The 57,671-nt window shown below is 39.4% G+C and carries 48 protein-coding genes and 1 tRNA gene; 19 read left to right on the top strand and 30 right to left on the bottom strand.

What is annotated here, in order from left to right:
• Window positions 1-35: 35 nt before the first annotated feature.
• Window positions 36-455: a DUF3110 domain-containing protein gene (locus NCWK1_RS22420; RefSeq protein WP_096576573.1), complete on the bottom strand. Its 420-nt coding sequence runs from the start codon at window positions 453-455 to the stop codon at window positions 36-38.
• A gap of 171 nt (window positions 456-626) precedes the next feature.
• On the opposite strand from NCWK1_RS22420, the gene NCWK1_RS22415 reads away from it, so the two are divergent.
• Window positions 627-3,290: a CHAT domain-containing protein gene (locus NCWK1_RS22415; RefSeq protein WP_103126235.1), complete on the top strand. Its 2,664-nt coding sequence runs from the start codon at window positions 627-629 to the stop codon at window positions 3,288-3,290.
• Window positions 3,291-3,403: 113 nt separating this feature from the next.
• Here NCWK1_RS22415 and NCWK1_RS22410 read toward each other — a convergent pair whose 3' ends face one another.
• The 4 genes from NCWK1_RS22410 to NCWK1_RS22395 form a co-directional block, all read right to left on the bottom strand.
• Window positions 3,404-3,610 (bottom strand): phycobilisome linker polypeptide, encoded by a 207-nt coding sequence (locus tag NCWK1_RS22410; RefSeq protein ID WP_015114200.1) that lies wholly within the window; start codon window positions 3,608-3,610, stop codon window positions 3,404-3,406.
• Between the two features lie 240 nt (window positions 3,611-3,850).
• On the bottom strand, window positions 3,851-4,339 hold the full coding sequence (gene apcB / locus NCWK1_RS22405; RefSeq protein ID WP_096576575.1) for an allophycocyanin subunit beta: 489 nt from the start codon (window positions 4,337-4,339) through the stop codon (window positions 3,851-3,853).
• Between the two features lie 64 nt (window positions 4,340-4,403).
• Complete coding sequence (gene apcA / locus NCWK1_RS22400) at window positions 4,404-4,889, bottom strand: allophycocyanin subunit alpha (protein WP_103126234.1); 486 nt, start codon at window positions 4,887-4,889, stop codon at window positions 4,404-4,406.
• A 384-nt stretch (window positions 4,890-5,273) separates the two neighbouring features.
• Window positions 5,274-8,681 (bottom strand): phycobilisome rod-core linker polypeptide, encoded by a 3,408-nt coding sequence (locus NCWK1_RS22395; RefSeq protein WP_103126233.1) that lies wholly within the window; start codon window positions 8,679-8,681, stop codon window positions 5,274-5,276.
• A 541-nt stretch (window positions 8,682-9,222) separates the two neighbouring features.
• Here NCWK1_RS22395 and NCWK1_RS22390 point away from each other — a divergent pair.
• A complete protein-coding gene (locus NCWK1_RS22390; RefSeq protein WP_103126232.1) occupies window positions 9,223-9,753 on the top strand; it encodes a hypothetical protein in 531 nt (176 codons plus the stop codon).
• 602 nt (window positions 9,754-10,355) lie between these two features.
• On the opposite strand, the gene NCWK1_RS22385 is transcribed toward NCWK1_RS22390, so the two are convergent.
• The gene (locus NCWK1_RS22385; RefSeq protein WP_103126231.1) at window positions 10,356-12,074 is read right to left on the bottom strand and encodes an ankyrin repeat domain-containing protein; all 1,719 of its coding nucleotides are present in this window, start codon (window positions 12,072-12,074) and stop codon (window positions 10,356-10,358) included.
• A 173-nt stretch (window positions 12,075-12,247) separates the two neighbouring features.
• Between NCWK1_RS22385 and NCWK1_RS22380 the strand changes: the two genes are divergently transcribed.
• Together NCWK1_RS22380 and NCWK1_RS22375 are read left to right on the top strand one after the other, a co-directional pair.
• Window positions 12,248-12,586, top strand: coding sequence for a hypothetical protein (locus NCWK1_RS22380; protein ID WP_096576585.1), 339 nt, complete (start codon window positions 12,248-12,250; stop codon window positions 12,584-12,586).
• Between the two features lie 253 nt (window positions 12,587-12,839).
• Window positions 12,840-14,018: an AbrB family transcriptional regulator gene (locus tag NCWK1_RS22375; protein ID WP_103126230.1), complete on the top strand. Its 1,179-nt coding sequence runs from the start codon at window positions 12,840-12,842 to the stop codon at window positions 14,016-14,018.
• 405 nt (window positions 14,019-14,423) lie between these two features.
• Here the strand turns inward: NCWK1_RS22375 and NCWK1_RS22370 are convergent, their stop codons facing one another.
• Window positions 14,424-16,073 carry an alpha/beta hydrolase gene (locus NCWK1_RS22370; RefSeq protein WP_103126229.1) on the bottom strand — a complete coding sequence of 550 codons (1,650 nt, stop codon included), beginning with the start codon at window positions 16,071-16,073 and terminating at the stop codon, window positions 14,424-14,426.
• A 314-nt stretch (window positions 16,074-16,387) separates the two neighbouring features.
• On the opposite strand from NCWK1_RS22370, the gene NCWK1_RS22365 reads away from it, so the two are divergent.
• Window positions 16,388-16,870 carry a hypothetical protein gene (locus NCWK1_RS22365; protein WP_103126228.1) on the top strand — a complete coding sequence of 161 codons (483 nt, stop codon included), beginning with the start codon at window positions 16,388-16,390 and terminating at the stop codon, window positions 16,868-16,870.
• A 73-nt stretch (window positions 16,871-16,943) separates the two neighbouring features.
• On the top strand, window positions 16,944-18,605 hold the full coding sequence (locus tag NCWK1_RS22360) for a sensor histidine kinase (protein WP_103126227.1): 1,662 nt from the start codon (window positions 16,944-16,946) through the stop codon (window positions 18,603-18,605).
• 19 nt (window positions 18,606-18,624) lie between these two features.
• On the opposite strand, the gene NCWK1_RS22355 is transcribed toward NCWK1_RS22360, so the two are convergent.
• A complete protein-coding gene (locus tag NCWK1_RS22355) occupies window positions 18,625-19,653 on the bottom strand; it encodes a M20/M25/M40 family metallo-hydrolase (protein WP_103126226.1) in 1,029 nt (342 codons plus the stop codon).
• 196 nt (window positions 19,654-19,849) lie between these two features.
• On the opposite strand from NCWK1_RS22355, the gene NCWK1_RS22350 reads away from it, so the two are divergent.
• Window positions 19,850-21,091: an urease accessory protein UreH domain-containing protein gene (locus NCWK1_RS22350; RefSeq protein ID WP_103126225.1), complete on the top strand. Its 1,242-nt coding sequence runs from the start codon at window positions 19,850-19,852 to the stop codon at window positions 21,089-21,091.
• Window positions 21,088-21,687: a hypothetical protein gene (locus NCWK1_RS22345; RefSeq protein WP_187308216.1), complete on the top strand. Its 600-nt coding sequence runs from the start codon at window positions 21,088-21,090 to the stop codon at window positions 21,685-21,687. Before NCWK1_RS22350 ends, NCWK1_RS22345 begins: the two co-directional genes overlap by 4 nt.
• An 85-nt stretch (window positions 21,688-21,772) precedes the next feature.
• Here NCWK1_RS22345 and galE read toward each other — a convergent pair whose 3' ends face one another.
• Complete coding sequence (gene galE / locus NCWK1_RS22340) at window positions 21,773-22,771, bottom strand: UDP-glucose 4-epimerase GalE (RefSeq protein ID WP_096576597.1); 999 nt, start codon at window positions 22,769-22,771, stop codon at window positions 21,773-21,775.
• Window positions 22,772-23,142: 371 nt separating this feature from the next.
• Here galE and fraI point away from each other — a divergent pair, with 371 nt between their 5' ends.
• Both fraI and NCWK1_RS22330 read left to right on the top strand, forming a co-directional pair.
• Window positions 23,143-23,835 carry a septal nanopore formation protein FraI gene (fraI, locus tag NCWK1_RS22335; RefSeq protein ID WP_096576599.1) on the top strand — a complete coding sequence of 231 codons (693 nt, stop codon included), beginning with the start codon at window positions 23,143-23,145 and terminating at the stop codon, window positions 23,833-23,835.
• Window positions 23,836-24,035: 200 nt separating this feature from the next.
• Window positions 24,036-25,787, top strand: coding sequence for an ABC transporter ATP-binding protein (locus NCWK1_RS22330; protein ID WP_103126224.1), 1,752 nt, complete (start codon window positions 24,036-24,038; stop codon window positions 25,785-25,787).
• Between the two features lie 45 nt (window positions 25,788-25,832).
• Here NCWK1_RS22330 and NCWK1_RS22325 read toward each other — a convergent pair whose 3' ends face one another.
• The 6 genes from NCWK1_RS22325 to NCWK1_RS22305 all read right to left on the bottom strand — a co-directional run bounded on the left by NCWK1_RS22325 (window position 25,833) and on the right by NCWK1_RS22305 (window position 32,816).
• Window positions 25,833-26,165 (bottom strand): type II toxin-antitoxin system RelE/ParE family toxin, encoded by a 333-nt coding sequence (locus tag NCWK1_RS22325; RefSeq protein WP_096576603.1) that lies wholly within the window; start codon window positions 26,163-26,165, stop codon window positions 25,833-25,835.
• Complete coding sequence (locus NCWK1_RS22320; protein WP_103126223.1) at window positions 26,162-26,422, bottom strand: ribbon-helix-helix domain-containing protein; 261 nt, start codon at window positions 26,420-26,422, stop codon at window positions 26,162-26,164. The genes NCWK1_RS22325 and NCWK1_RS22320 overlap by 4 nt, the downstream gene beginning before the upstream one ends.
• A 93-nt stretch (window positions 26,423-26,515) precedes the next feature.
• The gene (locus NCWK1_RS22315) at window positions 26,516-30,196 is read right to left on the bottom strand and encodes a caspase family protein (protein WP_103126222.1); all 3,681 of its coding nucleotides are present in this window, start codon (window positions 30,194-30,196) and stop codon (window positions 26,516-26,518) included.
• A gap of 102 nt (window positions 30,197-30,298) precedes the next feature.
• On the bottom strand, window positions 30,299-31,471 hold the full coding sequence (locus tag NCWK1_RS22310; RefSeq protein WP_103126221.1) for a DUF1822 family protein: 1,173 nt from the start codon (window positions 31,469-31,471) through the stop codon (window positions 30,299-30,301).
• Between the two features lie 3 nt (window positions 31,472-31,474).
• Window positions 31,475-31,639, bottom strand: coding sequence for a hypothetical protein (locus NCWK1_RS29945; protein WP_222838805.1), 165 nt, complete (start codon window positions 31,637-31,639; stop codon window positions 31,475-31,477).
• A gap of 91 nt (window positions 31,640-31,730) precedes the next feature.
• Window positions 31,731-32,816 carry a sigma-70 family RNA polymerase sigma factor gene (locus NCWK1_RS22305; protein ID WP_187308215.1) on the bottom strand — a complete coding sequence of 362 codons (1,086 nt, stop codon included), beginning with the start codon at window positions 32,814-32,816 and terminating at the stop codon, window positions 31,731-31,733.
• 240 nt (window positions 32,817-33,056) lie between these two features.
• Between NCWK1_RS22305 and NCWK1_RS22300 the strand changes: the two genes are divergently transcribed.
• The gene (locus NCWK1_RS22300; protein ID WP_146034021.1) at window positions 33,057-34,445 is read left to right on the top strand and encodes a hypothetical protein; all 1,389 of its coding nucleotides are present in this window, start codon (window positions 33,057-33,059) and stop codon (window positions 34,443-34,445) included.
• A gap of 63 nt (window positions 34,446-34,508) precedes the next feature.
• On the opposite strand, the gene NCWK1_RS22295 is transcribed toward NCWK1_RS22300, so the two are convergent.
• A complete protein-coding gene (locus NCWK1_RS22295) occupies window positions 34,509-36,455 on the bottom strand; it encodes a M48 family metalloprotease (protein ID WP_103126219.1) in 1,947 nt (648 codons plus the stop codon).
• A 335-nt stretch (window positions 36,456-36,790) separates the two neighbouring features.
• Here NCWK1_RS22295 and NCWK1_RS22290 point away from each other — a divergent pair, with 335 nt between their 5' ends.
• Both NCWK1_RS22290 and NCWK1_RS22285 read left to right on the top strand, forming a co-directional pair.
• Window positions 36,791-37,942: a Card1-like endonuclease domain-containing protein gene (locus tag NCWK1_RS22290; RefSeq protein ID WP_103126218.1), complete on the top strand. Its 1,152-nt coding sequence runs from the start codon at window positions 36,791-36,793 to the stop codon at window positions 37,940-37,942.
• A gap of 172 nt (window positions 37,943-38,114) precedes the next feature.
• Window positions 38,115-38,747, top strand: a complete 633-nt coding sequence (locus NCWK1_RS22285) for a HupE/UreJ family protein (RefSeq protein ID WP_103126217.1) — start codon at window positions 38,115-38,117, stop codon at window positions 38,745-38,747.
• 5 nt (window positions 38,748-38,752) lie between these two features.
• On the opposite strand, the gene NCWK1_RS22280 is transcribed toward NCWK1_RS22285, so the two are convergent.
• Window positions 38,753-39,427 (bottom strand): sugar transferase, encoded by a 675-nt coding sequence (locus NCWK1_RS22280; RefSeq protein WP_096576623.1) that lies wholly within the window; start codon window positions 39,425-39,427, stop codon window positions 38,753-38,755.
• A gap of 455 nt (window positions 39,428-39,882) precedes the next feature.
• Here NCWK1_RS22280 and NCWK1_RS22275 point away from each other — a divergent pair, with 455 nt between their 5' ends.
• Window positions 39,883-40,200, top strand: coding sequence for a hypothetical protein (locus tag NCWK1_RS22275; RefSeq protein ID WP_096576625.1), 318 nt, complete (start codon window positions 39,883-39,885; stop codon window positions 40,198-40,200).
• An 80-nt stretch (window positions 40,201-40,280) separates the two neighbouring features.
• Here NCWK1_RS22275 and surE read toward each other — a convergent pair whose 3' ends face one another.
• From surE to NCWK1_RS22255, 4 genes are all read right to left on the bottom strand, one after another.
• Window positions 40,281-40,961, bottom strand: a complete 681-nt coding sequence (gene surE, locus NCWK1_RS22270) for a 5'/3'-nucleotidase SurE (RefSeq protein WP_096576627.1) — start codon at window positions 40,959-40,961, stop codon at window positions 40,281-40,283.
• A gap of 8 nt (window positions 40,962-40,969) precedes the next feature.
• Window positions 40,970-42,268, bottom strand: a complete 1,299-nt coding sequence (locus tag NCWK1_RS22265) for a hybrid sensor histidine kinase/response regulator (protein WP_103126216.1) — start codon at window positions 42,266-42,268, stop codon at window positions 40,970-40,972.
• Between the two features lie 390 nt (window positions 42,269-42,658).
• Window positions 42,659-43,876: a hybrid sensor histidine kinase/response regulator gene (locus NCWK1_RS22260; protein ID WP_187308214.1), complete on the bottom strand. Its 1,218-nt coding sequence runs from the start codon at window positions 43,874-43,876 to the stop codon at window positions 42,659-42,661.
• A gap of 33 nt (window positions 43,877-43,909) precedes the next feature.
• Window positions 43,910-46,666 carry an ATP-binding protein gene (locus NCWK1_RS22255; protein ID WP_103126214.1) on the bottom strand — a complete coding sequence of 919 codons (2,757 nt, stop codon included), beginning with the start codon at window positions 46,664-46,666 and terminating at the stop codon, window positions 43,910-43,912.
• Window positions 46,667-47,309: 643 nt separating this feature from the next.
• On the opposite strand from NCWK1_RS22255, the gene NCWK1_RS22250 reads away from it, so the two are divergent.
• Entirely contained in the window at window positions 47,310-48,038 is a 729-nt protein-coding gene (locus tag NCWK1_RS22250) for a hypothetical protein (RefSeq protein WP_103126213.1), read from the top strand.
• Window positions 48,039-48,155: 117 nt separating this feature from the next.
• Here the strand turns inward: NCWK1_RS22250 and NCWK1_RS22245 are convergent, their stop codons facing one another.
• The 9 genes from NCWK1_RS22245 to NCWK1_RS22200 form a co-directional block, all read right to left on the bottom strand.
• Window positions 48,156-49,619 (bottom strand): YcjF family protein, encoded by a 1,464-nt coding sequence (locus tag NCWK1_RS22245; protein WP_103126212.1) that lies wholly within the window; start codon window positions 49,617-49,619, stop codon window positions 48,156-48,158.
• Between the two features lie 183 nt (window positions 49,620-49,802).
• Window positions 49,803-49,895, bottom strand: coding sequence for a hypothetical protein (locus NCWK1_RS30620; RefSeq protein WP_103126210.1), 93 nt, complete (start codon window positions 49,893-49,895; stop codon window positions 49,803-49,805).
• Window positions 49,896-50,293: 398 nt separating this feature from the next.
• Window positions 50,294-50,370: transfer RNA gene (locus NCWK1_RS22230), tRNA-Met, on the bottom strand.
• Window positions 50,371-50,416: 46 nt separating this feature from the next.
• Entirely contained in the window at window positions 50,417-51,370 is a 954-nt protein-coding gene (locus NCWK1_RS22225; protein ID WP_096576640.1) for an asparaginase, read from the bottom strand.
• An 84-nt stretch (window positions 51,371-51,454) separates the two neighbouring features.
• Complete coding sequence (locus tag NCWK1_RS22220; protein ID WP_096576642.1) at window positions 51,455-51,955, bottom strand: CGLD27 family protein; 501 nt, start codon at window positions 51,953-51,955, stop codon at window positions 51,455-51,457.
• Window positions 51,952-52,413, bottom strand: a complete 462-nt coding sequence (gene rsfS / locus NCWK1_RS22215) for a ribosome silencing factor (protein ID WP_096576644.1) — start codon at window positions 52,411-52,413, stop codon at window positions 51,952-51,954. Before rsfS ends, NCWK1_RS22220 begins: the two co-directional genes overlap by 4 nt.
• A gap of 479 nt (window positions 52,414-52,892) precedes the next feature.
• On the bottom strand, window positions 52,893-54,164 hold the full coding sequence (locus tag NCWK1_RS22210; RefSeq protein ID WP_096576646.1) for a glycosyltransferase family 4 protein: 1,272 nt from the start codon (window positions 54,162-54,164) through the stop codon (window positions 52,893-52,895).
• Between the two features lie 347 nt (window positions 54,165-54,511).
• Window positions 54,512-54,709, bottom strand: coding sequence for a hypothetical protein (locus tag NCWK1_RS22205; RefSeq protein ID WP_103126209.1), 198 nt, complete (start codon window positions 54,707-54,709; stop codon window positions 54,512-54,514).
• 61 nt (window positions 54,710-54,770) lie between these two features.
• Window positions 54,771-55,559, bottom strand: coding sequence for a carbonic anhydrase (locus NCWK1_RS22200; protein WP_103126208.1), 789 nt, complete (start codon window positions 55,557-55,559; stop codon window positions 54,771-54,773).
• Window positions 55,560-56,019: 460 nt separating this feature from the next.
• Here NCWK1_RS22200 and NCWK1_RS22195 point away from each other — a divergent pair, with 460 nt between their 5' ends.
• The 4 genes from NCWK1_RS22195 to NCWK1_RS22180 form a co-directional block, all read left to right on the top strand.
• The gene (locus NCWK1_RS22195) at window positions 56,020-56,247 is read left to right on the top strand and encodes a DNA-binding protein (protein WP_096576650.1); all 228 of its coding nucleotides are present in this window, start codon (window positions 56,020-56,022) and stop codon (window positions 56,245-56,247) included.
• A 4-nt stretch (window positions 56,248-56,251) separates the two neighbouring features.
• The gene (locus NCWK1_RS22190) at window positions 56,252-56,503 is read left to right on the top strand and encodes a hypothetical protein (protein WP_103126207.1); all 252 of its coding nucleotides are present in this window, start codon (window positions 56,252-56,254) and stop codon (window positions 56,501-56,503) included.
• Between the two features lie 181 nt (window positions 56,504-56,684).
• Window positions 56,685-57,005, top strand: coding sequence for a quaternary ammonium compound efflux SMR transporter SugE (sugE, locus tag NCWK1_RS22185; RefSeq protein ID WP_103126206.1), 321 nt, complete (start codon window positions 56,685-56,687; stop codon window positions 57,003-57,005).
• A 191-nt stretch (window positions 57,006-57,196) separates the two neighbouring features.
• Window positions 57,197-57,671: hypothetical protein (locus NCWK1_RS22180; protein WP_222838804.1), on the top strand; the 475-nt coding region annotated here is incomplete at its 3' end.

Genomic DNA, 57,671 nt, shown 5'->3' with positions numbered 1-57,671 from the left:
TTACCAATGACTAATGACTAATGACCAATGACTCATTACAACAATCCTTCTAGTTTGCGGCGAATATTTTCGAGTTCAGAGTCAGAAAATTCTGTTTCTGCTGCTGGTGGGACTTCTTCAGTGTCGAAGGAAGTGTCATCGTTTTCGGCATCTATTTGCCAGTCAGTTTCTTCTACGTTCAGTTCTGGAGGAAGAACTAAATCACTATTTTCCGGCACAATTTCCCAATCGTAACCAGCACTGTCGCAAAATTCCTTAATTTCTTCCGCATCGATCGCTTCGACTGTAGGTGTAGGGAAATCCTGGGCTTCTAACAACAGGGCAAAGCGGAGAGCATCATCCTCTGACTCAAACATGAGAATTTTATTGCGATCGCCAACTCGAACTGTGTGAATGCCTTCGTTTTCTGTGTGAGCATTAAAAATTAAAACAAATATACGCATCGGTGTAATCATCTATCCTTTTACTTAAATTTCTTTTTCTAACTGCTTCTAGGGTCTAGTTTATGCAACAAACAATATAAAATTGTCGAAGCACAGGGCATGGATTGTCGATGCTCTTGGTGAAATTATCTAATTTTTTTACAGCCAATTATCTACTTTCTCTATTGTCATCTATCTATTGCCATGCCCATCAAAACCAAAACTAGGGATTTTTGGCCACATTCTCGCAAAATCAGCCGATTTTTAAGTTTATTGTTGTATTTTGTGGTCAGTCTGCTATGTGTGCTGGGTTTGCCTGTGTTGCCTGTTTTACCTCATAATCTCTCCTCTACATCTTTATTGACGAATGCAACCATTACTAATTCACCTTTAAAACAAGGCAAAATTCTCTATGATGCTGGGCGTTTTACTGAAGCAGTGCAAGTATTACAACAAGCAGCACAAGCATATAAACAGACAGGAGATAAAGTTAAACTAGCTATTACCCTCAGCAATTTATCTTTGGCTTACCAACAACTAAGTGAATTCACAGAGGCACAACAAGCAATTAGTGAAAGCTTGAAGTTGCTAGAAGGCCGCCAAAATTCGCAAATATTTGCCCAATCTCTAGAAATTCAAGGCCGTCTGCAACTTTTGATGGGAAAGCCAGAAGCAGCTTTAGTTAGTTGGCAGCAAACTGAGAAAATTTATCAGCAAACCCATAATGATAGTGGTTTGGTGCGATCGCAAATCAATCAAGCACAAGCTTGGCGGACTCAAGGCTTTTACCGCCGTGCCATCCAAATGCTAGAGGTAGTCAATCAACAATTGCAATCACAACCAGATTCTCTCGAAAAAGCTGTGGGGTTGCGATCGCTGGGGAATGCGTTGTTAATATCAGGAAGTTTACCAAAATCTCAAGAAGCTCTAAAACAAAGTTTAGCGATCGCCCAAAGTTTAGAATCGCATCATGATATGGCAGCTAGTTTGTTTAGTTTGGGCAATCATGCACGCAAACAACAGCAAACACCAGCAGCGCTCACATATTATCAACAAGCTATCAAACTATCTCCTTCACCTTTAACCAAAATCTCAGCACAACTTAATTACCTGAGTCTGTTAATTGAAAGTCAACAATTAACCGAGGCCGAGTCTCTATTACCGACTATTCAATCTCAACTTAACCAACTTTCCCCTAGTCGCACTGCTATTTACTCCCAGATTAATTACGCCCAAAGCTTGATCAAACTGGAAATGGCGAATCGACAAAAAAACTCTACTCCTGACTCGCAATTGCCCAATTTGCCAAAAATTGCCCAACTTTTGGCAAATACGGTGAAAGAAGCTCACAGTTTAGGCGATCGCCGTGCCGAAGCCAATGCACTTTTGAGTTTGGGCAATTTGTACGAACAAACTAAACAGTGGTCAGAGGCTACAAATCTGACGCAGCAGGGGTTAATCTTAGCACAGGCTACTATTACACCAGATATCGCCTATCGCTTGCAGTGGCAGTTAGGCAGATTACTTTGGCAACAAAAAGAGTTTCCCGGCGCGATCGCGGCTTATGATGCCGCAGTAGACACTATCAAATCTCTACGTAGTGATTTAGCAACAATTAATCAAGATATACAATTTAATTTTCGAGATAGCGTTGAACCACTGTATCGCCAATCAGTAGAGTTACTCTTGCAATCTCAAGCAGGGCAACCAAATGCGAAAATTTTAGACCAGGCACGTAAGCGAATCGAAGCTTTGCAATTGGCAGAAATAGATAACTTTTTCCAGGAAGCCTGTTTAGAAGGTAAAAATGTCATCCTGGATCAAGTTGCGGATCAGGAAAATCCCAAGACTGCTATTTTTTCTACTGCTGCTATTTTTTATCCGATCATTCTTCCTAAACAACTTCAGGTAATTGTCAAACTACCTAACCAACCTCTACAACTTTACAGCACAAATATTACCCAAGAAGAAGTAGAAAAAGCTGTTAGCAAACTCAGAAAAGTCTTGGTGAATCCGACTGCTACCAACGCCGTCAAAATGCAATCACAAACTGTTTACAACTGGCTGCTTAAACCCATTGAATCGAAGTTATCAGCCAAAAAAGTCGATACTCTTGTATTTGTACTAGATGGTGTATTGCGTAACATCCCAATGGCATCTCTCTACGATGGTCAAAAATTCTTAATTGAGAAATATGCGATCGCCTTGAGTGTTAGTTTACAACTGCAAAATCCTCATCCTTTAGTCAAACAGCCACTAAAAGCCTTGATTGCTGGGTTAAGTCAGCCTCCAGCAGACTTTCCTAACTTTGCACCATTACCTGCAATTAAGTCAGAAGTTAAGTCTATTTCCAACGCTGGAGTTGCGACAACCAATCTGTTAGATCAGCAATTCACCAGCAAAGCCCTAGAAAAAGAAGTTAATTCATTTCCTTTTAATGTGGTACATTTAGCCACTCACGGCCAGTTTAGTTCCCGTGCTGAGGAAACGTTTATTTTAGCAGCCGATGGGCCTATTAATGTCAAGCAATTTGACAGCTTACTCCGCAGTCGAGATGAAACTCAAGCACAAGCAGTAGAACTTTTAGTCTTGAGTGCTTGTCAAACGGCCGCCGGAGATAAACGAGCCGCTTTAGGACTTGCAGGGACAGCCATCAGAGCAGGTGCGCGTAGTACGTTGGCTTCTCTGTGGCAAATTGATGATGAATCTACAGCTTTATTTGTTGGTGACTTCTATCAACAACTGAAAAAAGGTAACATCAGCAAAGCTCAAGCCCTCCGTCATGCTCAACTAAAAATCTTGCAACACCCCAATTACAGAGCGCCTAGTTTTTGGTCTGCTTATGTATTAATTGGTAATTGGTTGTAGTCTAGGGGTCAGTTAATGACAAATAAATGATAACTATTGACCATTAACAAAAAAGAGGTCTCTTTTGACCTCTTGGGAACTCCCTACAATAAAGTTCTCTTTGTATAGATGAATTAGGACAGGCCAGCGTTGGTACCTTGCTTGCCAGTTGCCAGTTCCACTTTAACGATTTTGCCACCCATTTTTTGAATCCGTTGCTGTTCGCGGAACCAATTTTCGTAGGGAACCAATTTGGTGAAATAGGTATTTTGTAGTTCGCGTTGAGTACGAATACGGGTTTGGCTTGGAACGCAAGCAGTAATTTTAAACAACCGCGCCATGTGATGAATCTCCTGTGGTGAGTGTGAAAACTTTTTTTATCTCAAAATAAAGCGGGAGTATATTTTTTAGACAAATCTTTAATTAATCTCTCCAAGGCTGGAAATCAAACATCAATACTAGACCACTAACACTCACCATGATTGATGCAATTAAGATAAGCGACAAGACGCTCTAGCACTCACAGTTGATTTCCAGACCTTAATAAAGCTGCACCTAATTGCTTAGATGCCAACTAGCTCTTAGCTCAAGCCAGAGGAGATGTAGTCTAAGTAAACGCCCATTTCTTTACCAGCGTCGGGGCCGACTAAGCTGGCGGTTACTTCTTTGATTGCTTGGATAGCTTGTACGGTAGCGCCTACGGGTACACCCAAGGAGTTGTAGGTTTCTTTCAAGCCGTTCAATACACGCTCATCTAGGATGGAAGGATCGCCAGCCAGCATAGCGTAGGTAGCATAGCGGAGGTAGTAATCCAAGTCACGGATACAAGCAGCGTAACGACGGGTGGTGTACATGTTACCACCGGGACGGGTGATATCAGAGTACAACAAAGACTTAGCAACAGCTTCTTTAACGATCGCAGCTGCGTTAGCGCTGATAGTGGTAGCTGCACGAACGCGCAGTTCACCAGTTCCGAAGTAAGCTTTGAGTTTTTCTAAAGCAGCTGTGTCGAGGTATTTACCTTGAACGTCTGCGGAGTTAATGACAGCGGTAATTGCGTCTTGAGCCATTTTGTTAATTCCTTATTTTCAACCGTATTGCAACAGTTTGTGTCAGCAGGGAAAAAGCTTTACCCTACGCCAATGAACCTACTACGTAGTCAAAGTAAGCGCCAGCTTCAGCAGCATCTTCAGCGGACAAAAGGGTGGAAGCAGCATTTTTCAGTGCAGCAACGCCGGAGGAAACAGCATCAATAGGAGTGCCTAAAGATTTGTACATTTCACGCACACCGATGATACCGATTTCTTCGATGGGTGTAACGTCACCAGCAACGATTCCGTAGGTGATCAAACGGAGGTAGTAGTCTAGGTCACGCAAGCAGGTAGCTGTCAATTCTTGACCGTAAGCGTTGCCACCGGGGGATACAACGTCAGGGCGTTTTTGGAACAATTGGTCGCCAGCTTGCTTAACTAGACGCTCACGGTTGTCGGTTAAAACTTGAGCGATGCGGAGGCGTTGTGCGCCACCAGAAACAAAGCTCTTGATCCGATCTAGTTCGCCAGGGCTGAGGTAGCGAGCTTCTGCATCAGCATTCACGATGGACTTCGTGACGATACTCATTAATGGATTCCTCCAGTACTAATGAAACCAGGATATGAAACTGGTGCGGTTTTAATTTCGGTCGAATGTAGCTACGTTCTCTCGTTGTTTTTTAGATACAACAGTTGAGTAGCTGCTGTAGCTAATACTTTACGAGTTTGCTGGTGTCAATTTCAACTACACCAACGTAAAAACTCAGCTACCTTCCGCAAAATATTCTCCGGCATTCTGTTGAGCATTTATGACTGCTCTTAATACTTTGTAATATTCCTTTTCAGATTTACACGTAAATCAGCAATCTGAGAAGAATGTTACGAAAGGTAAAATGTCAAGAGTCAATAGTCATGAGTCAATGGTCAAGAAGTTAACACTCTTGACTATTGACCTGGGACTATTGACTAAGGATTAGCGATCGCTAGGACGACCGGTTAACACAGCAGGAGACAGACTTGACCAAGATTGTTTCACTAGGTCAGCAGCAGCCTGGACACTACCGAGGTAGTTACCTGCGGGTAGAGATGGGAAGCGTGGGTAAGGAACCACATCTTCACCAAAGTAGCGGGCGTATTCTGGGCTATCAACAATTGCCTCTACAGCGGCTCTGAGACCACTATCAGCCAGCAACTTGTTATACTGCCTAATTTCGCCTTGAGTAGCTGGTGCGCGACCCAACAGGTGACGGAATAGATACTCAATTACCTTGGTGTTGGGATAAGGCGTATAGAACCGTTTGCGATAGATTTCTGAGCTTGCTAGTTCGCGCACAAACTCGCGGACTGAGATTTCGCCATTCCGCAGTTTGCTGTCGAGTGCGCTACGACGGTAATACTCAGGAACCTGACCGCTAAATATATCCAATACCTGACAGTAAGCAGCATTAATTATCTGCTGTCTTTCTGCTTGGCTAGTACCATCTGTTAAGCGGTAAATCCGCGCCGGTTTACGACGGCTAGTACCAACACCAACTTCTACCGATTGGCCGCGACCATCGTTAAAGGAACGACCTAATTCGATAAATAGCGGCTGGCTCTTATCCATTTGCCGAGATTGGTAAGCCAAATCTGCGATCGCTTTTGCCAAAATTGGGGTATTGGCAGAATCCATCCGTGCTTTGACTGGCTTAAAGCTGGGTACAACTACATCATCATTTTGTTTGGTGAGTTGATTGTAAAGCTTCTCGGTATTGGGGAAGTTAGCCGCAGGTAAAGTTGGGAAGCGACGGTAAGGAACTGTATCTTCACCAAATACTTGGCGATACTCAGCACTGTTCAATAAAGCAGCAATAAACGCCTTCAGACCTTGGGTAGCCAAAATCTGGTTATACTTGCGGATTTCTGCTTGATCAACAGGTGCGCGTCCTAAGAAGTGCTTGGTTCCCAACTCAATTACTTTGGTATTGGGATAAGGTGTATAGAATTCCTTCAGGTACAGGTTTGAATAACCCAAACCTTCAATAAATTCTTTGACAGAAATTTCCCCGTTACCCAGCTTGCTTTCTAGGACTGTAAATTCATTTTTGGCGATGTATGGTGCAATATCGCGTTCAAAAATCTGGCGGTAAGCAGCACTAATCAAAGTTTGGACGGCAACTTTGTCAGCGGTATTAGCTACCAGTTTGAAGACTTTAGTTTGTTCGCGTTGCTTAGTTACACCTTGATTCACGCGGAACTGAATATCGGGTTCTGTGCGATTTTGGCTAACTGCACCCAGTTCCACAAAGCGTGGTGTTTCTTGCTTCTCAACTTTCGTTGCGACAACATCTTCGCGGATGCTACCTACACGTAGTTGTCGCTGCGCCACACCACCAGGAGTCAGATAGCGTTCGTAAGGAACTGTATCTTCACCAAATGCTTCGCTGTACTCTACGCTGTCTAGGATGGCATCAACTACCGCGTAAAAGCCTTTTTTCGAGGCAATATCGAAGTACTTGTTATTTTCTTGACGACCGTAAGTAGGACGACCTAACAAGCGACGGTGAATGTATTCAATCGCTTTACAAACATACAACGGTGTCCAGTACAAACTGCGGAATAAATCAGACTTAGCCAAAGCCCGCACAAATTCCCGTACAGAAATTTCGCCGTTTTCTAGCTTAATTTCTTGGACTTTTAAACGTTGACCTTCGTAAACATCACGACCAACAACTTGCAGGTAAATTGCTCTAATTACTGCCTGTGTGGAGCTTTCAGAGAACTTAACGCTTGCACCCTTGGCTGCTTTTTTGCCAATAGTGCCAGGTAGTTGATCTAGTTTGAATACTTTTGGACCCAGAGTACCAGGCGCTACGCCCCGTGCTTTAGGATTGCTCAGTTGGTTATTAATCCCAGGCCCTTGGTGAATCAAGATCCGTCTTGTATCCTTACCAAAAGGAGCCGGACGGCTGCTGGGGTTGCGAGTTTCTTTCGGGAAAATCGCCCCAAACTGAATTTCTAATGGGTCGTTACCAGAACCGTAAGGATGTTGATCTGGTAATGGCTGTTCGTAAGCCGCAAATGTAGTAATAAACTGAGGTACTTTGCGGAAAGGCGCACTGTAGTTAAACAGGTCTTGTTGCGGCCCCCAGTTACGACATTCTTGGGCTTCTTGACCTAGACCGCGAATGTAAGGTACTGTCTCTTCACCAAAGTAATCGGAGTATTCGTCCGAATCTACCAGAGCATCAACTAACTTAGGTAGACCGCCGTTGGAAATGATTGAGAAGTATTTTTGTACTTCTTCACGGCTACTTGGCCCCCGTCCTAAAATGTGACGGAAAGCTAGTTCAATGACGCGGCTGTTAATAAAAGGCTGATAAAACTGTTTTTGGTAAAGAGGAGATTTTGCCAAACGGCGGACAAACTCTTTCATGGAGATGTCGCCATTTTTCACCTTGGATTCCAAATCAGAAATCGACAAGCTGTAAGCACGGGTAATATCGCGCTCAAATATTTGCCGATATGCTGCTTTTACTACCTCATTTTTTTCGCCGGCTGACAACCCAGGCTTCATCACAAATTTGGGACGACGTTCTGCGGCATTAAAATAAATCTGCGGCAGTTGTAAACCTTGTTGGTCGCTAGAAGGACGTTGACGTAGTTTGGTCGAAGGTGTGGGTGCTTTGAATTCTGTCAGCAACACATCCATGTACTGCGCCACAATATTTGTCGCTTCAGCATCTTGGCGGAAGTAAGACAGAGATGCTGCCTTGATTTCCTGCAAAGCCACGATGGTTGCTTCACCAGAACACGCATTTTCAATAATTTCGCGCAGACCCCTTGTGTTCACAGCAATGATGTTGGGGTCGCCAGCTACGATCGCATAAGTAGCATAGCGCAAGAACCAGGACAAGTCCCGCAAGCTCTTGGCCATGTTGCTTGGGCCGTAACGAGAAACGTTAATTGGTCTGAAACCTGGAGGTGTTGGGCCACTAGGTGAGGTATTGAAGATAGAACGCAAGTTTTCTAAGAATCCACCCCGACTTTCAACGTAGGTGACAGTTCCTAGTCTCATGCTTTCTGTAACATCTCTACCAGTGCCTACAGCAGCAGCCAACGCCAATTCTTGTTCTTGTGGCTTTTCTAAAAAAGCCATTGGGGAACCACCAACAAAGATCCGGTTAGCAGCACGAGATACGATAATCTCGGAATTTTCGGTGAGAACCTGGGCAATTTCTAACCGTTTTGCACCAGATGCAAAATAGCTTGCCAGTTCATTTAATTCCCCACTTCCCAAAAAGCGGTCTTGCTGTTCCGCTTGGGAAATGGTTGCTACAGCTAGGGTTTGATATAGTTGCGGACGCGCAACTGAGCTTCCACCACTCGCCTTAACACTCATCGGATTTGTAAAACTCCCATCATAATCGTTTATGTGTTAAGTCTGGGTCGCTTTGAGGCTTGACACATTGATGTGTTTATGCCTTCAGAGTACCGCCTTCAAAACTGCCAGTAAAATTAACCCAGTCAGCTTTTAGATTAGAACGTTTTGCGTTTTTCCTGGTAATTTATTAAGAAGTGTGTAGATTCTGTAGCCTTGTTGTCGCAAGTCTAGGAATAAATACTTCTATGGACATTAGACAAAATCTAAGTTTTGTATCTGAAAGTTAAAAACTTTACAAAAATATTTTACTGGAGTCGTAACTAGGATTTTCTTTAGTTACGACAAAAATATACAAATATTTGCTTTTCGGATATCAGGACAGACTCTGAGTAATAACGGATGTGTCTTGTGAGGGGAGCGATCGCTTTTTTTCATTTGTGTAAAGAAAAATTAATCATTTCTCAGTTTTTCTAGCCTAAACCAAACAATTGCCGTAACGCGACTCTGGAATAATCATGGGCTATGCTGTAGTGACCAGCATTATTACACAGGAAATACTATGAAAAATAGTAATAAATTTAACTTAATTGCTTTGGCTGCTTTGTCCTCATTAGCGGTTACTTTCGTTGTTACACCTGCTAATGCACTGCCTGGACAAAATATTAATACGGTGATTAAGTGGGCAAAAACTAAAACCAAGCTTCCCAGGCTGACATATAGTAGCGAAGCACATGGTTATTCTGGTAATAAAGGTAATTTATATTTCTATGTTGATGTTCCTTCAGAGAATGGCATAGTCACCAAAGAAGGAATCACAATCAGCGGAGACTCCAGTATTAAATTCACCAGCAAAAACGCCAAGGCTGTGAAATTAATTCAAAGTATTTATAACGCTAATATTGCTAATGACTTTAGCCAGTCTCGCCGTGTTACTAAAGTTGGTCGAGACCATTATTATAGAGGTCAAAAATATGCTTATATTTTAGCTGAAGTGCAAGGTGGTTCAGCTTTTCAAATCGTTAAATTACATGAATTACAAGGAGAAATTGATGGTGCAAAATATTGCCAAACTCATCAATGTGACTTGTAGTTAATTGTTTTATCAAATTATTCAGCATTTCAGATAACCGACTTCTCAAAGAAGTCGGTTATCTTGTTCTTAAGAATTTATTAAACAACTATAACTCCTGCTCTTCTTCATAAAACCAAATTTCGGCTAACAAAGAAAAGCCCATCAGCCAAATGAAGCAGACAACGAAGAACCACATAGCTCCCATCATAGTGACTACCTCCACAAAGCTTGTTGATTTAAGACTGTGTTTTTAGGTAAGTATTTTGCTCTTGTCAAACCTGAGTAAATTATTACTGGAAATTTATATCTTGAGTTGGGTTATTTATAAAACTAAATTTTATTAACTAAATTATTACAACAGCAAACTCTAAGTAGGGTGGGTGATGGCTTCAGCCTAACGCACCATCATTTGGCTGTGCGTTAGGCGCTCGTATATAGTTTTTGTGATTAGTTAGCTTGCAATATATATCTACCTAACACACCCTACGAGAATTTTTATTTTTACTTTAGAAATAACTTCGTACTGTCTGACTGAATCTTTAGAACTAACCTAAAGTTATTTCGTTAACTCTTCACTTCAGCACATTAAACCTATAGTGGATACTATTATAAATTTATACTTAAACAGTTGCGCGGCTCCAAGTTAAGTCAATTAAATCTAATACGTAATCAACTGAGTTATCTATATAATCTTCTATTTTTTCATTATTAATCACACATAATTTACCGCCAGTAATATGTATTTTATCTGGTTCTTGGTAGTAAGCTTTGTGTTTACTGATCCATCCTGGTTTATCCCCAGTTGTTTCTACTTTTTCTATAACAAATGTGTGGATATGTAATCTATAAACTGGAGTTTCATGATAAATTCTTGTACCGAAATATCCTAAATTGCCAATGATATATATGTATTCTCCAACTAATGTGGCAGAATGAAAATCAGTTGGTGGAAATACATCTTGAGGATAACCAAAAATCTGAAAATTACCATCACCTTGATAAACTACAACATCGTTATATATACAAAAATCAGGGTCATAGTAGTCTTCATGTTCACCAGCAATTTCGACAATTCTGCCATCTGGTAATTGCGTAATGGTTCTGCCAAATCGGTCATAGCACCATGCTTTATCTTGCCAATTTTCTGTATCATCAAAAAAATTTTTAGCTGCATAAGCAGAACAACCATGACAAATCATGGCCTGCCAAAAAGGTATTTCCATCAATTCTGGATTAGTTTTGCCAAAGCGCGGATGTTTGCCAGCAAAATATTGCTCTGGAGTTACTTGTGATAATGAAAATTTGTTGTTGTCAATTCCGGTGAGCGATCGCCGCATATCATTGTTAATATCGCTCACATCTTCACCAGCTGCAATTAACATTCTGACAATTTCCGTCTTTGTCGCTATCTTAATAGCTTTGTCATGGCAATGATTTATTCTGCTGGGGTTTGCACCAGCTTCTAGTAAAATTCTGACGCAATCAGTAGCACCATGCTCTGCTGCCATAATTAATGCAGTGTTACTAAAGTCATCGGTGGCTTCAATATCAAATCCCTCGGCAATTAGCCACTCTAAGACTTCTAGCCTATTGTTTTCTATTGCATACATTAACGGCGTTTTTCCGCAGTTTCCTACATCGTTGTGATTTGCTCCCGCAGATAGGAGTAACTTGGCTTTAGGTACTTCACCCACTTGAATACTCAATAACCAAGGGGTTCTATGCCAACAATCACGTACATTTTGATCTGCTTTTTGCTCTAGCAAGAACTTTACTTGCTCTAGGCTGCCAAAAACTATAGCGTGCATTAATTCTGTCCATCCCAGTTGCTCTGGGTTAGCACCTGCGTTCAATAATAATTTGACAGCATCAAATCTCCCAATATGAGCCGCTACTTTAATTGCAGATTCACCGTAGCTACTCATACCATTAACAGCAGCGCCTCTAGAGATGAGTAAATTCAAAGTTGATATTAAGTTTTCATCTCGCAAAATATCTCGACCATACATAGCATGAATTAAGACATCATATCCATCGGGACTTTGATAGTTAATATCGGCTCCAGCATCGAGAATCAATTGGATTTTATCGAGATTTCCTGACTGCACAGCCAACCCAAGTACGGTATTTTGAGATTCTGGTTTAACAGCATTGACATTCGCGCCATGTTCTAAGAGGAAGCGAATCATATCAACGCCTGCATTGGGACTACTAACTGCACACATTAATGGTGTTTGTTGGGAATACTCGTCTAGACATTCAATATCAACACCATTGGCTATTTTATCTGCGACTCCTGCAATATTGCCCTGCTGTACATCAATATGAATTTTTTCCATACATTTTTTGAGTTAACTTCTGATATAAATTACTACAAGCAGAAGCGATCGCATTTCCCATCTTATCCTCATAGATATCGTAAATTTGCTGTAAGCGTTAAACTAGAACTATGGGAATAAAAATCTCTGGCAGTAAGTTCTATCTATAGTCAATTTTGATCACTCCAGAGAAAATGTCTCAAGAGCATGACGAGTTATTGCAAATTCAGCAGATATCTAACCTTAAACCACGACATTTTGCTGATTTAATTAGGGCTGCACAGTTAATTTTTGATCCGACTGCGGGAATTCCCGGAAGTTATGTAGTAGTTGACTGGCAAGAATTTGGTATTCCTGATGAAGTTGAGTTAAATCTCAAACTCCTTGGTCAGAAATATCAATATGCGTGTCCGAATATTCCAGATGCTATTATTTGGAGCCAATTAACTCCAGCTACACGTAATTGGTTTCTCGAAAATAAAGATGAACTGTGGAAATTTGAGGAAGCTTTTCCACCGTTGGATGAAGACTAATGCTGATCTGCTGTCACTAAAATCCAAAATTACTCAAAAAGACAGTAAGTGTTAGAAAACATTTGTTTTCTAACACTTACTGTCCTAAATACCAAATATTCATCTGGTAATTAGGATGAAAGCTATGTTTAAATTTTATTAAGATTGTTGTTATATCGTTGCCATTGTACATAGAACTTAAAAGCTGTCATTCATTGGCGATCGCATTAATTTCAAAACTTAGTCAAATTTAATTTTAAGAAACCCCATATCAATGAATCAAAGCCTTAGTGTCGCTCCCACTCAGGAGGAACTTTTTCATCAAAATATTTCTGATGCTAAACCACAGCTAATTGTGCGTCAATTAATGGTTCTGTCTTTAGAAATGCTACTAGCGTTACCACTGGGTTTAGGCTTAGTAAAATTTCATATTGGCGGTATTGCTTGGATATTTGGTGGTATCGCCGCAGGTACAATCATCCTTCAAGGATGCCGAATTTTTTATCAATACATTCCCCAACCTAACCGAACTGTAAGAAAAGTCGGGATGGGACTTGTAGGATTGACTGTTGGTTTATCTAATAGCAATAGTAACTTGATAAATTTAGCTTCGGGGATTCCTATATTTATTGTTCTCACATTTTTTCTATTATTATGTGGTAGCTGTATTGGCTATATTTATTCCCGATTAAGTAAAACCAACTTATTAACAGCAATGCTGGCGACAGTTCCTGGTGGCGTGGGCGTAATGTCATCAATTGCTGCTGATTATAATAAAAATGTTACCTTGGTGGCTCTAGTTCAGGCGATTCGCGTCACTTGTGTAGTATTGGTAATTCCTTTTATTGCGAGAACAACTGTTGGTAATTATTGGAATTCATCAACACTTCCCGTTAAACATACTTTACTTAATCTGGAACCATCACAACTCGGACTATTATTTGTAGCATTGCTGATTACTGCATTGATAGTCTACCTAGCTATTACCTTCAAAATTCCCGCTGGTGATTTTTTTGGAGCGTTATTACTGGGAATATTTTTTAATTCTTGCCTAAATTTGCTCCCTTTTGTCAGTGAGGCTGATTTGAGTCCACAACCATTGATTAATATAGTCGGTCAAATGCTGTTGGGAATTACCATCGGTGAGTATTGGGGAGAAAAACCCGCCTTTGGGAAACGAACTGTCGGTTGCGCTTTGATTTCTGTCGCCTTGACTCTTGTTGCAGGTGCGATCGCTGCTATGCTGGCAATGCAATTAACTTCTTGGGATTGGTTGACTTGTCTATTAGTCACAGCACCAGGTGGTTCCGCAGAAATGATTTTGGTTTCTTTAGCATTAGATCATAATGTGGAAATTGTCACCACAGGACATTTAGTCCGACTCATCGCTATTAACAGTTCCTTACCACTGTGGTTATTTTTATTTCGCCGTCTAGATAAGTGTGAAGTTTGAAAGTTAATGAATATTGGCCTCTGAAAAGAAAAAACCTCGGCGTTGTTTAAACCGAGGTGATTAGGAGAAGTCCAAATGTCGATGGGAGATACCGATACTGAAGTCCGTTGCATCGCTAAGGGCAAAAGATATCAAATTCTCACAATATCTTTATTTGTTAGCGGGTTTGGTTGTAGTTTATTTCTCATTTATAAACTTATGTTAACAAGTGTAACTAAGTTGTTACGACAAGTCAACAGAAATTGACACAAAAAGCCAAATATCAGTAATAAGAAAAATTTATATAGTCAATAAAAAGGTAGCGATCGCTAATTTTCTGGATAAATCAAGCCAGAGGATGATCTCTGGCTCGGAGATAAAATAACTATTCTTTGCTTTTACCTTTTACCTTTTACCTTTTCACTTTTACCTTTCTACAAATTCCTCCACCACTTTGAGCGCATCAGGAGGAATTTCTGTCACAATGCGGAAGGGAAATGCTGGTGTAGAAGCAGAAAAAGCATAATCAGGTGTTAAAAACACACTATATTGTTTAGCTTCTGGGGTGAGTTGTGCAGCCATAGCCAAAACTATCACCTTGACAAATTTGCGAACATCTGATGCTTGTTCCCCCACAACTTCGCCACCACTAAAAGGTGTATTGGCTTGTCCTGCTTGATCTAAAGTAGTGCTGGGGTCTTTGACGCTGAGATGAGTACCCCCAAGGATACCAACCAGCCATTTAGGCGCAGGAATTTTGTGAAATCCGACAACTTGTTCAGTTAAAGCCGGAGTTGTTTTATCGGCGGAACTGGCTAATATCAGCGTTGGGACTTGCACCTTAGTTAAACCAGAGTCGCCAAACATCAAAGAACTGGTAGGATTAAGAGCGATCGCTTGCTTAATGCGATTATCCCGCATTTGATAAGTGTTGTTTGGTAGTTCTTGAGCAACACACTGTGCAGTTTCGCCTAAACTTAACACCGCCAAATTTTGTTTACAGCGTTGTTTGAGCTTATCAAGTTGTAGTTCACCACCAGCCAACGCCAAAGCTGTACCGCCACCAAAAGAATAACCAATCACCATCACATTATCAGTTGCCAGTTTTCCCGCTAAAGGGTCGTTAGTATTTTGGTTAATTTTGGCGAGTTCATCTAAGACAAAACTAATATCTTTAGGGCGGTCTAAAAATTCTTGTGGTTTGAGAAGTTTACCTTTACCTTGTAAACCAGCATCAACATTTGTCTGGTTACTACCAGGATGTTCCACAGCAACAAATATATAACCGTGAGATGCTAAATGTTCCGCGAGATAGCGTAAATCAGTCCGCACAGAACCTAAACCGTGAGAATAGATAATTAGTGGTTTATTTGCAGTTGCAGCATTTGACCAATATATATCAACCGGAATATTGCGGTTACGCTGGGGGTCATTCCAATTTAATTTCAGCACTTGGACTTGCGCCGTACCGGGTTGACTGGGGTCAAAAGGTAAAGAAACTTGTAGCGATTGGTGGTTAAGTTGGGGTGCGATCGCTAACATAAATTGTTGAGTCCGCCAAAATGCCGTATTAAAATTCCCTGCAATTTTGAAAATTTGTGGTAAATTAATTTCCAGATTTTGACTAGGATAAGCTGCAATAAAGCTTAGTAGCGAAAGACCTTGAGGTGCAGTCGAACCAATAACTAATCCGGCTCTGAGGGCTTGTACACCAGCTTTATCCTTACGCACAACAGCTGTGGAAAAATCATCGAGAATCGTTGTCCCAATCTGAGTATTGAGTAACCTATTAACAGTCACAACATTTAACTGTAGTGGCATTTTTAGAGTTTCTAACAGAAAGCGCCGCTGTTGTGAGGATAATTTGCGGCCATAAAGCTCAAAACCATTAGGAAAATCCCCAACCTCTGCTGCTTTTTGTAACTCCGCCAAAGAAACCGACTCCGCCAACAAACCATAACGTAACACAACTGTATCAGCAGCTTTTGCCGCAGTATTTATACTTAAAAAATTTGTGACTGTGACAGCACAAAAGCAACCTAGCAATAAATTTAGAGCTTTTCTACTTATTCTCATAAAAATTTTTGTCAATGAATTCTGACGGGAATATAACTAATATTTTGCTGTTTGACGAATTTAGGACTTAGATAGGTGTCAATGGTCAATTGTCAAAGCTGCAAAACTTGCTGTGGTCACGACAAGGTTTGCTGTGGTCACGACAAGGTTGCTGTGATCACGACAAGGTTTGCTGTGGTCACGACAAGGTTTGCTGTGGTCACGACAAGGTTTGCTGTGGTCACGACAAGGTTTGCTGTGGTCACGACAAGGTTGCTGTGGTCACGACAAGGTTTTGCTTAACATACAGACTACAAACTTCATCTTGGTTAAGTATGCGTCGCAAAGTTATCTATGTTTTTATTCTGCTGTTTTCAATATTGATTGTGATACTGTGGTGGCCTGTACATGACACTCAATGCAACTCAGAAGCTTTTTTGAAATCAAACAGACAAAAACTGCAAATACCCGCCTCTCAAGTTGTCGTGGAACCGTGGCTAGGCGAACATCATGTATACGGCATTTTTATGGTTCCCGATGAATATAAGGAAGCGCCATTTTTTGTGTTAACAGTTATGGGTGGTAGTAGTTACTGTTCTAAACCCTTTGGTTACAGCCAAAACTATGATGATGTCTTTGCCGAGCCAGAAACTCATTTAATTAGGTATTATCTGAGAACTCGCCTCGCTTTGCGGCTAATTTTCCAAGGTTCTTATTTCCAACTCAATAACAAACAGAACTGGACACTCACTTATAAACAATTAACACCTAATGAAGATACAAAGTTGGGCAAAAACCACCCTGACGGGAAAATATGATGATATTTGGATTTTTTGCAAGGAGATGGGAAAAATAATTTTATGTTGATGTGGTTATGACTGACTTATCGCCATGAAAATTTCTCATAAGCTTGTTGGAAGTTTCATTGGTTTTTCCTTATTAACAAGTGTTGTTGGTGCAGTTGCGATCGCCCAAAACCAAAAAATTGCTGAAAATTTGGCGATCGCCGAAGCTGAACATACTGCAAACTTGATTGCTATCTTGATTGCTCAAGATATTAATGATGACGGAGGATCTATTTCTCTGGAAAATTCAGACAGAATTCAAGCACACGTTATATTGCTGCATAACCAGAAAAAGCGAGATATTGAGATCATCAATCGGCAAAAAGTGATCGTAGCGGACGTTGTTGCTGAAGATATTGGCAGCATTCTTGATCATGACCCGAATAACGAAACTCAGCAGACAATGCAAGATGGTAAAAACAGAACCTATCTCGAAAAGAGTGAGGACTATCCGCAGGGAGTCAAACTAATTGTTGCGCCGTTAGTGCTGAAAGGGCAGATAGAAGGTGCAGTCATTTTAGAGTGGTCATCGTTATATGACGAAGCGATCGCCCAAGCTAAACCCACGATAATTGTGATTGGGATCACAAGTTTAGGTTGTGTGATTTTGGCATTGCTTCTGGGGTGGCAAATTTCCAGCAGCATTGCTAAACCACTGCAATTAGTCACAGAAGTGGCGCAGCAAGTTACTCAAGGGTCTAACTTTGACTTGCAAGCCCCTGTGATCACCAAGGATGAAACAGGTGTCCTCGCGATTGCATTTAATAATCTGATTGAACGTGTGAAAACACTGCTGACTGAAAAAGAACAGCATTCCACAGAACTTCAGCAAGCTTTAACTCAGCTGCACAATACTCAACTACAACTGGTGCAAACCGAAAAGATGTCGAGTCTGGGGCAATTAGTCGCTGGAGTAGCCCACGAAATTAACAATCCCGTAAATTTTATTTATGGCAACATTGCCCATATTGATAGTTACACTCAAGACCTACTAAAATTGGTTTACGCCTACCAAGACCACTACCCTAACCCGCCTCAAACACTCCAAGCAACTTTGGATGATGTAGACTTTGACTTTGTTGATGAAGACCTCACCAAGGTACTGCAATCCATAAAAATTGGTACAGAAAGGATTCGGGAAATTGTTTTATCTCTTCGTAACTTTTCCCGTTTGGATGAATCTGAATTCAAAGCTGTTGACATTCACGAAGGCATTGATAACACACTGCTAATTTTGCAACATCGCCTCAAAGCAAAACCAGAATTTCCAGCGATTGAAGTGATCAAAAACTATAGTCAATTGCCGTTGGTTGAATGCTATCCTGGACAACTCAATCAGGTATTTATGAACTTACTAACGAACGCGATTGATGTGCTGGAGGAATCTGCTCGACAACAGATAAAAGTTAATCAACAAACACAGCCTGGGAAAATTTGGATTTCAACTCAAGTGAAGGCTGGTAATTGGGTGCAGATTGCGATCGCTGATAATGGTTTGGGTATGCCTGAAAAAGTGCGATCGCGCATTTTTGATCACTTCTTTACCACCAAACCAATTGGTAAAGGTACGGGCTTAGGTCTATCCATTAGCTACCAAATTATCACAGAAAAACATCATGGCAAAATATGGTGTGATTCCATGCTAGGAGAAGGTACTAAATTTTTGATTGAAATCCCAGTTCATCAACCTAAAGCAGTACTAATTTAAGTAAGAATTGGTATTAGTATCAAACAGATGGTTGAGTTGCCAAGCTATCACTTTTTTGTAATAAAGCAGTGGTAGTATTAACCACAATCTGCGCTGCACCTGCAAAAAACGATCGCTCAATTGTACTCGGCTGATCACTAGATTGATGATAATGGGGAGTCCGGAGATTAGCTGTATCCGTCACTAAAACAGCACCGACTCCTTGATACCAAAACGGTGCATGATCACTACGCAGGGTATCAGGTGTGAGTAAGCCTTTTAAGGGAATAGGAACTGTGAGAACTGCTGGTAAATTATCTGGCTGTGATTTCTGAAAAGCACTCAGCAATGGTAAATGTTCTATATCACCCACCACTGCTAAAAAGTCACCTTTATCGCTGGGTGGTGACACAGGTAAACCCGGTGGATATTGTTGACAGCCAGGAGTGTAACAAGCATAACCAACCATATCCATCACAATTACACCGCTTAAATTCTCCAAGCGTTGAGCTTTAGCGGCGAAAGCCTTACTACCTAAAAGTCCTGCTTCTTCTTTGTCAAAAAAAGCTAACTGCAAAGTCCGTGGTGTGGATTGTGAACCAAGTAATCTAGCAACTTCTAGCACCACCGCCACCCCAGTACCGTTATCATCAGCCCCAGGAGAGGAAGCGACAGTATCGTAATGTGCGCCGACAAGAATTGTACCTGCTGTTTTGTCAGTCCCTAAACGTTCAGCAAAGATATTCACACCCTCAGCAAATTTTTCTAGCTGTGGTTTCCAGCCAAATTTTTTTAATTGGGTTGTGATATATGTACGAGTACGCGATCGCTCTGCTGTTGTGTAACGTTGAAAATTTAACTGCTGAATGTGGTTAAGCAAATTCTCAGCAGAAACCTGCGGCGTAATTTCCAGTGCTGGGGGCTGTGGTTGAGCTTGTTTTGCTGGTATTTTCTCAACAATCTCTGATGCAGGACGTGGTAGAAAAAAACTATTAAACGCAATACTTCTACTTCCAACTATGACCACTACCACCAGCGCCAACAGCATCAGCCAAATCCGTTTTTGCATACACTGAACCTTGCCTTCCAGACCTAGAGTAGCGCAAACCCAAAGTTTGACGAGTTGTCTTTTGACAGAGGCACAAATTTAACTTATTGTTCCATACAGGGAAAGTTCTGTGTCATTCATTATATTTGTGACTATCGTTGACTTTCTTGTTTTCCCTGCTGTTTATGCGTAATCCTGCCTTGTGCTTCCTAGGAATATGGTAGATTTGTTGCTGATAGCAATCCTAGGGTTTCTAGGCAGTTTTGGGCATTGCTTTGGGATGTGTGGCCCTTTGACAGTAGCGTTTTCGTTGTCTCATAAGCAAAATGGACAAAAATCTGTCTCAGAAAATTCATCTACTTGGCAACAGCAATTAAAATTTCACTTTTTGCTGAATCTCGGCAGAATGTTAAGCTATGCTCTGGTTGGCGCTGGCATTGGGGCTTTAGGTTCAGTATTGTTTGAAGGTGGGCAACTAGCAGGTATTGGCAGCGAATTTCGTCGCTTGATGGCGATGATTACCGGGATAATGCTGATTTGGTTTGGCTTAGGACAAATTAAACCAAATTGGTTGCCCCATATTCCTGTATTACACCCTTTATTAAAAAGTAATTTACACGATCGCCTGAGTACAGGCATGATTAAACTTTCCTACCAAACCAAATGGTGGACACCGATATTTTTAGGGATGACTTGGGGTTTAATGCCTTGTGGTTTCTTGTATGCTGCTCAAATTAAAGCCGCAGAAACTAGTAACCTCTGGATGGGTGCAGCCACCATGTTAGCTTTTGGTTCAGGAACTTTACCCACCATGCTGGGGGTTGGTGTTTCGACTTCGTTAATTAGTAAAGATAGACGCAGTCAATTATTTCGTTTAGGCGGTTGGGTGACACTAGTCATTGGCGCAATTACTTTATTGCGGACTGGTGACACAACGGTAGATTACACCGGACACGCTGCCCTATTTTGTCTCATGTTAGCGCTGATTGCTCGCCCAATTAGTAACCTGTGGGCTGCACCGATGCGTTACCGTCGGGCTTTAGGCGTGGGTGCTTTTGTGTTATCTGTCGTTCACACCACCCACATGATTGAACATTCTCTGCAATGGAATTTTGCCGCTTTTTGGTTTTTTCCCGCAGAATTTCGCTGGGGGATGGCTGCGGGTGCTATAGCATTGATATTAATGACCCCTGCTGCTTTAACTAGTTGGGAATCATTGCAAAAATCTTGGGGTAAGCGGTGGCGACAGATTCATCTTTTAAGTGTGCCGGCTTTACTCTTAAGTACCTTTCATGCAGTGTTGATTGGTTCCCATTACCTGGGTTCCCTAGAATCAACTTGGGCGAATAAATTAGCAACATTGCTGTTAGGAATTGCCACTCTTGGTGTGTTGCTGTTGCGTTGGCTCAAAGCAGGTGGGCAAAGGGAGCAGGAGAGCAGAGGAACAGGGGGAGAATGAATTATTATCCAATCAAGAAAAAGTTAAATGTATTATTGCTGTTTTGTTTAGCGATCGCAATTACTACTATTTATCCTGTCTTAGCCCATAAAGTGCAAGTAGCCGCAGATGTCGGCGCAACTCTCCATCTCGAACCTAATGATAATCCTCGTGCTGGTGAACCGACACAAGCTTGGTTTGCTCTTACCCGTAAAGGTGGACAAACTATTCCTCTCGCCCAATGTAATTGCCGATTAGCAGTTTACGCCGAACCCCACACCCCCAGTGAGCCAGCCCTACTCGAACCATCCTTACAACCCGTAGCCGCTGAACGCTTTCAAGGTATTCCCGGAGCCGCAATTACTTTCCCAAAACCCGGCATTTATCAATTACAGCTAAATGGTAAACCCGCAAAAGGCACAAGTTTCAAGCCTTTTAATCTCAAGTTTGAAGTCACCGTCGCGGCTGGTACTGCTAATACCCAATCAGTACAGAATGTCAACAGTAATGTAGCTCAAGAAACCACTAGCACTTTACCAGTTTGGGCGATCGCAATTCCCGGTTTGGCACTTATTGGTATTTTCTTTGTTGTCCTACAAAAGATAAGAAGAAGTTAGTTATTGAGGAAAGCAGGGGGTAGAAGGAAAAATTAAGAGAGGATTAAAACTCTTCCTGCCTCCTGCCCTCTGCCTCCTGCCTTCTTCAACTGTGTCGCTTTTGATGCCACTGCCAGGCATGAGTCACAATATCTTGGATAGAGGGATATTGCGATCGCCAGCCGAGGATATTTCTCGCTTTTTCACTACTACCAATTAAAACAGGTGGATCACCAGGACGGCGATCGCATTCTTGAATGGGAATAGCTAACCCCGTCACCGACTCAGCCGCCGCAATCACTTCTCGCACAGAGAAGCCACTCCCATTACCTAAATTGAATACTTCGCTATCGCCACCCTTTAATAAATATTCCAGTCCCAAAACATGGGCATCGGCTAAATCATTAACATGAATATAATCACGAATACAAGTACCATCAGGTGTGGGGTAATCTGTCCCAAAAATCGAGATAGACTCACGCTTACCTAAAGCTGTCAGCAATATCAAAGGAATTAAATGAGTTTCTGGGTTGTGGTCTTCGCCTAGCAAACCATCAGGATTCGCACCAGCCGCATTAAAGTAGCGGAACCGCACTGACTTTAATTTATAAGCGACATCAAAATCAGAGAGAATTTGCTCCACCATCAGCTTAGTAGCCCCATAGGGGTTAATTGGGTGTTGGGGATGGTTTTCGGGAATTGGGACGACTTCTGGGACTCCGTAGGTGGCACAGGTTGAAGAAAAGACGAATTTATTAATTGACGCAGCCAGCATTGCTTCTAATAAAGTCAAAGTGCCGACCACATTGTTGCGGTAATATTTTGCTGGGTCAGTCACCGACTCGCCTACGTAAGCATAAGCAGAAAAGTGCATCACAGCCGCAAACTTACGGGTGTTAAATAATTCATCCAATAAAGGGCGATCGCCTGTATCACCCACTACCAGTTCTACTTTTAAAATCTTTTCTACCAACTCTCGATGTCCGTAAACCAGGTTATCAAGTATTACCACGTCATAACCAGCTTGCTTAAGAGCAAGCACCGTATGGGAGCCGATATATCCTGCTCCCCCCGTGACTAAAATGCTGGGCTTTTCCGGCGACATAGTTTTTCCCCTCTGAGTTGACAATTGCTCAATTAATTATGGGTGTAGGGATGTAGGGATGTATGGGTATTGGGGAAAAAAATTTGCCGGAAACTGAGACAAAAGTAAGTCAACACAGGTTATATTTCCCCTAAAGCCCAAACCTTACACCCCCATACCCTTACACCCCTAATTTATTGACTCACCTGGAAAATTATAAATAATAGACGCAGTGTCAAAAAATTGCTCTAAAATCACTACGACGGTAGTCATTAGGTGTGAGGGTGGTAATATTTGCAGTCAAGTAAAAGTCCGATTACAATTTGACGGTCAAATACACATCTTGCTCCAAACCCTAGGCTGATCGCACTAGAAAATTTGAGAGTTAATCTATGTTCATATTGTTGAGCCGCGTACTTTTGTGGCTGCTTGTTGGCACTATCGTATATTCGTTGTTCCAGAGGTTCTATCCTCAAGGAACATTTGCTGGGCGAGTAGTCCTAGTAATTATTTTGGTTGTCCTAGCTTTGTCGTTCGTTAACCCCAACGAACCAGCTGTGGCATCTTTATGGAGGGTGATATCATTCCCCCTCAAGCCTTTGGGAGCATCAGTATTAATGATGATTTTTGCCGCCCAAAAAATTAAGGGTGGAGGGATAGATAAACCAGGAGGATATTTAATTGGTTGGGCGTTGACAATTTTGCTGTTGTCTAGTACACCAGCGATCGCTTATTTTTTGGTAAGAACACCAATTGCCGCAGTTGTTAATCCCACTGTAGCAAATCAGGAAATAGTCAGAAATTATTTGCCAGAAGGGGCGACTGGCTCGGAAGTTCTCGTAGCATTAGCACCAGGAACTACAACTAGTGATGTAAATAGTACACTAGGGCTAAAGGCAATTGCTTTCAACTCTTTCGATCTCCAAATTCCGCCTTACCTATTACAAAATCCACAGCAAATTCGCGAAAGAGGTTTGCGACTGGAAGACTTTGTACCCAGTGCGGAAACACTCCAACTTACCACCCAAGTTTGGGAAAGTTACCTCAACCAAGTTTACTTTTTCTTGCGTGGTCGCCAGTCCTAGGGTTAAAAAAGTAAAATTAACAAGGCCACAACGCTACGCCCTAGTGGCTGGCCTTATTTAAAAACCTGAATTCAGAATGGAGAATTCAGAAAATAATTTTCTCTACTGAATTCTGACCACACACTCCTGAATTCTTTGTAGATAAAATATAAACCTACGATCCGTTTGTTTTAGGATGATGGAGTTGCAAAATTGCTGTAATGGCAAAATCTCGACGACTAGCTAAACTCGGTGCTTACCTGCGTCCTCATTGGGTAGAGGCAACATTAGGCATTTTTGCTTTGTTGTCTGTCAATGGTTTGGGCGTTTATATTCCTTGGTTAATTCGTGGCTGTGTTGATAAACTTTCAACTCAATTTAGCTGGAACCAACTACTACATTATGTTGTAATCATCATTTTGTTGAGTTCGGCAATGTGGTTAATCCGCATGGCTTCTCGTATCTGGCTATTTGGCGTAGGACGACAGGTAGAATTTGACCTAAAACAACGGATTTTTGAACATTTACTGAAGTTAGAGCCGGCTTATTTTGCGACGAATACCGCTGGGGATTTGATTAGTCGCGCTACCAGCGATGTGGAAAATATCCGGCGCTTGTTGGGTTTCGCGGTGCTAAGTTTAGCCAATACTTTTTTTGCTTACACTTTGACACTGCCTGTAATGCTGACAATTAGCCGAGACATGACACTGTATTCTTTAGCAGTGTACCCCTTCATGTTTTTGTTGGTGCATTTGTTTAGCGATCGCCTACGCAAACAACAAGCCGCTGTCCAAGAAAGACTCTCTGATATTAGTGAACTGATTCAAGAGGATATTAGCGGCATTGCCTTAATTAAAATTTACGCTCAAGAAGAAAACGAGCGTCAAGCTTTTGCTAAAAAAAATCAGCAGCTATTAAAAGCTAACCTGCAATTGGCAAAAAGCCGGAATGTATTGTTTCCGTTAATTGGCGGTTTAGCTAATATCAGTTCTTTAATTATTATTTGGTTAGGTACAACGCGTATTTCTGGGGGAACTTTAGCAGTTGGTGACTTTTTAGCACTGCTAATTTATGTAGAACGACTCGTGTTTCCCACCGCTTTATTAGGTTTTACCATTACCACCTATCAACGCGGTGAAGTCAGTATTGATCGCTTAGAATCGATTTTCAGCGTCACACCCAAAATTCAAGATACAGGTGATGCTGTACATTTACCGCTGGCGGAAGTAAAAGGCGAAATTACCGCAAAAAATTTCAGCTTTACTTACCCAGAAATGGCGACACCTGCCTTAGATCATCTTAATTTTACAATTGTCCCCGGAGAAACAGTAGCCATTGTTGGGGCAATTGGTTCAGGGAAATCTACTTTAGCCAACGCCTTACCTCGGTTGTTAGATATTGCGCCTGGACAATTATTTTTAGATGGGGTAGATATTACCAAAATCGTATTAGAAGATTTGCGAAGTGCGATCGCCTATGTTCCCCAAGATAGTTTTTTGTTCAGCACCACCATCAAAAATAATATTCGCTATGCTGACCCCGTACGCGAACAAGAAGATGTCGAATCTGTAGCTGTCATGTCTCAGATTCATTCGGAAATTATTAATTTTCCCCAACAATACGAAACTCTAGTTGGCGAACGCGGTATCACCTTATCTGGCGGACAAAGACAACGCACCGCTTTAGCCAGAGCCATGCTAGTTGATGCTCCAGTCTTAATTTTGGATGATGCTTTATCTAGCGTTGATAATCAAACGGCCACCAAAATTCTCAAAAATCTCTCTAGTGGAACTAGCCGCAAAACTGTCATTTTTATCACCCACCAACTTTCTGCCGCCGCCGCCGCTGATAGAATTTTAGTCATGGATAAAGGTAAAATTGTCCAAACAGGCAATCATATAGAACTAGTGCAACAAGAAGGTCTGTATAGAACCTTGTGGAGTCAGCATCAAGTAGAGGAATTGTTGCGTTAGTCAAAGTAATGAGAATTTAGCGTCAAAATGAAGTTTGATTTTGGGTTAAAGCTCTTCGTCTAATTCGCTTAGTACATCAGCTATATCTCTTGCTCCGTGAAATACTCGAAGAATTTCAACGGTGGTATCTTCAATCCGATAGAAAATCAAATAATCCTGAAAATCTTTGATGCGCCATTGTCGGATTTTACCTAAACTCGATACAACTAATTGCGTTACCTTTCCCATCCCTGGAGTCTTTTGCAACTGAACAAAGGTCATTTCGGCAGCATTTAAGAATTTAACTGCTACATCACTATTTCCATTGACCAATATATAATTTGCCAGAAGTCGCAAATCTTGCGTTGCTCGGTCTTTAATAATTAACCGATAGTTCATGTGTTGCTTGAGTTACCTATACTATTCTGTCCTAAAACAGTAGAACGCAAATTCTGCCAATATTCTGGTGTTACTTCCTGTCCTGGAGAATCAATCCCTTCTTTCAAAAGCGCTTCTAAGTTGGCTTGAGCTTTCTTTTTTTGGTCTTGCTTTAGCAAATTTAGAAAATATTCACCAATGCTACTGTAAGCACCTGCCATCACTTGTGCCTCTACATAAACACGCATTTCATCAGGTATATCAATATTAATATTCATTGGCTTTGAAGTATGACTACCCTGATTATTTTAACTGACCATCTTGCTTGAGGAGAGACATTTGCTCAGTTGATAGCAATTATTTTTGAATTCTTATTTAACTTGACACTCCTCCCAACGCCGTTTTAAAAGATAAGCACTGGGCGGAAATGATAATTTAATGGTGAGGTTTTGTCCTTGCAACTCGCTACAAGTAGATTCATCCTGCCAATTACAGCGGTTTTCTGTATATTTGCGCCACAATTCTTCTATATCTTTAAGAGTTGCACAGGGTAGAAGTTTTTCTTCTCCTTCTGTCAGATAACCATCATTATTTACATCAGCTTTCGCACCTTGTTCGCGCATCAAAATTGCATAAGATGTTTTGAGTGCGCCTGTATATTGATTTTCAAACTTGGCAAAGTTAGTTTCAACTAAATCACCAAATTTACCTTGGTGGAGTTCAGCATCTAAAGTAGAAAGTCTAGTTTTTTTAATAATTTCTGCCAAGGATTTTTCAGCTTGTTGCGATGCTTGTTGCAATATATTTTTTTGACTTAAAATATCAGCAAATTTTTGTGGTTCTTGGCTAATTTTTTCTTGTAAGTTAAGACTAATGCGCCAAATTTGCCGATAGTCATCCAATGCTTGATTGATATCACCAGCTTTTTGATGTTGGTCTGCATTATTTAGCAGTGCCGATAGACTATTAATTGTAGTTTTAGCAATATCTGGGGTAATAATATTAAATGAGCTATAGCGGATAAGTTGAGCCAACTGATTCTGCTGTTGTTGTTGCCAAGCAACTATACCAGAAGCAACAATTAATAATAATGTAATAGTACTGGTACTACCTAGTAAGAAACGATTTTTTCGCCGCGCTTGTTTACTAGCTTGAATATATTCTTTCTCTTGGGGTGTGAGATAATCTTTGTATTTTTGATAGTATGCTTCTGCTTCTGTGAGTTGAGTTTTTTGCAGTAAAAAATCTGAGTGTTTGTGCTTTTGCTCCCATTCTTTGCGTTTCTTTTCTAGACGCTCTTGTTGATACAAGCGATCGCGGTTTTCATCTAGCCACCAACGCAAGCTTGACCAGTGGCGAATCAAAATTTCGTGAGCTACTTCTATAGAGACTTCACTTTTTATCAGTTCTAATTCTTGAGAAATCTGATCGGCCGTGCGACTTTGCCCAATATTTGTTTCATCTTCTGGTAAGTTCACGACAATTAGTTTAGCATCAATGAACTTTTGCAAAGTTTTTTCTACTAATACTGGAGAATATTTACTTTGTAATAATTGCGATTTTTTGATTTGTTTCTTAGTGTCTTCTGTTCCCTGTCCGAGACGAGTTAAAGAGAGAAAAATCCATTGCGCTATTTTCTGTTCTTCTGGAAATAAACTATCATAAATTGCTTGAGCTTTGAGTTCTAGCGCTACCTTAATCCCGCCTATTTTATCCCGATATGCAGAGACTGTTAATTCCCCAGTACTTTGGTTGCGGTGTTCCCATAACTGCTCTAAAACAAATTGCAGTAATGGTAAATCTCCAGCCGATTGTTGTAAATCACTTAACAGTAATTCCACTAAACCTGACTCGACTTTTAATTCTACTTGCTGTGCTGGTTTTTCGATAATCTGCCGATAATTTTCTTCGCTCAGTCGGGGTGGAACTAAAACATGAGATGCTTGTAATTTTTGCGATAGTCGAGGTAATTCTAGACAAGGTGAGATGAAGTCAGCGCGGAGAGTAATGATTAACTTAAAGCGGTCGGCTGCGTATTCTAAAGCTTCTAAAAGGATATCTAAAAAAAGTTGGCGATCGCCTGTAGCCGCCAGCGTAAAAATTTCTTCAAATTGGTCAATCACTAAAACCATCATTGGCTCAGTTCTGGTGCGTAACCAATGGACAAAACCTTCACCGCCTAAGTGTAATAATCCTTCGGTTTGTAATGGGTTTTCCTCCCCATCTGCCATAATTTTAGCTAATTCTTGCAGAGGTTTTTCCCCAGGACGCAAATATTTAATTAACCAAGTTTCACTTCCCGGCAGTTGTTTTCCTAGCCGCATTTGCGCCATTAATCCAGCTTGAACTACCGAAGATTTCCCACTCCCAGAAGCACCAACTACTGCCAAAAAAGACTTATGATTAACTTCATTAATTATCCTTTGTGTGAGCGCTTCTTGACCGTAAAAATATCGTGCATCTTTTTCACTAAAAGCTCTTAATCCCATATAGGGACAAATCCCTAAATCAACCCGTTGGGATTTTTTTTGTAAAGTAGCAGGTAAAACTTCAATTACTCCTTGCATTCCGCCTAACCAATAATTTCGCCAAATTTGGCTTTCTGCAAGTTCGCGCTGTACACCCATAATCCAGCCAGCAACCGATAAACCTATTTGCACGTTGGCTGTTTGCAAAGTTGTGAACAAAGCTGTGGCAAATTCTTCGTCATTTTCAGCAGTCGCCGCACCAATAATTAAACATTGACTAAATTCTGATTCTTGTTGTAAATCTTCTAGCCAATTTTGGAGAGAAGCACTATTTGGTGTGTCTACAAGACAATCTAAAACCACAATTTGTTGAGCAATATTTGACTGACGCAGATTTTGGCGCAACCAATCACGACTTATTTTTATTTCATCACTTATTACTAAAAGAGCTTCACCTGTGTTTGTTTCTGTAATTCGTCCCCGCAGGTAAAGTAGAGATGTCGCATCTTCTAAACGTTCCTCAGATTCCTGATTTAGTAAGCAATTTTGAATCGCTTGGCGGACATCCGGTAAATCTCTCACCTGGGGATGCCAATATTTCAAGTCAAAGCCACCTGCACCAGCCAGCATTTTACTAATCTCAGGAATTATTTCCCCATCTAATAGTCCATCTACTATTAAAGCTTGCCGGAGCGATCGCATTTCAATTTCTGTAGCTTTATACCCAATAACGAGTTCTCCTACAGCTTCTACAATTAATTTGGGAGTTTGCTGTGGTTGTTCTTTTTTTAAACCATCAGTTTCACCACGACTACGTTTTTGTTGATTAATTAACCGCAGTCCTTGGTTGAGTTTATCAATATACTGAAGGGTATTGTGATAAATATATTTATAGAGTAACTTAACTTCAATTTCCCCTCTAGAATCAGCCGCTTCACCTAATAAAGCACGAATCAAAAAATAGGTAAATACTCCATGACCCAAATCAGGAAATTCCCAAGATAACTGCTCTTTATCACAGGAAAGTAAGGCATAAAATCCTTGATTATAGCCTGTCTGTTTTTTCTGAACAGCAACTTTTTGTAACTGTTCCAACATCCGCGGAGTTGGTGAATTTCTTAGGGTTAAACTACCACTATGACAAGCATCTAACACAACTATTTGTTGAGCAGCTTGACAATTACCTAACACTGCTAAGAGTTCTTGCATTGTCAAACCAGTGTTGAGTAAATCGTCTGTTTGAGTATGGGTTAAACACAACACCGCCTGCTGACTTTCCGACTCCAGCATTCCGTGTCCACAAAAGTAGAATAAAATTGTATCTTGGGGGTTAGCCGATTTCACTATTTGCTGGAAACTAGTCCGAATTTTTGCTAGTGATGGTGTTTCGGCAGAGTGAGAATGATACTCAATAATTTCTGTTTGGATAAATTTGTGATTTGCTTGTTTTAACGCTTGAGCGAATCCTTGACAATCTGCAACTGCGTAACGTAGTGAACGAAGATTTTTATCTTGATATTCATTAATACCAATAAGTAGACACCAAAGTTTTTTTACATCTGTTTGGATAATGGCACGGGGCATATTTTAAAAATTAAGTATAGATTGTCAAATTGTAGGGACTATTTTTTTAAACGCAGAGGTGCGCTGAGTCAACGCGGAGTTATGCTGAGAATTGATAGAGTTTTAAAATCTCAATATTTCTCGCTCATAATTTTCTGGTGTTGGTTCAATTTCCCACACTAAACCTTCACCTGTTTCCAGTTCTAATTCAATTGCTAACTTTTCTGTCGGTGCATTAGCAACGCACTCATTATCTGGAAATGGTTGTAAATCTTCAGTTAACAAGCGCAATTTAAATCCGCCGGGAATTAAACCTTGTAATGATAAACTATGCAATTCTATACACCAAATTTTGGCTGTGTTATCTCCTAAAAATTTGACTTGTAACTCATAATTTTTACCAGCAATTATCAAATGACGCGACAAAATAACAGGCTCATTATTTGGTGAGAATCCTCTACTATTAAAATTTGTTTCAAAATCTAAATAACCCCAGCCAATTTGCTGTGCTAAATCAGAAATTCCAGTTTTGACCCATTGGATAATTGACCACTGTTCGGGAATTCCTAAGCGTAGTTCATATAATTTATGTCTCCAACCACCATGTTCTAGTAAGGCTCCCCATAAGCTAAAAGGAACTGCCAATCTAGGAAAGGCTAATGCAGGATTAGCTAATCTTTCTAGTAAATTATTTGCTTGGGCTAGTGGTATGTTAGGGAGAGGTTGAAGTTCAGTTTTAGTTGCAGTATCAGGGCAAAGTTGACGCGTTATCCACAGCATATTTAAGTCGTGGATGAGGTCTTCGTTGTCTAAAGAATAAGTGCGATCGCCTGGGTTATAATTACCTTGTTGTTTGAGTTGCAGATGGGTTGTGTATCCCCACACTTTTATCCATCCATCTTCTGTATTCACTTGCACTGCTAAATAATAATCACCAGCCCAGTTAGGAATATCAACCCATTCTTGCGGAACGCGAATTTCATTAATATCAATTGCTGAACTTGGGATTAATACTAGCCGAGTTTGATTAATAGTAATAGCTGTACCATTTACCACTTCCCAAAAGCTATTAAGGGTGGCAATATTTGGTGCAGGCTTGGCTATAATTCCCCATATTTCTTCTAGCCAAGGTAGCACAGTTAACAAGCAAAGTTTATTTAAATAAGCTTGTAATTGAGTGCTGGCTGTGGAAAAATTTTGACTTTGCTGCCAAACTGCGTCTTGTGTGGTTTCAGAAATCTCTACACACGGCTCGATAGCAATTGTTGATATCGGTAGAGAATTAAGATAGTTCATGATTTAATATCTGTTCAACTGTGTCAATTGATATTCCTTGTACTTGCTAATTTCATTTACTCCTTCATGAATAGCTGCAAGGAATTCAATCTCTTGAATGATGTGGTGAATTGAGACATCTGGCGGCAGACGTTTGATTAGTTCAATCACTTTTTGTTGGTCACTCATAAAACAATATCTGGTGAAAGTTACAAACCACAGCAATAAGTTGTGCGAACGGTGGACGCAGAGAACAGGATTTTTATCAATGATGACACTGCTATACTTCATTGTTATTTTTGTAGTATTGTTCTAGCCATTCATCAATTAATCCATTCATGTTATTGATTACGTTTGGTGTCAGAGAAATATTCTGGGTGGTTTGCGACCATTGAGCTAATGTGATGAGGGATTCGGATTTGAATTTCTGGAGTCGGCGGACAATAGTCGGTTGAGATATCCCTAACTTTACAGATATTTCTTTTTGGGTAAGTCCTTCACCGTAATACATTCTCAGTAGGGCTTGTTGCTGTGTATCAAGATTATTGATGCTATTGCTTAACAGTGAATTTATCTCTGCCCAGAGAGATTTACGGATTTGCGCTTCTTCCTCATCTAGTAGCTTTGTGAAGGGGATGGCATCGCTACTGGGTAAGATGTCTTGTAATGTATTGTCTTCGTTGAATAGAGTCGCATCTAAAGAAGCAGTAGGCGGAGCCAGATAAGCTCGAATGGCTTTAATACAAGCTTCTAGGCATTTTTGAATAGTTTTAGGATCTAATGGTGGTAACTGTGCAATTCGTTCTTGATTGTAAAGTTGGGCGATCGCTTCCCATACACTTATATCAGGGGCGGTAAGCTGGCGGTTCCCTCTGGGTTTTTTGGGCGCATAAATCACCTTGAAGCATTCCCAAGCAAAAATGTAAGGCTCAATTTCTGTGGTGGATAACCCACGCTGTGCTAGAGCTTTATGAAGCAGCTTTTGACTACTGTGTAGTAATAATGACCAATCGCTTCTAATACTTGCTTCTTCTAGCCCTTCTTTGAGTAGCCCATCTTTGATGAGATTGCAGAATGCTGTGTAAGCAAAAGCTTCTAAGTTAGTTTGTCGCCGGGGGTCAAATCCTGTGAAAACTTTATCAATATAAGCGATCGCTATCTGAAAATAGTCCGCTAAAGTATACTGTGGCAACGTAAATTTCGGTTTGACTTTAGCTGCGGCTTTGTAACCGACTTCTTGCAAGTATGCAAACAAATGACCCCTCGCCATACTTGTTGGTTGATTTTGCCAAACTTTGTGCCAGTATAACGCCCAATCAGATCGGGAACGTTCTGCTGAAGGGGACTGATTTAAGTAATTACTCATATTGCGATAGAGCGTGCTATCCGTGACCCATTTTATTGAACCGCCTGACGAAAATTGCAGAAAGCTCGAAAAAATCTCAACAATTTCTTGACGAGGGTGCATGAAGTGACGTGTTTAACTCTATTTTTATGATTTACCAATTATCTTTACATAATATTCAAGAATGATGGTGCAATACCTACGAATATTTTCAGAATTCTCACAGTATATGCACATAGTGAAAGTTTTCTGGAGTCAGTGATGAGCAGCCGAAAGTTAAAACAGCAACACAGAAGATTAATGTATGCGATCGCTACTTTGATGATTCCTCTGTATACTGTGGCAACAACTACAGATAGTTATGCTAATGTCCCAGAAAAGGGAGAAATATACCAAATTTTAGGAAATAATGAACTGTCAATTCGACGCGGTTCTAATTATGGCCCGGCAGTGGTGGGTACTTTTCTACAAAAAGTATATGATACTTTGTTCCTTCCTGGTAATGGTAAATCCTTCGCCCAATTACGCTTTCAAGATGTGACTGGCAAGGATATGGGACTACAATTACAAGCTAGTACTAAAAATAAACAATTAACACTTTATTACTTACCTTGTACAGCTAAACAAGGAGATTCATTACTAATTGAATGGGCAAATCAAGGTACTGGAAAACGCGCCTGTGAATATGGTATTCGTATACAGCGAGGTGTGCGTAATCAAACAAAATCTATAGATAAAAATTTATCCGATTTTGAGCCAGCTAAACAACTATTCATAGCCCAAAGTTCTGGAACTAAGTTGCAATATTGTAGTGTGCTTGCTGCTAATGGTCGTGGTTGGAGTGGGGTTTCAGCCAATGAGCCTTGTGAGGAACCAATGCAACAATGCCAGACGAGTGGTAGTAAAGAATGTGCAGCGATTACAAGAGATGAATGGAGTGTAAGAAATGAAAATTTAACCGCCATTATCAAGTGTGCAGACAATCAATCCTTCACTGACAAAGGTAGTGGTTCTACAATCAAAGATGTGATAGCTAAACTTTGGGAACAATCTCAAACCCAAAAAGCTAAATTTTGTGCGCTTCATGTTCTCAATTCTGATATAGAAGAAGTAGTTATTGCCCCGGAAAGTAAAGATAAAAACTTATTCCAAACTCGTAATACTCCTAATGGTATTCAAGTAGATGTAATAGCGGGAATCGCTAGTGTTATTTCAGCTAAAAATCCTCAAGGAGTCACTCTCAAGCCTGGACAAAGATATAACTATAATGGAGAAAATCAAGAAGATAAAACCGAAAAGTTTGATAATCAAATTGAATCAATTGAATTACAAGTTTATCAAGCCACATCAAAGGGTTTAAAACTCTGCGACCAAGAACAAGTAAGTGGTGGTCAACAAGGTGATAGTCGAGAAATTCAACTCACAGCTAATGAAGGTCAAATTAATATCAGTTATGAAATGTATCAAGTTCCCGATAGATTAAAAGTCACCTATGAAGGGCAAACGCTAATAGATACAGATTTTGTCTCAGGTAGTAATAAAATATCCGCCAAGTTTAAAGGTAATTCTGGGCGAGTTAAGGTAGAAGTCATTGGCAATAAGGATATATCAAGTACTCAGTGGAAATATACGCTTTATTGTCCCCAATAAAATAGTCCCTATATAAAAACCCGCATACGCGGGTTTAGTTGTTTTTTCAAAAGTGGATTCATTCTAGAAAGGGATACGGAAAATTCGCCCACCACCAGTACTTTCTTTAATTACTAAAGTAAGATTTTGTGAACCTTGACTATTCCAAGATTGCCCTAATACTTGTACCTCACCTTTAATACTTCCCCCGGCTGGAACCTGCGCCTGTGCTGATGAAAAGCGCGTTTTCAATTTTTTGCCACTTTCAGTTACTACTTCAGCATATAAAGGGACAAAAGCAAAGGCGCGATCGCTGCGATTTTCGACAATAAAATTGATGGTGAAGTTTCGATCACTTTCTACCTTGCCGCCATCTATCCGAATCTCTATATTATCTCTGGTTAGTCCGGCGGCGATCGCCACAATACCGCGTGTTGGTTTAGTTCTGCTATTTGGCTTTCCTTTCGGGGGTTTTTTTGCTGGTTGAGATGCGGCTGGTTTACTATCTTGACTCGGAGCTATCCCTTGGATTAAATTCTGAATTTCTTGATGCTTCTTCACTCCTTCAAAAGCATAACGATTATAATTATTACTCTTGATTAAACCTTCTAAATATGCAACCCTTTCCGCTGGAGCCGGGTGAGTTGATTGCCAAGAAGTTTGCTCTTTACCACCAGATTTGGCATTGAGCGTTGCCATTAAATTACGTAAGCCATCCGCAGCATAACCAGCCTTACTTAATACGCGCGTCCCTAAAATATCAGCTTGGCGTTCATTCTCTCGGCTATATTCTTTACCCACCATTTCTTGGAACATATTAGAAATGGGAATTACATTACTTAACCCTCTAATAAACTGACTTTGGGCAACGCGTTGAAAGCCATGAGAAAGCACTGCATGAGATATTTCATGACTCAACAATCCTGCCAACTCTGCTTCCGAATTAGTTCCCAAAATTGCCCCCACATTGACAAATACTTTCCCTCCAGGTAAGGCAAAAGCATTAATCTCACTATCTTGAATCACATAGTACTCATAGTCAAACTTGCGCCCCATTAAAGGCTCTAGTCTGCCGCCAATTCCTCGCACATAATTAAGAACTTGAGGGTCTTCTAATAACTTACCTTCTTGTTGATATTGCTTAACTAATTTATCAGCAACTTCTTTACCAAAAGCAGATTCACCTTGCAAAAGCATAGATATCGTTTCAAAACCGGAAACTCCCGATTGCCAATCTTTTGTACTAAATGCTTTTACACCACCTACTACTGTACTAAAAATACCTTGGAATCGTAAATCATCATTCAGCTTGGAGTGATGACGTTGGAGATTTTTCTCAGCTAGTTTTTCAAACTCTGGAGCTTCGGGATAATCGACATAAATTGTGGCAAATTGTCTTGCTGCAATGGAAGCTTCTAAAAACCGTTGTTCTTTTGCCAAAGCTTTAATTTTCGCTTTGAGCAATTCCGGGTCATCAGGATATAATTCTACTGCTCGTTCCAAAACTTCCAAAGCATTTTTTGGCTGTCCATCTTTAGCATTACTTTTGCAAGCTTCAGGTTTTTTATCACAAGCTTCAGCTAACAGTAAATGACCCTTGATAAACTCAGGATAATTACTCAGTAACAGTTGCAGAGGTAGAAAAATTTTGCTATCTAAATTTTGTTGTAAACCTTCGTTAGCATTACGCCAGTATACTTGACCATCACCCGGTAATTGCTCAACTTCATAAATAGCTGTGCGTCTCCTATCACTGGTTGCAAAATCAGGCTTTACTTTGCGGTAGAGATTTTCTGCTGCTTGTAATTGTCCTTTTTGGTAGAGTTCATCGGCTTCTGCTAAGGTTTGAAAACGGCTAATAGCTGGAGAATTTTGCGCCAGCTTGACTTTTGTATTTTGCAGTTGGCGATGTGCAGTTGTTCTTGAATCAGCATCAACCTTGAGATGGCTTCCTAATAACAAGGTGCTAGTTGTCATACCTAAAATCAAGCTCAATTTTACAGCTTGAGCAAGTTGAAATACTCTACTCATAGAATTTGCCTTCAATTCATCTTAATAAAATTACTGCGTGATTTTACTGTTTATTCGTTACATTACTTCATGAATTTCTGTCGGCGCTGATTTTACAACCTAGCCGAAACTTATATATGCAGTAGTTTGGCAGATTGCGGGCTTGGGTAGGACTTTTTGCAGAGTAGTAGCTGTGAGGCTGCCATACCTAAATTTTATAACTTGTTGGCACTTTACTATGAATAAAAGTTGGGGTACTGACAGTAGCTAGTTACATCAGGAAATGAAGATGGCATTCACCAGTTTTGCCAACTCAAAAATTGATAGTACTATCTACAAGTCTAGAGAGAGATATCATGGCATTACAATCTTTAAACTTTAGAAATAGCATCACTAAATTATCTTTCACCCCTGGATTATTAGCGGGAGCAATTACACTGTGCTGTGGTGTAACAGCATCACTTTTATTACCTGCTAGTGGAATTAGAGCAGCTTTAGTCGGTAGCACTGTAGGAGCAGCAGGGGTAACAATTCTGAGAAAGCGACAAGAGCAGGATGTCAAGCAGATAGTTGAAACTCACCTAGAGTCTTATTTAGGAGTAATTAATGGGGAAGTTATCACATTAAAAAATCAATTTCAGCAACTGCAAGGTCAAGTAAAAGCTCCTGCTCAAATTCAAATTGCTCAACCTCAAATTAAGCCTCAACCTGTAATTAAGGCAAAAATTAGCTCTCAATCTAGTTCTCAGTCTAGTCATGCAGATAATACACAATCAACAAATGTAGCAGATTTGATTGCTTGGCTGAATACTCGCAATGTGAAAGTAGAATCTGCTCATGAGTTCCTACCAATAGATGACATATTTGATAATTTAGCAGTGATTTTAGGCGAAAACTATACGATTTTAGAGCCTTTACATTATCAAATAATTAAAAGTTTACAAACTGGGAGGAAATTCAGTTTCAACTTAGCTAACAGTAGTCAAAAATCAGTTAGTCTATGCACTCAGTTTTGCCAAAATTTACATAATCAATCATTATTAGACTCTTATTACTACGACAAAAAGCAAAAAGTTATCCATGCTGCACCACAAATAGGCAAAGCGGAGATCACACAGTTTTTAAATGGAGGATGGTTTGAGCGATTTGTTTACAAAAAAGTAGCCAAATTACTGGCAGCGCAAGGTTTACAATATCAATATTTGAGAAATCCTCAGATTGTTTTCCAGAATGGAGATAAGTTTGAATTAGATTTGCTGTTCCTTGTGAATAATGAACTCATTTGGATAGAGTGCAAATCAGGCCAACAGTCAAGTAGTGCTTTAAAAAGTTACTGCGAACGCCGGAGAAAACTGGCTGTTCCGAAAGAAAAGGCATTTTTGGTCGGCTTGAAGTTGTCTGATGTTCAAATAGCAAGCTGGACAGAACTTTGGGATATTACTGTAACAAATAGTAATGATTTTCTCAAGCGCATCCGAAGTGCTGTCAGATGCTCAACGGATTCATAAAAAATTAGTGTGATTTGACATAGAGCAAACATACCTCTCTTAACATCCTGGTTAGGAGAGGGTTAGGTCAAAAAAGATTTGTCAAACTTACGTAAAATCAGATAACGATCGCGTTAGTTTTTTTAGGTACTTGGGCAGTATAAGATACCGAAAAACTAATAGGTTATATTTTATGTTCCAAGATAAATTACTCCAACGTTATGTTGGTGCGATCGCTGCTTTAGTTATCATTAGTTTGTTGAGTTCATGGACTGGACTATCATCTCTCCATGAAATCTCTAACTCCTGGGATGGCTTTCTGTGGGGAATGGCAGATCCGGTATTGGCCTTTGATAAGTTAGTTAGTATATTGGCAATTGGTTGGCTGGCTGTTGGGAAAATGCGTGGGAGATGGATAGCTACTGTGCTGATATGCGCCAACATCTTCGGTACACTCATTCATCTATTGCAGATCAACTTACCATTGACAGAAATAGCGATCGCGATTGTTAGTATTGCTTTTGGTTTGGTGCTAATTATATCCAAGCAGCCTAATTTATTGACACTGCTGATACTAACGGCGATCGCTGGTTTACTTCAAGGTTATTTTAATAGTGAATCAATTATTGGGGCAGGGATAATGCCCTCAGTTATGTATATTTTTGGTGCAGCGTTGACACAGTATGCGGTGCTAATGAGTGTCAGCCAAATTGCTGCTCAGGTTAGTCAAGCAGAATTACTCAATATTTTGCCAAAAAAAATCAGTTTAGTGGGCTTTGCTATTTGCGCTCTTGGGCTTGTCTCTCTAAAAACCTGGATCAACTAATTAATTTAAAACGCCCCAACTTTACCAAAGATGACGTAGAAAGTTTTAGTAATTAACAATAAATCGTAGAATGGATGCCACTTTTCTTGGTAACGCAAGTCTAAGTCAACTATTTGTTCAAAATCTTTGACATGAGAACGACCATGAACTTGCCATTCCCCAGTCAAACCTGGTTTGACATTGAGACGTTGCCAATGGCGTTGATTGTACTTGGCTACTTCATCAGCAGTAGGTGGACGTGTTCCCACCAAACTCATTTCACCTACAAGCACATTCCAAAATTGTGGCAATTCGTCTAAACTGGTGCTACGTAAAAAACGCCCTACTTTTGTAACTCGGAAGTCATTCTTATTTTTAAAGATTAATCCGTCAGCTTCATTTTTGACGAGAGATTTGAGTTTTTCCGCATCGCTAACCATTGAACGAAATTTACGGAGCTTAAAAGGTCGCCCTTGAAGTCCATAACGTTCTTGAGTAAAGAAAATTGGGCCTCTACTATCGAGTTTAATGGCGATCGCTATCGGTATAAACACAACGCCCAAAATTATTAAACCCACTAAACTCCCTAAAATATCTAAACAACGTTTGAATTTAGAATCTACGGAATAATGGGGTGTATCTAATTTCCAAGCGCTGCCAGTAGCAAGTTGACAAACGCTTTGCAATGGTGTTTGGTACATTGTCTAGCCAAAGGTAGATTAACCAGGGTAAATTCACTCAAATTTATTTCTGAATATAAACTTTGTATTCTGATCTCAAGGGCTTTTTTACGGTATATTTACTTAATCTTCATCAAGATTACTAAATAAATGAAAATTTGTAAAATTTATATAAATTTTTTTATATCTCTTTTGAAGAGTACTTAAGTATAAAACTTTTGTATAAAAAGATGGCCGGATGTCAAAACTAGCTACTAATTGATTCGTTTCACTTTCTAGCTAAACTGAAGTATCTCAGAAAAATCTCTAAGTAGTAAGGGCTGCACATTCCTACCAATGATTTGTTCAGGCTAACTTCAGATAGTACTTTTTGTAGATTTGAGCAGATGTCATAAATTATGTACATCAGTATGAGTAAAAAATGACACCAAGGCTAGAAACAAGGATTAATATTTTTATGATGGGATGGTGGAAATATGATTTCAGGTGGAGTCGAAATTAAAGTTAGTCGCTTAGAATCTATTGTTGAACAAATTGGCGAAGCCGTACTGACTACTACTGAGACAATTGAAAGCCTCGCCGACAGATTAGATCATCTCAGTATGCAGGTTGAGGCACAAGGAAAGCAGCTACAGCAGCAAGGCCATCAAATTTTTGCTTTGTGTGATACCTTGCAAAACTTAGCTCAATCTCAAGACTATACTGTGCAGAAACTGACCCAACTGACATACACTCTAGACAAATTAACATCTTTGATGCAGAGGTTAGACGCGGAAGGAGCCAAAATTAAATAGTTATAAGTTACTGAAACTATTGAGGATGTCAGATAAGCCTATTTTTTCTTGTTTTCCTGTTCCCTGGCTGATCGACAATTTCACACTCTTAATTGTGTAATGGCAATATTTCCTGAAAAACAAACATCCACATCACTACCAGGAGTGCGATCGCGTTTACCATATTCCCCCACATAATAAAAATCATTGCCATTCACGCGATAATTAATCGGTAAGGCTTTGGTGCAAGGTTGACAAAATACCACTTTGGGATATGGCTCTCCTGGCTGCACATGTGGCAAATTCACATTCCAAAAGCATCCTGCTTCTAGAGGATGCTGAATTAAATCCGCTAATATCTCAGCTGTCAATTTTGCCGCTAGTTCCCAATCAAAATTTTGCTTGGCTTTACGATAGTGAGAAATAGCAATCCCCGGAATACCATTCATAGCAGCTTCTCGCACAGCAGCTACAGTCCCAGAAATATAAACATCAACGCCAAGATTACCACCAGCATTGATGCCAGATAAGACAAACTTGGCATCTTGACAAATTTGCGATATTGCAATTCTCACACAATCAGCAGGAGTACCAGCGATCGCATATTCCTTCTCAGAACGCTGTTGAATATTAATAGAGCGAGTTGTAGTAACTTGATGTCCACAACCTGATTGATGATCTTTGGGCGCAGCAACAATCACATTTTCACTGTTAACAGCCCTCAGCAACGCTTTGATTCCAGGAGCATCAATACCATCATCGTTAGTCAAGATTATCGTCATTTGTCAGCCTAGTGAATTGGAATAGTAATCGTAAATTCTGAACCTTTCCCTGGTACAGAATATACATCCAATTTACCTTTATGTTTTTCCACAATAATTTGATGGGCAATTGATAACCCTAACCCGGTACCTCGACCGAATAATTTGGTCGTAAACAAATGCTCAAATATTTTCTGCTGGATATCAGCAGACATACCAACTCCATTATCTTTAATCTGAATTACAGCATTGTATTTGTCTTCACTTAAGGAAGTTGTAATCCAAATTTGATTAGGATGCTTTTCAATTTCACTATAGCCCCGCCCTATATTAGATTCTTCTAAAGCATCAATGGCATTAGTTAAAATATTCATAAACACTTGATTCAATTGACCGCTAAAACAAGTTATAGAAGGTAAATTACCATAATTTCTGATAACTTCAATTTCTGGACGGACTTTTGAGGCTTTTAAGCGGTGCTTGAGGATCATAATTGTACTGTCGATACCATTATGAATATTGCAGAATACTTTCCGATCTTTATCAGGACGAGAAAAATTTCGCAGACTAGTACTAATATTGCGAATGCGTTGAACGCCTTCTTTCATCGAAGTAATTAAGTTAGGTAGGTCAGAGCGCATATACTCTAAGTCTGTTTCCGCAATTTCTGCTTGAATTGCAGGTACAGGTTCAGGATAGTTTTGTTGATAAAGGTCAATTATTTTAATTAAGTTATTAAAATAATTAGCAGTATGATCAAGATTTCCATGAATACAACTAACCGGATTATTAATTTCGTGAGCAATACCTGTAACTAACTGACCTAAAGCAGACATTTTTTCTTTCTGAATTATTTGAATTTGATATGCTTGTAAGTCTTTTAAAGCTTGAGAAAGTTCTGCTGTTCTTTCGCTAACTCTTTGCTCTAAAGTTTTTGTTAAATAACGTAGTTGCAAATGTGTTTTAATTCTGGCTAATACTTCTTCTTTTTGAAATGGTTTAGTAATATAATCAACCGCCCCTAAATTTAGACCTTTTACCTTAGTTTCTATATCCGAAATACCAGTCATAAAAATTACTGGGATATCTTGAGTGAGGGGATTTGTCTTTAATTTTTGGCAAGTTTCAAATCCATCGATACCAGGCATCATCACATCCAGTAAAATTAAATCAGGTAATGTGTCCTGGATTTGCTGAAGTGCCTTTTCACCATTTCTCGCTGTAGTGACGATAAATCCGGCAGTGGTCAATGCGTCAGATATAATTTCTAGATTGGTGATAGTATCATCTACTATTAAAATTAAACTATTTTCTGGTAAGTTCAGCATTTGAATGTTTTGGGTTGAGATATTAAAACAGGACTTGATAAGTTGATAGTAGTTGCACGTACAAAAACTCTAGAAGAGTTTGCATAATAATTAAGTAAATATACGGTGAAAAAATTAATATAGCGATAAAGCTTGTACCTACTATTCCCTGTTAATTATTTTTCCCAAACCAGCAGCATTTTTTACTATTACTGTAAAAATTTTCTTCACAAGCTATGTCTTTGCTGAAAATTTCCAACAGAAATAGAAGAATCAGGACTGACTACGAATTGAGTAGTCTAATTTCAGAAATGAAAAAAGGATCAGAATCCAGAATTTTTGGTTGAGTATTATGAACTTTTTCAGCTAGAACCTAAAAATATTGTTTTTTATATTTAAACTCAGTAGAAATCAGTCATTACCTTGGCGAATAGGAATAGCGATCGCAAATTTAGCGCCTTGTCCCGGTGAAGCATTGACTTCTAAAGAGCCTCCGTGTTTTTCCACAATGATTTCCCGCGCGATCGCTAACCCTAAACCAGTACCTTTACCTAGGGGTTTAGTTGTAAAAAATTGCTCAAACATTCTCTGCTGCACATCAACAGACATACCAATACCATTATCTGCAATTTCAATCAACACAGATTTTTGATCGCTTGTCACTGTTGTGCTAATCCAAATAGTTGGAGTTGGCTCATTCCCATTCGATTCTGGCTTTTCTATAGCTTCATCAATAGCGTCAATTGCATTAGCTAAAAGATTCATTAAGACTTGGTTGATTTTTCCTGCATAGCACTCTATTAAAGGTAAGTCGCCGTATTTTTTAACAATCTCAATAGCAGGTCGTGTTGTTGTAGCTTTAATCCGACTGCTTAAAATCACCAAAGTGCTATCAATACCTTCATGTAAGTCAACTAGCTTATATTCTGCGTCATCTAATCGGGAAAATAGACGGAGCGATCGCACAATTTGTTCAACACGATCAGACCCTTTCTTCATTGAAGATAAAAGTTGAGGTAAGTCTTCCTTGAGAAAATCTAGTTCTATTTTTTTAGAGAAATCTTTAATTTCTGTAATCGAAATATTTATATGACTTTCATACAATTCTAACAATTTTAATAAATCTGCAATATACTTCTCAGCATACACTAAATTACCAGAGATAAAGTTAACTGGATTATTAATTTCATGAGCAATACCCGCAACTAGTTGTCCTAAAGATGACATTTTTTCTTCTTGCGCTAACTTTAATTGAGTTCGTCGCAGTTCTAAATGGACATTAATTCTTGCTAATACTTCTTCATGCTCAATTGGTTTCGTAATATAGTCTACTGCTCCCAATTGCAACCCTTTAACTTTATTTATCGGCTCGGAAAGTGCCGTCATAAATATAATTGGAATATCTTTCGTTTTTGGGTTGGCTTTCAGAAGACGACAAGTTTCAAACCCATCCATACCAGGCATCATCACATCTAATAAAATTAAATTAGGTATCGCCTCTTCAACTTTTTCTAAGGCACTTTTGCCATTTTTGGCAACAGAAACTCTATAACCTGCTTGTGTTAATATTTCCAATAAAATTTTGATATTAATTGGTACATCATCAACCACTAAAATTGAGTTATTCATTTTTTGAAATATTGATTAAATAAATTTTATTTTCTATGAGAAATATGATTTTAGAAGTTCTACAATAGCTTCATCTTCAAACTCTTCTATTAATTTTAAAATTTTATTATTAAAATTTAAATATTTATGATCTAATTTTTGAATGCGATCTACTTCTTCTCGGATGCCCATAACATAACCTGCTTTAGCTGCTTGATATAAATTCACTAGTTCCGTTGCAGGAGGAAAGATGATATGATCATTATCATCTGAAGGAATATGCTGATTTGAATTGATATCTTCATAAATCCAATCTAACTTTAAATAAGACTTTATTTGAGTAAATAATTCCTCAGCTTGTACAGGCTTTGGGAGAAAATCATTACAGCCTACTGCTAAACTTTGTTGGCGATTTAAATTAAATACACTAGCAGAAGAAGCAATAATTACTGTTGCTGCAAATTCTGTGCGTCCACGTAAATCTTGTGTCATTTGCAACCCATTCATTATAGGCATTCCTAAGTCAGTAATAATTAAATCTGGTTTGTACTCTTGTGCTTTACTAATGCCTTCTTTCCCATTGAGAGCTTCAATGACGCAAAATCCAACTGGTTTGAGTAAATTTACAATCACAGCACGATTATCCGCAACATCATCTACAATCAAAATTGTTTTTTGATTTCCTTTGTATCTAATGATGTGATTGCTACCTTTGTCAAGATGTGGAATCGCAGATGATAGATAATCTTTAACTCTTGGGAAATCTATATCAAACCAAAATTTACTACCTTGACCATAGTTGCTTTCTACTTGAATTTTGCTACCCATCAGTTCCACAATTTGGCAGCTGATAGCCAGACCTAAGCCTGTTCCTTCTGCTTTATGATAACTATCTCCTACCTGTTCAAAAGGCAGAAAAATTTTATGTAATTGCTCTGAGGATATGCCAACTCCTGTATCTTCTATTTGGAATCTGATTGTGTTGAATTGATGATCTATGTTTCGCACATCATAATTAATTACTTCTATACTCAACTTAACTTCACCATGATCTGTAAACTTAATAGCATTTCCTAAAAGATTTAATAAGACTTGGCGTAAACGTTTTTCATCTGCATGAATAACAGTAGGTATTAATTCACTGAGTTTATAAATAAAGCTAATATTTTTCTGCTCGGCTTTAATCCGACACATATCATATACACCTAGTAGAAAATCGTAAAAGTTAAATATATTAGGATATAGTTCTAGTTTTTTAGATTCAATTTTGGCAATATCTAAAATATCATTAATTAACATTAATAGATGAGAGCCACAATGATAAATAATTTTGATAGCATTTTGTTGTTCAGTACTTGCTTTAATATCGCGTTGGAGAATTTGTGCATAGCCAAGAATGCCATTCAGAGGTGTACGAAGTTCATGACTCATATTTGCCAGGAATTCGCTTTTAGCTTGATTGGCTGTATCGGCTGCTTCTTTCGCAGTTTTTAGTTCTTTAGTTCTTAATTCAACACGTTTTTCTAGTTCTTGGTTAGTTTTGTCTAAAGCTGTAAAAAAATCATTTAATTGTCCTGCCATTTGATTAAATGATTGAGACAAAATACTGAGTTCTTTGACACCAGAAATTTCGACTTTCTGGTCAAGATTGCCAGAGGCGATCGCACTACTAGCCTGAGTCAAATCTAAAATAGGTTGAGTAATCCAACGCGAAGTATAAATTCCCAATATTGTTGTCCCAATCAATGCGCTCACGCACAGCAAAATTGTTGTATGACTATTAGCATTGATTTCTGCCATAAAGTCAGTTTCAGGAACAATCACAATCACTAGCCAATCTAATCCTAGTTTGTCTTGCCAAGGTGTGACTTTCACAAACTGTCGTTCACCATGAAGTTGTAAGGTAAATTGGTGCGTATTCTGAATTTTTTGAAAACTGCCAAAATTTTGTTGTAAATAATCAGCTATACCTTTAATTAAATGACTTTTACTATTAAATACTGATAGCCTATGTGCTTTACCATAAATCACATTATATGGTTCTTCATTAGTTGAAGAAGCTACTATTAATCCAGACCTTTCTAAAAGAAATACTTTTCCTTGTTTACCGAATTTTAAATTTTTTAAAAAATCACTAATTTGAGTGAGTAATAAATCTACGCTAATTACACCAACAACATTGTTAGAGTCGTCATATAGTGGATAACTAGAAGATATCGAGAATATTTCTGGTTTATCTTCCCATTGATAAATTTTGCTCCATACTGGTCTACCTATTCTGACAGCATCTGCGTACCAAGCTTCTACGCGCGGATCATAGTCCTTGATTTCTGTTAACTGATTACGATTTCCTTGATTGTCTGTTGTATAAACATAAAGTTTACCAATGCTGCTTGTCTCAGAAACTTCATTAATTAACAGCTGACCATTATCTAAACGTTCAACACCAATAAATTCACCTTTAGGGTTAGCAAAGCTAATATAGCCAATGTTAAACACTCTCATTTGTTTCCAGAAATAGCGACTTGCAAGATCATAGTCTTGTAAATTCAACATTCCTAGCTTTATGGCCGCTAAATTCACTTGATTAACCTGATGAGGAGTAGCTAAGTATGTATTAAGGTGCTGTTCTACAAGTCCATTCACTTTACTTGTCAACTGATCTGCAAGGTCATTAACTGCTTTTTGACCGTTTCTAAACGATAAATAACCTACTAGACTAACTGCGGCAAAAGTTTGCAAAACAAAGGGGACAATCAGAATCAGCCGCAAAGACAACTTTGAAGAATGCAAAATCCTAAAATGCTTCATCGTTTTCCCAATGGAGATAACTTTAAACTACATACCTATAATTAGTTTGCCCATTATCTTAGTCTTAATATCATCAGTCATGAATAGCTAATAGCGAATACTACGTAAATTTTCAATAGAAATATAATAAATTCATGAAGAAATTTTTTATGTCTAGATATCTTGAAGTACAGCAAATAGCAAGCGTATTTCTCAGGTAATTCACTAAATCAATCTCAAATATATACCTGGAGAAGGATTTTATTTTGATTGAATATAATCCCATATATTTTTTTTAGTAAAAAGCTTAGAATGTTAAAATAAACAAACTCAAGTATCTTCAAACCTATGGAACTCAAAAAAATAAATTAAAGTTAATTTTCCTTATTTAGACAAATTGGGAAAATAAAAGTTGAGTCTCAAGTTTAAAAAGTTGGATCGATGACTAATATCAATTGACCAAAAATTTTTCGCGTGACTGACTAAATTTCACTACAAAAAATATCCTTGGTGTCAAGCTAACCTTAGCAAAATAACCTTTTGCATATATCTCTGCGATGAAGGGTATATATGCAAATGGGTTGTATTGCTCTATTTTTTAATTCTATTGCACTAGCAGTAGAACGTTAAATATTGATCAGAATTAACATTAGGAACTAAAAATATGCAGCAGGTTTTGGCATTAATTGAAAACAAAAAGCAAGATTTTGCTAAGTTGCCTTTATTTTATTTTATGAAAAATAAAAGCATACATCCTAGAGACAGACTCAGTTTTGCTCCAATCATTATTCCCTTAGCTATGGGTTTTGGGGAATTATGCAATCATGTTTTTCGAGAAGAACCAACAACTAACAAAATTCAAGCTTTACTAAATCAACATACCTATGAAGAACATTTTCATTGGCAATGGCTGTTAGAAGATATAGAAAAGCTGGAGCTTCATCATTGTTCCAAACTAACGGATGCAATGTTATTTAGTTTTGGTGAGGCAACTTTAAAATCACGTATGGTTTGTTATCAAATATATCATCATACTTTTCAGGCAGACCCTATCTTTAAGTTTGTAGCAATGCAGGTTGCTGAAGTTACAGCAAATGTTTTTTTTAACATCTCACAGCCAGTAGCTTTAGAACTTCAAGAAATTACAGGTCAAGACTATCGTTATTTTGGTATGCGTCATTTGCATGAAGAAGAACATCACCACATGAATACGCCGACTATTGTGAGTTTCTTTCAACAATTAGAACTGAGCGATGAGCAAAGACAGCAAGCTATAACAATAGTAGAGTTAACATTTGAAGCTTATACAGAAGCCATGAATTCATGTATGGATTTTGTCTATAAGCAAAATCCAACATGGAATACTAAGATTTTTGCAGAGTCAGTTAACTAGCAGAATAAAATCATTCTGCAATTAGCGTTAAAAACTTGTGGTGTAGTCAGAAATTAAATTTTTCAGTAAAAAGGAAATAGTTAAATAATAACTATTTCCTTTTTCGTAATCTTCCACTTAACCAATAGGCTTCTCAACACTAACGAGTTCCATCTGCGGTGTTTGTGGCAATAAACGTTTCACGCCGTGGTTAACAAAACCTTGTAGAAAAACCATCTGCTGATTTTGCTGAAACACTTTTTTTAAGGTTTGGCGCAATTTTTCGAGATTTAAAGCAGTTCCCGAATCTAAGGCTATTTCTTGCTGCTCAAAATACTCAACTAGACTCAACCCTGCTACTCTGGTGAGATAAGCAGCACTAACACCTTGCACTAAGCCACCAGCAACAAAGGTAATGGCGTTACTCTTAAGAACAGTACTCACGGCTTTTGTTGAAAGTTCTACTAAACCTAGTTTCAGCATCAAACTTCCCATTGTGCCAGCTATGGTTTGTGCCTGTTCCAGAGATAATTTCTGCTGATAAATATTACCTAAGTCGATTACCATCTGGGCATTAATTGCCGCAGTCGCCAGTATATCTAATGCTGGTACTGGGTTAGCAAAGGCTGTAGCCGCAGCTATCCATTGATATTGTTCAATAACTGGAGTAGCGCGATCGCATCTGGCTCTATTTAGCCAGTTTTTAGCTTCAGCTTTCAGCGCTAAAGCTGTTCTCATGGTGGTTGTCCAAACTAACTTTTGCCCTTGCTGTGCTAAAACAGCATCTAGTTGCTGGGTTAGTTGTGCCGTATCTGGTGCTGGCTGTTCCATCCATTCTTGTACAGAGCCATCATTTTCATGTTTCCGCACTTTTATGGGAATAGGGGATACCGCGGTAGCTACTAAATAGCCTGGCATTCTTTGTTGTAACGACAGCAAAACACTAGCGCGTTCATCAGCTAAATACTGGTCTTGTTTGTTAAAAACCAGAATTATAGACTGATTAGCGGCTTTTAACTGTTGTAAGGTTTGGAATTCTGTCTCAGTCAAGTCACCGTTGGTTAAAAACAGTACAACATCAGATTTTGATACTTCTGCCAAAACTGCTGTATCTGACTTGTCAGTTGTTTCTCTAAACAAAGGTGCTGTCTCTTGAAAGTGGAATTTTGGCTGTTTTTCTTGCCAACCACTAGACTTCAATACTTGAATTAAAGTGCTTTTACCAACAGCTTTACCACCAGTAACAGCAATTTTAATTTCTTGTCTGTCTAACTCCGAGGATAAGTAAGCTAATTGTTCTCGCAGTGTATTTAAGGATATATGGTTTTCTGCTTCTTGTGCGAGTTGGTTAATGATTGTTTCAGCTTTGGCGATCGCACTTTCTGCTGTTGCCCGATCTACAGGTGTAAAATCTAGTTGTTCTAAACTGACTTTTGGGCGATTTTGCTGCCATAACCACAAGCCACCACCAACAGCCAGGGTACTCAATAAACCAAATTCACCTAGCTGTACGATGGAATCATGCCAACTTTGTAGCATCCAAAGGGAAAAGGAAAGTCCTAATCCTCCCACTAAAATAGGTCGTTCTAATTTCACAACCATTATTCTCCGCGCTTTTTGGAAGGTTTTACTTCAGAATAGATCAAAACCTTGCTTTCCGAATCAGACAAGCGAAGGTACACAATTTTCTTTACTTACGGTTGCTTGTAAGATTGGATTTCAAGCATCACGTGTGCAGAACGAGGTTTACACTGTCGTTTTTCAGCTTCAACAAGGTGGATTTCGTTACCATATCCTATGAACATATCTACCGGGAAGATGCGCTGAATAAACTACAGCAAAATCAAAGTCGGTTTGCTTGTATGCTTCTCGAACCATTAGCCGTCGATTTGTTTTTGTTTGACAGTTATCTACAACGCCATTAAGCTGTTAAGCATTTAGTTTGCACATTGAGGCCGCAAGGGGGTAGGGAGCAAGGGAGAGGGTTTGCAGCTTTTATTACCATGAAAATGATGCAATTTAAATGACGATTAGCTTACCAGAAGAGAAGACTCATCTAACCCAGCATATTTAACATAGATTTTAGTTAAGTTTCCCCTACGTCAAATACTAGATCGTCAGGTAGGCGATCGCCAACTGCTCTTAAAACTCCCTAACTACACTTGAGAGCATAAATAACGATTGCTGACTCTGGTATATCACCAGCTTTATCTCCATTGACAAATATTTAAACAAAAAACCCTGTAGTTTTTGCATTCTACAGGGCTTTTTTTATTTGGTGGCGGGAAGTGGATTTGAACCACTGACCTTCGGGTTATGAGCCCGACGAGCTACCAGGCTGCTCTATCCCGCGTCGCTCTTGACTTTTCTAGTATAACCCAAAGTCTAGAGTTTGACAACTATAACAGCGATAATTCTCCAACAACCTCTAAACGCGTGTATTTCCCGAAGGTCATAAACTTTTCTGCTAGGGTTTCTGCGGCACTGGGGCTAATCCAACCCATTTGTTGCAGTAGGTGAATAGCTACGGCATATTTAGCGCGTTTTGCTCCATCCATAACTTTGATTGCTAATCCCATACCTTCACCTAGTCTACCGATGCACTGCACGCCTTCTGCACCAGCTTTACTGACTACTTCTCCAGGCGCTAAACGCATCAATTCAGTATCAAATTCTCCATCTCCTGCAACCAAGACAGGATGATGAGTCATAGCACGAATAATGCGCTCCATATCCAAATTGCTACTAGCTGCTAGTAGAGCATACAAAGATGCCATTTGACCTAGTTGCATGAGATAGGTAGGTACACCGCAGTCATCATGAGCGCTGATAAATTCTTCAGCCGGCATTCGCAACAACTCTGCGACTTTGCCTAAAATTAACTGCTGTATGGGGTGCTTACGATCTAAGTAGTTATTTAAAGGCCAATGGCGTTGCTGGCAAACTGCTAACATTCCAGCATGTTTACCAGAGCAATTATATTGCAGGGGACTGCGCTTACCTTGAGGAATCGGGCATTGCAGAGCCGTTGGATCAACATCAGCACGCCAAAGGATGTTAAATACCTGTCTGACTTGCTCTATTGTGCCTTTATGAGAACTGGCAATAATTGCTAAATCGCGATCGCTCAGATCATAGCGTTCTAGTGTGCCGGTGGTAGTGACAGCTAGTGCTTGAAAGGGCTTGAGCGCTGAACGGACAAATGTCGCCGTTTCAGCGTTACCAGCAACGGACAAAACTCGTCCCCTATCATCGCATACAACAGCTTGGACTATATGCCGCGATTCTATGATGCCTTCCCGTAGTAGCCGGACTTCCAGTACTGTGGCTTGAGTTCGTTTTCCCATTGTCATGGGTTAAAATTTATCTCTTTTTATTATTTGTCACTATGCCATTTGTTTTTTACTCTTGACCAAGGACTAATGACCAATGACTATTTAAAACAAATGCCAAACTATAGTACCAATTAGGTACATTCCCGCCAAGCCAGCAAAGGTAAATTGTAACCGTTGCAGAATCGGCTTGATTTCATAGGTCACAATCAAGCGATCGCGAGTTAAAACTTCTTGAGGTTTTACCCAGGTTTGACCATCATACCAGCCTGACTCTTCATAAAATACAGTCTTGCTGTAGAGGCGATCGCGGATATAACGCCAGCCTAAGTACATACGCACTAATACAAAAATTACACTCAGACTTGCCCCCGCAGTTCCACAGAGGAAAAAATGAGCAATATATTTTTGTGGTGGAAAGCTGGCTGCGGCTACTGGCCCGGAGACTAACCAGGAATAACCCCAAATCCAAGCAATATTCGTGATGTATTCCCGCCAATTTAAAGTGCAATCACGAAATAGCCAGGCAGTTTTTAATTCTTCGTACTCATTAAGTGGTTGTTGGTCTGTGGGAACCGGGCAATTGGAAACCGAAGACCTCATCATATTGGCTTACCCCCACCCTCATCAGCTTCTGGAACGGCAATACGTTCTGCATTCACCCAGAACGCTTCTAAATTATAAAACTCCCGTTCTTTAGGCATCATGATGTGAACGATCACATCGCCGTAATCTTGCAACACCCAACTTCCTTCAGCTTTGCCTTCTGTGCGTAAGGGAGGACGTTGCCATTCCGTCTCTACTTTATCTTCTATGGCTTGGGCGATCGCCCTGACTTGCACCCTAGAGTAGCCCGTCATCATCACAAAATAATCTGCTAGGTAAGATACATCGGCTACCCTTAGTACCAAAATCTCTCCTGCTTTGCGGTCTGATGCTGCTTCAGCAACAGTCATAGCTAATTGCCCACTCAAATCTTTCATACCTGTATCTAGGCTTTTGAGTGGACTATTTTTCTCCGACACAGATTGTAACGGGAGATTTCCTTGGATATAATCAGACATTAAACCTCAGGTGCTTGATCCCTTTTATTTTATAATTACTCACCAACAACAATTGAACAACAACTGTTTTTTTGAATACTAACAAAAAAACGCCTGTTAATGTAGTTAGTTCACAATTGACTGTGTGGATTGCAACTAAAAATCAGCCCAAATAGCTAGTAGCTAAAGCGGCCTCATTAATCAAGCAGTAAACTTTTACCAAGAATTGTAGCGAATAATTTCTCCATTAGAATCGTAAGATCTTAAATATTCTGCCTAAAGTATGAGTTGGAACGATTCTGCCCCTACTGAATCATCATCAAACTCAGCTTGTTCACATAGCATATTTGGCTGTTGTGCGCTTGAAATCATCGATTAAACTAAAGCACCCATGATATTTGCCAGTCTTCATTCAAGCGCATGAAAGATAGTAAGTTTTTCAACGCAGACTTTTCTGATGAGCCATAATTGACTTTTGACCGTAGTCAGCGTATTTTTAACTACACTTCTTGTTTTGAAACTACTTTCGCTTCCATTACTTGGTTATCAGATGTTACTGATTCAAACAAAGCCTCATAGTGATTTAAGGCTTGCTCAAAAGCATATTGCTCCATAGCATATTGACGGCTGTTATAGCCCAGAGTTTTCACTTTTTCTGGGTGTTTATAAAGTTCTAAAACAGCTGCTGCTAAAGCTTGGGCATCTTCTGGTGGAACGATAACTCCGCCACCACTTTGTCTGATGGCTCTTGCTGCGGTGCCAGTTTCAGGTACAGAAGCGATTAATGCCCGACCACTGGCCAGCAAAACTTGGATTTTGGACGGCATATTGAAAGATATCACATTCTTCTTCTGTACGACTAAACCAACGTCAGCCGCAGCTAACATCTGTGGTAATTCTGCACGCGGTTGAAATGGCAGTAGCAACACATTATCTGCACCACATTCTAAACAATATTGCTGCAATCGTTGTAAACCTTTTGCTTCACCAACAATCACAAACGCTATGTCTGTAATATCACGTAATGCGGCGGCAGCTTGAATTACTGTTTCTAAACCTTGAGTTAGTGCAATGTTTCCAGAATATTGGATTACAAACTTACCATTAAGATTGTGTGTATTACGGAACGGATTGTTTTCTTTAGGTAAAGGGCGAATGAAATTGACATCAACCCAGTTAGGAATTTGCTCTATTTTATCTGCCTCTACACCCTTGGACAGCAAATTTTCGACAAACCCATCAGCGATAACGCTAATTTTTGAGGCGGAATGGTAAGCAAATTTTTCTAATGCGGCAAATACTTTGATGAGAAATTTATTTTTCAGTAAGCCTACATGAACGGCTGCTTCTGGTAAGATGTCTTGAAGATTGAGTACTACCGGACAAGCGCGTAACCATCCCAGCAAAGCCGCAGGTACGCATACAGGTAAAGATGGTGACGTTGAGAGAATTACATCTGGTCGCCAGCCAAGTAAAGCAGGCAAAAAACTTGTCACAACAAAACTAGCATCTAGCATTATCCGATCTAACAGATTCGGTTGTGGCCGAATCCAAACATAGCTACGTTGGATTTGAACACCATTTTTGTACTCATTCAGGTAAAATTTGCCCCGATAATCCTCGTAAATTTGGCGTTCAGGATAATTTGGCATAGCAGTTACAACCCGCACTTCATGCCCACGCTTGGCCAGGCCTTCTGCTAATTCTGTCATCAACGGGGCAATACCAATTGGTTCTGGATAGTAGTTGTATGAGTAAATTAATATCCGCATAAAAAATCAGTCAGAGTCCCTGGCTTTTTGGATAACGAAAATAATGGTGTTCTGCATTTTGTTGCATCTATATTTAATTTTCTCTTTAGTCTCTTTTGATGTCAGTGGTTTATCGTTGAAGATTGAGTAAAATTTGTTATTCATTACTTAAGTAAAGTTTGTTAAAATTACTACCATTCTCTTGAGCATAAAAAGTATGTACACACTGAAAAACTGCCATGATTTTTCTATCACCAGATGACTGGAATATAAAAAATCAATGATGTGAGTGAGTTATTGAGATGGTAGTGAATGCTGTGTTGGGAGAGGGTATAATTTAATTACTGTTGCTACAGATAATTCCGGTGTCAAACTTTCTGCTGGAACAACCGTAGTAATTCACCCATTGAATAATTTGCTTGTGAAATTTCTGGTAATTGGTTCAATTGTGCTGTTGTATGAGCGATCGCAATTTCTTTAGAGACTAGCTGTGGGTTAAAATTGCGATCGCTGCAACGTATTCTGCTAGTTGTGCTGCTGCCAAAAAATATACTTATGCAAGCCACAATCCAGAATTGGCTGTTTTACTTCTGGATTCTGAATTCTGCTATATCGTGCCAGCCTTGATTAATTTGAATGATTTGAACCGCGGTAAATTCGCTCTCTTTGCTCTGGAGAAAGATGAGGTATCGGGAAGTTTTCAGATGCTACTCCTTGGTTGTGAGGAGAACGAATTGCCATATCACAATTTGGAAATTGATTGAGGATGGGATCTTCTGTGTCTGATTCGGTCAGCTGACTTTGAGGTAAGACATAGGCGTGTTTATCGGGATCGTATGCTAAAACTTCTCCTGACTCTATTTGATAAACCCAAGCATAAATTTTAAGTTGGCCGTGGTAAAGCTTGGAGTGAATTACTGGATAAGTCCGTAAATTTTCAATTTGAGTTAGAACATTTTCGGCAATCATAATCTCTAACAGTTCTTCAGACTGGTAGTGACTGTAGTGGTCTAAAACTAGCCTACGAGTTGCTTCTGCATATTTGAGCCAATCATAAACAAGTGGCAAATCCTCCCTCAGACCTTGTAATTTCATTAGTCCTTTCATCGCGCCGCAATGAGAGTGGCCACAGACAATAATTTGCTGAATTCCTAAAGCTTCTACTGCATATTCAATCGTGGCACCTTCCCCGCCATTAGTTGCCCCATAGGGTGGAATAATATTGCCTGCATTGCGAATCACGAATAATTCACCTACCTGAGCTTGTGTAATTAAATTTGGGTCAAGACGTGAATCGGAACAAGTGATAAATAATACCCTAGGTTTTTGACCATGCGAGAGTTGCTCAAATAGTTCTTGGTGCGTCGAAAAATAGCTAGATTTAAATTCACGCAGACCTTTAATTAATTTCTTCATTACTAAGTTCCAGAAATACTCGTAGGTGAATTACCAATCAGAGAAGATTGATTGAGGGTGAGATAATATCAAGTGCAGACCGATTAGCGAGAGAATTAGCAAATTTGTGACAACATATAAGAGCGTCAGCCTTTTTGTTGAGGTTAGTCTCTCTATAGCAAAACAGTAGCAACTTGTCTTCAGAAATTATTGTTGACGCTTTGAGAAGTAAGAACAAATGAAAAATTACTTCTATATCATAGGGTAACTTGGTGCTTTAATTGTCAGTATAATAAGTAGTTAGAGATAAATAATTGTTGTTGAAACAAGGCTGCTGTATTTAACGCTGAGTGTTAAGTAGGTAGAATCTATAGAGATGACATTTAGTTGTCGCTGATAATTATCTTGACTCATCAATGGGCATAGCGATCGCTATGACTGCAAGTACCAAAAAACCTCCTTTTGCAGAGTGTTTACAGGAATGGCTGCACAAAATCAACCGCAACGAATTCAAATAGAGTTAGAATTATCACCAGAATTGTACGAAACCATAAATAATCTTGCACAGCAGCTACATGGAGATCATGTGGAGGTACTACTAAAAGCGATCGCACTCTTAGAAGTAGCTTTAGAAGCCAAGCAAAAAGGCAAACATCTTTGGATTGTAGATGATCACGATAACCTGGAAACTCAAATTGTGGGCATCTAATAACATGACAGATGTGAAAGATTTATCCCAAATCATTGCTAGTAAAGGCCAAAATCCCTTAGTAATATCAGCAATAAATAAACAGTCTTCAGCTGATGCCGAACTTGAGCGCCAGCTACGAGAACTTCAGTTTAAACAAGAGCTTAAAAAAAGCTGGATTTTATTTATAGTTAGAGATGTAGTAATTTTTTCGGCAATTATCTTTTTTATTTTTGCAGTTAGCGGGTATTCTTTATTTATGAATATTTATAGATAAAAGTATTTGCTGCAAATAGCGACGTTGCTAATTAGTATGACTGGTGCTTATCCAAATATTTACTATTAGCTTACCGCGAATCTGCGATCGCCATCAATGCAATATTTACTAATATTTATTATAAGAAAATATTGTTAAGGAATTGACATTTGTAATTGCTGAAGGTACAGGAGAATAAACAATGGCATGGGTGTATCTGGTGGTTGCAGGTTTATTAGAAATTGTCTGGGCTATTGGGCTGAAATATTCTCAAGGCTTTACGAAGCTGGTTTTCAGTATTCCCACAGTTGTTTGTATGATGTTGAGCTTTTTCTTTTTATCGATAGCGCTACGCACACTACCAGTAGGTACTGCTTATGCTGTTTGGACTGGAATAGGGGCAATAGGTACGGCTTTGTTAGGGGTAATTTTATTTGGTGAACCTGCTTCTGTAAAGCGTTTTATTTGCATTGGCTTAATTTTGGCTGGTGTACTAGGACTCAGATTAGTATCTAGTCATTAATCTTACTGGATAAACATGAGGATGAAGGTTGAAAAGCTGGAAAAGCCTTGATAATATGGCTTTGTTCTTAAAAGCTGTATCTTGGCCTGAGCGCGTTTTATATATTATTCAACCTGATGAAAGAACAATAATTAAATTGTATGCGTCTAAATAAATAAAGACCTCTAACTCAGTAATTAGGTTTATTAACTATGAGCATATCTTCCATAGTTGAGAGAAATATCAACCACACCAAGCAATATCAATCATTATTGCTTATAGGTTTAGTATCTATGACGATGACAGCTTGTAGTGCATCTCTTAGTCTACAAAGTGAAAAACAACCCTCTTTTGATCTTAGTAAGGCTGTAAACTTTACTACCAATAATCAACAAGATGTTGCAGATGAGACTCAAAGTTATAAAAATACTCAAGTATTTTCGCAGCAAGTGTCTGCTTCTATCACAACTCAAGACAGTCAAAAACAAGCTGTTAAAGTGATTCGTCACTATTACAACGCTATTAATCATCAAGACTATAAAAGCGCTTATTTAGACTGGTCAAATAATGGTGCCGCTAGTCAACTATCTTTTGAGCAATTCAGCCAAGGGTTTAAGGATACACTTTCTGTCAAAGTGGATATTGGAGAACCTGGGAGGTTATACCAATTCACGAAAAATTTGATTC

This window comes from Nostoc cycadae WK-1 (assembly GCF_002897135.1).
Lineage (GTDB): Bacteria > Cyanobacteriota > Cyanobacteriia > Cyanobacteriales > Nostocaceae > Nostoc_B.
The sequence above is the reverse complement of the archived record's forward strand: the minus strand, read 5'-3'. Positions and strand labels throughout refer to the sequence as shown.

Coding starts and splice junctions, on each gene's coding strand:
- NCWK1_RS22420 (WP_096576573.1), bottom strand. CDS start 455: ATGATTACACCGATGCGTATATTTGTTTTAATTTTTAATGCTCACACA.
- NCWK1_RS22415 (WP_103126235.1), top strand. CDS start 627: ATGCCCATCAAAACCAAAACTAGGGATTTTTGGCCACATTCTCGCAAA.
- NCWK1_RS22410 (WP_015114200.1), bottom strand. CDS start 3,610: ATGGCGCGGTTGTTTAAAATTACTGCTTGCGTTCCAAGCCAAACCCGT.
- apcB (WP_096576575.1), bottom strand. CDS start 4,339: ATGGCTCAAGACGCAATTACCGCTGTCATTAACTCCGCAGACGTTCAA.
- apcA (WP_103126234.1), bottom strand. CDS start 4,889: ATGAGTATCGTCACGAAGTCCATCGTGAATGCTGATGCAGAAGCTCGC.
- NCWK1_RS22395 (WP_103126233.1), bottom strand. CDS start 8,681: ATGAGTGTTAAGGCGAGTGGTGGAAGCTCAGTTGCGCGTCCGCAACTA.
- NCWK1_RS22390 (WP_103126232.1), top strand. CDS start 9,223: ATGAAAAATAGTAATAAATTTAACTTAATTGCTTTGGCTGCTTTGTCC.
- NCWK1_RS22385 (WP_103126231.1), bottom strand. CDS start 12,074: ATGGAAAAAATTCATATTGATGTACAGCAGGGCAATATTGCAGGAGTC.
- NCWK1_RS22380 (WP_096576585.1), top strand. CDS start 12,248: ATGTCTCAAGAGCATGACGAGTTATTGCAAATTCAGCAGATATCTAAC.
- NCWK1_RS22375 (WP_103126230.1), top strand. CDS start 12,840: ATGAATCAAAGCCTTAGTGTCGCTCCCACTCAGGAGGAACTTTTTCAT.
- NCWK1_RS22370 (WP_103126229.1), bottom strand. CDS start 16,073: ATGAGAATAAGTAGAAAAGCTCTAAATTTATTGCTAGGTTGCTTTTGT.
- NCWK1_RS22365 (WP_103126228.1), top strand. CDS start 16,388: ATGCGTCGCAAAGTTATCTATGTTTTTATTCTGCTGTTTTCAATATTG.
- NCWK1_RS22360 (WP_103126227.1), top strand. CDS start 16,944: ATGAAAATTTCTCATAAGCTTGTTGGAAGTTTCATTGGTTTTTCCTTA.
- NCWK1_RS22355 (WP_103126226.1), bottom strand. CDS start 19,653: ATGCAAAAACGGATTTGGCTGATGCTGTTGGCGCTGGTGGTAGTGGTC.
- NCWK1_RS22350 (WP_103126225.1), top strand. CDS start 19,850: ATGGTAGATTTGTTGCTGATAGCAATCCTAGGGTTTCTAGGCAGTTTT.
- NCWK1_RS22345 (WP_187308216.1), top strand. CDS start 21,088: ATGAATTATTATCCAATCAAGAAAAAGTTAAATGTATTATTGCTGTTT.
- galE (WP_096576597.1), bottom strand. CDS start 22,771: ATGTCGCCGGAAAAGCCCAGCATTTTAGTCACGGGGGGAGCAGGATAT.
- fraI (WP_096576599.1), top strand. CDS start 23,143: ATGTTCATATTGTTGAGCCGCGTACTTTTGTGGCTGCTTGTTGGCACT.
- NCWK1_RS22330 (WP_103126224.1), top strand. CDS start 24,036: ATGGCAAAATCTCGACGACTAGCTAAACTCGGTGCTTACCTGCGTCCT.
- NCWK1_RS22325 (WP_096576603.1), bottom strand. CDS start 26,165: ATGAACTATCGGTTAATTATTAAAGACCGAGCAACGCAAGATTTGCGA.
- NCWK1_RS22320 (WP_103126223.1), bottom strand. CDS start 26,422: ATGAATATTAATATTGATATACCTGATGAAATGCGTGTTTATGTAGAG.
- NCWK1_RS22315 (WP_103126222.1), bottom strand. CDS start 30,196: ATGCCCCGTGCCATTATCCAAACAGATGTAAAAAAACTTTGGTGTCTA.
- NCWK1_RS22310 (WP_103126221.1), bottom strand. CDS start 31,471: ATGAACTATCTTAATTCTCTACCGATATCAACAATTGCTATCGAGCCG.
- NCWK1_RS29945 (WP_222838805.1), bottom strand. CDS start 31,639: ATGAGTGACCAACAAAAAGTGATTGAACTAATCAAACGTCTGCCGCCA.
- NCWK1_RS22305 (WP_187308215.1), bottom strand. CDS start 32,816: ATGAGTAATTACTTAAATCAGTCCCCTTCAGCAGAACGTTCCCGATCT.
- NCWK1_RS22300 (WP_146034021.1), top strand. CDS start 33,057: ATGAGCAGCCGAAAGTTAAAACAGCAACACAGAAGATTAATGTATGCG.
- NCWK1_RS22295 (WP_103126219.1), bottom strand. CDS start 36,455: ATGAGTAGAGTATTTCAACTTGCTCAAGCTGTAAAATTGAGCTTGATT.
- NCWK1_RS22290 (WP_103126218.1), top strand. CDS start 36,791: ATGGCATTACAATCTTTAAACTTTAGAAATAGCATCACTAAATTATCT.
- NCWK1_RS22285 (WP_103126217.1), top strand. CDS start 38,115: ATGTTCCAAGATAAATTACTCCAACGTTATGTTGGTGCGATCGCTGCT.
- NCWK1_RS22280 (WP_096576623.1), bottom strand. CDS start 39,427: ATGTACCAAACACCATTGCAAAGCGTTTGTCAACTTGCTACTGGCAGC.
- NCWK1_RS22275 (WP_096576625.1), top strand. CDS start 39,883: ATGATTTCAGGTGGAGTCGAAATTAAAGTTAGTCGCTTAGAATCTATT.
- surE (WP_096576627.1), bottom strand. CDS start 40,961: ATGACGATAATCTTGACTAACGATGATGGTATTGATGCTCCTGGAATC.
- NCWK1_RS22265 (WP_103126216.1), bottom strand. CDS start 42,268: ATGCTGAACTTACCAGAAAATAGTTTAATTTTAATAGTAGATGATACT.
- NCWK1_RS22260 (WP_187308214.1), bottom strand. CDS start 43,876: ATGAATAACTCAATTTTAGTGGTTGATGATGTACCAATTAATATCAAA.
- NCWK1_RS22255 (WP_103126214.1), bottom strand. CDS start 46,666: ATGAAGCATTTTAGGATTTTGCATTCTTCAAAGTTGTCTTTGCGGCTG.
- NCWK1_RS22250 (WP_103126213.1), top strand. CDS start 47,310: ATGCAGCAGGTTTTGGCATTAATTGAAAACAAAAAGCAAGATTTTGCT.
- NCWK1_RS22245 (WP_103126212.1), bottom strand. CDS start 49,619: ATGGTTGTGAAATTAGAACGACCTATTTTAGTGGGAGGATTAGGACTT.
- NCWK1_RS30620 (WP_103126210.1), bottom strand. CDS start 49,895: ATGGTTCGAGAAGCATACAAGCAAACCGACTTTGATTTTGCTGTAGTT.
- NCWK1_RS22225 (WP_096576640.1), bottom strand. CDS start 51,370: ATGACAATGGGAAAACGAACTCAAGCCACAGTACTGGAAGTCCGGCTA.
- NCWK1_RS22220 (WP_096576642.1), bottom strand. CDS start 51,955: ATGATGAGGTCTTCGGTTTCCAATTGCCCGGTTCCCACAGACCAACAA.
- rsfS (WP_096576644.1), bottom strand. CDS start 52,413: ATGTCTGATTATATCCAAGGAAATCTCCCGTTACAATCTGTGTCGGAG.
- NCWK1_RS22210 (WP_096576646.1), bottom strand. CDS start 54,164: ATGCGGATATTAATTTACTCATACAACTACTATCCAGAACCAATTGGT.
- NCWK1_RS22200 (WP_103126208.1), bottom strand. CDS start 55,559: ATGAAGAAATTAATTAAAGGTCTGCGTGAATTTAAATCTAGCTATTTT.
- NCWK1_RS22195 (WP_096576650.1), top strand. CDS start 56,020: ATGGCTGCACAAAATCAACCGCAACGAATTCAAATAGAGTTAGAATTA.
- NCWK1_RS22190 (WP_103126207.1), top strand. CDS start 56,252: ATGACAGATGTGAAAGATTTATCCCAAATCATTGCTAGTAAAGGCCAA.
- sugE (WP_103126206.1), top strand. CDS start 56,685: ATGGCATGGGTGTATCTGGTGGTTGCAGGTTTATTAGAAATTGTCTGG.